General features: G+C 69.1%; 45 protein-coding genes, 1 tRNA gene and 3 rRNA genes (2 of these 49 only partly in view). 31 read left to right on the top strand and 18 right to left on the bottom strand.

The window, feature by feature from the left end; genetic code table 11:
* On the top strand, positions 1-47 hold the final stretch of the coding sequence (gene dapB / locus OG897_RS20470; RefSeq protein ID WP_266658642.1) for a 4-hydroxy-tetrahydrodipicolinate reductase. It extends 706 nt beyond the left edge of the window; 47 of the gene's 753 nt are visible here — the last part of the coding sequence; the start codon falls outside the window, past its left edge; it ends in the stop codon at positions 45-47.
* 12 nt (positions 48-59) lie between these two features.
* A complete protein-coding gene (locus OG897_RS20465; RefSeq protein ID WP_266658641.1) occupies positions 60-515 on the top strand; it encodes a hypothetical protein in 456 nt (151 codons plus the stop codon).
* Between the two features lie 62 nt (positions 516-577).
* Here the strand turns inward: OG897_RS20465 and OG897_RS20460 are convergent, their stop codons facing one another.
* Both OG897_RS20460 and OG897_RS20455 read right to left on the bottom strand, forming a co-directional pair.
* On the bottom strand, positions 578-1,129 hold the full coding sequence (locus tag OG897_RS20460; protein ID WP_266658640.1) for a hypothetical protein: 552 nt from the start codon (positions 1,127-1,129) through the stop codon (positions 578-580).
* Between the two features lie 94 nt (positions 1,130-1,223).
* Positions 1,224-1,463, bottom strand: coding sequence for a hypothetical protein (locus OG897_RS20455; protein ID WP_266658639.1), 240 nt, complete (start codon positions 1,461-1,463; stop codon positions 1,224-1,226).
* Positions 1,464-1,678: 215 nt separating this feature from the next.
* Here OG897_RS20455 and thyX point away from each other — a divergent pair, with 215 nt between their 5' ends.
* The 7 genes from thyX (at position 1,679) to OG897_RS20420 (ending at position 11,455) form a co-directional block, all read left to right on the top strand.
* Positions 1,679-2,425: an FAD-dependent thymidylate synthase gene (gene thyX / locus OG897_RS20450; protein WP_266660357.1), complete on the top strand. Its 747-nt coding sequence runs from the start codon at positions 1,679-1,681 to the stop codon at positions 2,423-2,425.
* Between the two features lie 207 nt (positions 2,426-2,632).
* Positions 2,633-3,532, top strand: coding sequence for a 4-hydroxy-tetrahydrodipicolinate synthase (dapA, locus tag OG897_RS20445; RefSeq protein WP_266658638.1), 900 nt, complete (start codon positions 2,633-2,635; stop codon positions 3,530-3,532).
* A gap of 146 nt (positions 3,533-3,678) precedes the next feature.
* Positions 3,679-5,364, top strand: a complete 1,686-nt coding sequence (locus OG897_RS20440; protein ID WP_266658637.1) for a ribonuclease J — start codon at positions 3,679-3,681, stop codon at positions 5,362-5,364.
* Between the two features lie 542 nt (positions 5,365-5,906).
* Positions 5,907-7,431: ribosomal RNA gene (locus tag OG897_RS20435) — 16S ribosomal RNA — on the top strand.
* Positions 7,432-7,726: 295 nt separating this feature from the next.
* A 23S ribosomal RNA gene (locus OG897_RS20430) occupies positions 7,727-10,852 on the top strand.
* Positions 10,853-10,932: 80 nt separating this feature from the next.
* Positions 10,933-11,049: ribosomal RNA gene (gene rrf, locus OG897_RS20425) — 5S ribosomal RNA — on the top strand.
* Together the 16S, 23S and 5S rRNA genes with 1 tRNA gene alongside form the textbook arrangement of a ribosomal RNA operon.
* A 333-nt stretch (positions 11,050-11,382) precedes the next feature.
* A tRNA-Thr gene (locus tag OG897_RS20420) sits at positions 11,383-11,455 on the top strand.
* A 72-nt stretch (positions 11,456-11,527) separates the two neighbouring features.
* Here OG897_RS20420 and OG897_RS20415 read toward each other — a convergent pair.
* Positions 11,528-14,167 carry a SpoIIE family protein phosphatase gene (locus OG897_RS20415; RefSeq protein WP_266658636.1) on the bottom strand — a complete coding sequence of 880 codons (2,640 nt, stop codon included), beginning with the start codon at positions 14,165-14,167 and terminating at the stop codon, positions 11,528-11,530.
* A gap of 284 nt (positions 14,168-14,451) precedes the next feature.
* On the opposite strand from OG897_RS20415, the gene OG897_RS20410 reads away from it, so the two are divergent.
* The 10 genes from OG897_RS20410 to OG897_RS20365 all read left to right on the top strand — a co-directional run bounded on the left by OG897_RS20410 (position 14,452) and on the right by OG897_RS20365 (position 29,766).
* The gene (locus OG897_RS20410; protein ID WP_266658635.1) at positions 14,452-19,965 is read left to right on the top strand and encodes a HAMP domain-containing protein; all 5,514 of its coding nucleotides are present in this window, start codon (positions 14,452-14,454) and stop codon (positions 19,963-19,965) included.
* 296 nt (positions 19,966-20,261) lie between these two features.
* Positions 20,262-20,945 carry a two-component system response regulator gene (locus OG897_RS20405; protein ID WP_189823285.1) on the top strand — a complete coding sequence of 228 codons (684 nt, stop codon included), beginning with the start codon at positions 20,262-20,264 and terminating at the stop codon, positions 20,943-20,945.
* A gap of 215 nt (positions 20,946-21,160) precedes the next feature.
* Positions 21,161-24,070 carry a DNA translocase FtsK gene (locus OG897_RS20400; protein WP_266658634.1) on the top strand — a complete coding sequence of 970 codons (2,910 nt, stop codon included), beginning with the start codon at positions 21,161-21,163 and terminating at the stop codon, positions 24,068-24,070.
* 363 nt (positions 24,071-24,433) lie between these two features.
* Positions 24,434-25,279: a helix-turn-helix domain-containing protein gene (locus OG897_RS20395; RefSeq protein WP_266658633.1), complete on the top strand. Its 846-nt coding sequence runs from the start codon at positions 24,434-24,436 to the stop codon at positions 25,277-25,279.
* Between the two features lie 190 nt (positions 25,280-25,469).
* A complete protein-coding gene (gene rimO / locus OG897_RS20390; RefSeq protein WP_266658632.1) occupies positions 25,470-26,978 on the top strand; it encodes a 30S ribosomal protein S12 methylthiotransferase RimO in 1,509 nt (502 codons plus the stop codon).
* On the top strand, positions 26,975-27,634 hold the full coding sequence (gene pgsA, locus OG897_RS20385) for a CDP-diacylglycerol--glycerol-3-phosphate 3-phosphatidyltransferase (protein ID WP_266658631.1): 660 nt from the start codon (positions 26,975-26,977) through the stop codon (positions 27,632-27,634). Before rimO ends, pgsA begins: the two co-directional genes overlap by 4 nt.
* 5 nt (positions 27,635-27,639) lie before the next feature.
* The gene (locus OG897_RS20380; protein WP_266658630.1) at positions 27,640-28,143 is read left to right on the top strand and encodes a CinA family protein; all 504 of its coding nucleotides are present in this window, start codon (positions 27,640-27,642) and stop codon (positions 28,141-28,143) included.
* Between the two features lie 109 nt (positions 28,144-28,252).
* Complete coding sequence (locus OG897_RS20375; protein ID WP_266658629.1) at positions 28,253-28,648, top strand: helix-turn-helix domain-containing protein; 396 nt, start codon at positions 28,253-28,255, stop codon at positions 28,646-28,648.
* 201 nt (positions 28,649-28,849) lie between these two features.
* Positions 28,850-29,320, top strand: coding sequence for a Dps family protein (locus tag OG897_RS20370; protein ID WP_266658628.1), 471 nt, complete (start codon positions 28,850-28,852; stop codon positions 29,318-29,320).
* A 152-nt stretch (positions 29,321-29,472) separates the two neighbouring features.
* The gene (locus OG897_RS20365) at positions 29,473-29,766 is read left to right on the top strand and encodes a hypothetical protein (protein WP_266658627.1); all 294 of its coding nucleotides are present in this window, start codon (positions 29,473-29,475) and stop codon (positions 29,764-29,766) included.
* Here the strand turns inward: OG897_RS20365 and OG897_RS20360 are convergent.
* The 3 genes from OG897_RS20360 to OG897_RS20350 all read right to left on the bottom strand — a co-directional run bounded on the left by OG897_RS20360 (position 29,714) and on the right by OG897_RS20350 (position 36,629).
* Complete coding sequence (locus OG897_RS20360; protein ID WP_266658626.1) at positions 29,714-30,529, bottom strand: SDR family NAD(P)-dependent oxidoreductase; 816 nt, start codon at positions 30,527-30,529, stop codon at positions 29,714-29,716. The genes OG897_RS20365 and OG897_RS20360 overlap by 53 nt on opposite strands.
* Positions 30,530-30,626: 97 nt before the next feature.
* The gene (locus OG897_RS20355) at positions 30,627-31,538 is read right to left on the bottom strand and encodes an Fpg/Nei family DNA glycosylase (protein WP_266658625.1); all 912 of its coding nucleotides are present in this window, start codon (positions 31,536-31,538) and stop codon (positions 30,627-30,629) included.
* Between the two features lie 399 nt (positions 31,539-31,937).
* Positions 31,938-36,629: a DEAD/DEAH box helicase gene (locus OG897_RS20350; protein WP_266658624.1), complete on the bottom strand. Its 4,692-nt coding sequence runs from the start codon at positions 36,627-36,629 to the stop codon at positions 31,938-31,940.
* A gap of 91 nt (positions 36,630-36,720) precedes the next feature.
* On the opposite strand from OG897_RS20350, the gene OG897_RS20345 reads away from it, so the two are divergent.
* Genes OG897_RS20345 through OG897_RS20335 form a run of 3 tightly spaced genes read left to right on the top strand, consistent with a single transcriptional unit; the run spans position 36,721 to position 38,688 of the window.
* Positions 36,721-37,596, top strand: coding sequence for an AraC family transcriptional regulator (locus OG897_RS20345; RefSeq protein WP_266658623.1), 876 nt, complete (start codon positions 36,721-36,723; stop codon positions 37,594-37,596).
* Positions 37,597-37,642: 46 nt separating this feature from the next.
* A complete protein-coding gene (locus OG897_RS20340) occupies positions 37,643-38,383 on the top strand; it encodes an AzlC family ABC transporter permease (protein WP_266660355.1) in 741 nt (246 codons plus the stop codon).
* Positions 38,380-38,688: an AzlD domain-containing protein gene (locus OG897_RS20335; protein ID WP_266658622.1), complete on the top strand. Its 309-nt coding sequence runs from the start codon at positions 38,380-38,382 to the stop codon at positions 38,686-38,688. Before OG897_RS20340 ends, OG897_RS20335 begins: the two co-directional genes overlap by 4 nt.
* A gap of 34 nt (positions 38,689-38,722) precedes the next feature.
* Here the strand turns inward: OG897_RS20335 and OG897_RS20330 are convergent, their stop codons facing one another.
* Entirely contained in the window at positions 38,723-39,652 is a 930-nt protein-coding gene (locus OG897_RS20330) for a hypothetical protein (protein WP_266658621.1), read from the bottom strand.
* A gap of 79 nt (positions 39,653-39,731) precedes the next feature.
* On the opposite strand from OG897_RS20330, the gene OG897_RS20325 reads away from it, so the two are divergent.
* From OG897_RS20325 to recX, 4 genes are all read left to right on the top strand, one after another.
* Positions 39,732-39,926, top strand: coding sequence for a DUF3046 domain-containing protein (locus OG897_RS20325; protein ID WP_266658620.1), 195 nt, complete (start codon positions 39,732-39,734; stop codon positions 39,924-39,926).
* A gap of 243 nt (positions 39,927-40,169) precedes the next feature.
* Positions 40,170-41,315 carry an AI-2E family transporter gene (locus OG897_RS20320; RefSeq protein ID WP_323188106.1) on the top strand — a complete coding sequence of 382 codons (1,146 nt, stop codon included), beginning with the start codon at positions 40,170-40,172 and terminating at the stop codon, positions 41,313-41,315.
* Positions 41,316-41,586: 271 nt separating this feature from the next.
* On the top strand, positions 41,587-42,726 hold the full coding sequence (recA, locus tag OG897_RS20315) for a recombinase RecA (protein ID WP_323188105.1): 1,140 nt from the start codon (positions 41,587-41,589) through the stop codon (positions 42,724-42,726).
* Between the two features lie 3 nt (positions 42,727-42,729).
* A complete protein-coding gene (recX, locus tag OG897_RS20310) occupies positions 42,730-43,524 on the top strand; it encodes a recombination regulator RecX (protein WP_266658617.1) in 795 nt (264 codons plus the stop codon).
* 87 nt (positions 43,525-43,611) lie between these two features.
* On the opposite strand, the gene OG897_RS20305 is transcribed toward recX, so the two are convergent.
* The 8 genes from OG897_RS20305 to OG897_RS20275 form a co-directional block, all read right to left on the bottom strand.
* Positions 43,612-44,040 carry a rhodanese-like domain-containing protein gene (locus tag OG897_RS20305; RefSeq protein WP_266660353.1) on the bottom strand — a complete coding sequence of 143 codons (429 nt, stop codon included), beginning with the start codon at positions 44,038-44,040 and terminating at the stop codon, positions 43,612-43,614.
* A gap of 41 nt (positions 44,041-44,081) precedes the next feature.
* Positions 44,082-44,615, bottom strand: coding sequence for a cysteine dioxygenase (locus OG897_RS20300; RefSeq protein ID WP_266660351.1), 534 nt, complete (start codon positions 44,613-44,615; stop codon positions 44,082-44,084).
* 107 nt (positions 44,616-44,722) lie between these two features.
* Complete coding sequence (locus OG897_RS40825) at positions 44,723-44,794, bottom strand: putative leader peptide (protein ID WP_323188104.1); 72 nt, start codon at positions 44,792-44,794, stop codon at positions 44,723-44,725.
* A 47-nt stretch (positions 44,795-44,841) separates the two neighbouring features.
* Complete coding sequence (locus OG897_RS20295; RefSeq protein WP_266658616.1) at positions 44,842-46,479, bottom strand: FAD-dependent monooxygenase; 1,638 nt, start codon at positions 46,477-46,479, stop codon at positions 44,842-44,844.
* Positions 46,480-46,706: 227 nt separating this feature from the next.
* On the bottom strand, positions 46,707-47,582 hold the full coding sequence (locus tag OG897_RS20290; RefSeq protein WP_266658615.1) for an amino acid ABC transporter permease: 876 nt from the start codon (positions 47,580-47,582) through the stop codon (positions 46,707-46,709).
* A complete protein-coding gene (locus tag OG897_RS20285) occupies positions 47,579-48,256 on the bottom strand; it encodes an amino acid ABC transporter permease (protein WP_266658614.1) in 678 nt (225 codons plus the stop codon). Before OG897_RS20285 ends, OG897_RS20290 begins: the two co-directional genes overlap by 4 nt.
* A gap of 78 nt (positions 48,257-48,334) precedes the next feature.
* Positions 48,335-49,162, bottom strand: coding sequence for a glutamate ABC transporter substrate-binding protein (locus OG897_RS20280; protein WP_266658613.1), 828 nt, complete (start codon positions 49,160-49,162; stop codon positions 48,335-48,337).
* An 82-nt stretch (positions 49,163-49,244) separates the two neighbouring features.
* Positions 49,245-50,030 (bottom strand): amino acid ABC transporter ATP-binding protein, encoded by a 786-nt coding sequence (locus tag OG897_RS20275; RefSeq protein WP_266658612.1) that lies wholly within the window; start codon positions 50,028-50,030, stop codon positions 49,245-49,247.
* A gap of 279 nt (positions 50,031-50,309) precedes the next feature.
* On the opposite strand from OG897_RS20275, the gene OG897_RS20270 reads away from it, so the two are divergent.
* The gene (locus OG897_RS20270; RefSeq protein ID WP_266658611.1) at positions 50,310-51,062 is read left to right on the top strand and encodes a response regulator transcription factor; all 753 of its coding nucleotides are present in this window, start codon (positions 50,310-50,312) and stop codon (positions 51,060-51,062) included.
* Positions 51,063-51,068: 6 nt separating this feature from the next.
* The gene (locus OG897_RS20265; RefSeq protein WP_266658610.1) at positions 51,069-52,499 is read left to right on the top strand and encodes a HAMP domain-containing sensor histidine kinase; all 1,431 of its coding nucleotides are present in this window, start codon (positions 51,069-51,071) and stop codon (positions 52,497-52,499) included.
* A 37-nt stretch (positions 52,500-52,536) separates the two neighbouring features.
* On the opposite strand, the gene OG897_RS20260 is transcribed toward OG897_RS20265, so the two are convergent.
* A complete protein-coding gene (locus tag OG897_RS20260; RefSeq protein WP_266658609.1) occupies positions 52,537-53,535 on the bottom strand; it encodes a TAXI family TRAP transporter solute-binding subunit in 999 nt (332 codons plus the stop codon).
* Positions 53,536-53,639: 104 nt separating this feature from the next.
* Between OG897_RS20260 and miaB the strand changes: the two genes are divergently transcribed.
* Both miaB and OG897_RS20250 read left to right on the top strand, forming a co-directional pair.
* Positions 53,640-55,124, top strand: coding sequence for a tRNA (N6-isopentenyl adenosine(37)-C2)-methylthiotransferase MiaB (gene miaB / locus OG897_RS20255; protein ID WP_266658608.1), 1,485 nt, complete (start codon positions 53,640-53,642; stop codon positions 55,122-55,124).
* Between the two features lie 119 nt (positions 55,125-55,243).
* A complete protein-coding gene (locus OG897_RS20250; protein WP_266658607.1) occupies positions 55,244-55,990 on the top strand; it encodes a class III extradiol dioxygenase subunit B-like domain-containing protein in 747 nt (248 codons plus the stop codon).
* A 134-nt stretch (positions 55,991-56,124) separates the two neighbouring features.
* Here OG897_RS20250 and OG897_RS20245 read toward each other — a convergent pair whose 3' ends face one another.
* Together OG897_RS20245 and OG897_RS20240 are read right to left on the bottom strand one after the other, a co-directional pair.
* Positions 56,125-56,373, bottom strand: a complete 249-nt coding sequence (locus tag OG897_RS20245) for an antitoxin (protein ID WP_266658606.1) — start codon at positions 56,371-56,373, stop codon at positions 56,125-56,127.
* Between the two features lie 77 nt (positions 56,374-56,450).
* Positions 56,451-56,765, bottom strand: coding sequence for a hypothetical protein (locus OG897_RS20240; RefSeq protein ID WP_266658605.1), 315 nt, complete (start codon positions 56,763-56,765; stop codon positions 56,451-56,453).
* Between the two features lie 182 nt (positions 56,766-56,947).
* On the opposite strand from OG897_RS20240, the gene miaA reads away from it, so the two are divergent.
* Positions 56,948-57,671 carry the 5' portion of a tRNA (adenosine(37)-N6)-dimethylallyltransferase MiaA gene (gene miaA / locus OG897_RS20235; protein ID WP_266658604.1) on the top strand. The gene runs 215 nt beyond the window's last position, so the window shows 724 of its 939 coding nt (coding positions 1-724); its start codon is at positions 56,948-56,950; its stop codon lies beyond the right edge, outside the window.

Genomic DNA, 57,671 nt, shown 5'->3' with positions numbered 1-57,671 from the left:
CCCCCGGCCTCACCTTCGGCCTGGAACACTTCCTCGACCTGAACTGACGGCACCCAGCCATGCGCGCAAAGATCACCTACTTCCTCACGGCAGCCGTCCTGGTCGTCTTCTTCGTCCTGGTCGGCGGCCGCGCCGTCGCCATGATGCAACTGGGCACCCCGCTCGGCATCGGCCTCGGCACGGCCGCGCTGATCATCCCGCTCATCGGCGTCTGGTTCCTCTGGAAGAACACCGAGTTCGTACGGAAGGCCAACAAGCTCGCCGCACTCCTCGACTCCGAGGGGGCCCTGCCCGTCGACGAGCTGCGCCGCACCCCGGCGGGCCGCATCGACCGCGACTCCGCCGACGAGGTGTTCGCCAAGCGCCGCGCGGAGACCGAGGACTCCCCGGACGACTGGCGCTGCTGGTTCCGCCTGGCCATCGCCTACCAGGACGCCCGGGACACCCCGCGCGCCCGCAAGGCGATGCAGCGCGCCATCGCTCTCCACGACGGCAAGCCGGTTCCCACCGCCTGAGCACCCATGAGTAAGGGGCGACCTCCGGGAGGTCGCCCCTTACTCATGTCCTCCTGCGCTGCCTACTGCTGGCGGTACTCGTCACCCCAGGCTTCGACCGTGTCGGCCGCCCGGTCGAACGCCTCGACGCGCGACAGGAAGTCCGCACTGTGGTCGGTGAGCAGCGGCGGCAACGCGGCCCCGCCCTGCCGCTCCATGACCAGCGCCTGTCCCTGCACCGTGCGCGGCAGCCCGAGCCACCGCACCGGCTGCTGCACGGTCCGTACGTTCGAGGTCTGGTTCCACGGCACCGTCACAGTGCTGAAGAACCCCACCCGGCGCAGTCCGGCTCGGCTCACCCACACCCCGAGGCGCAGCATGCGCAGCGCACAGGCGATCACGACCGCCCCGAAACCGAGCACGATCAGCGCACCGGTCACTTCGGCGGAGAAGGCGATGATCATCGCCGACAGCAGTACGAACGACGCCAGCAGCAACAGCAAAGCGGCCGCCCCCACCCGGTAGGGCCCGGGTCGGTACGGCCGCCGCCACTGGTCGTGGTCGTCGTACGGCAGCGCAATGTCGTCCGCGCCTGCTTCAAAAGCGCGGTCGGCCGTCAGGAAAGGCAGGGGCACGACTGGTCCTCACTCACAAGCACGCTCGATTCGCTGTGCCCGGTGAGGCTACCGAGCGGGCTCCTGCCGAGCCACCTCAGGGGGTCCGGAAGGATCAATGCCCTTCGGAAGCCTCGGACTGCTGGGCCTTGCCCGGTGCGTTCTGCGGATCGAGCGCGGGAAGCCCGAAGAGCAGCGACCCGACGAGCCCGGCGACCACGGTCAGGCCGATCAGTGAGCGGCCGAGGACCTGGCTCGCGCTGGGGCGTTCGGGGGTGGGTGGGACGACGTTACTGCGGAAGCGGTCGGCCTCTGCCACGAAGGCGAACGGGACGGCTTCTCGCCGGCGAAACATGGGTGGCACTCCTTAGATCATCAATCGGGATGTGTCTGTGATGCCTTCCACAGGCACCTCTACAGAGACAGACGAACAACCGTCTCACTTGGTGCCCGATTTCCCCGAATTGCTCAAAGAATGTCCTGACGCTCCGTCGGACATCCGGAGCCTCTTTCGGCCCGTAGAGTGGACGCCGCCCAGAGCGCCGCAAGTGGAAGGACCCGCCGGTGACCGTGACCCCGGACAGCACCCCCGAAGAGCACCAGAAGCCCAGCTTCCGCAGTGAAGTCACTGTCGAGCTGGTCAAGCACGCCGCACAGGACTCGGACGTCCTGTGGGCCGCCCGCGTCTCGACGGCAGGAGAGCAGTCCCTGGACGAGCTCACCAAGGACCCCGAGCGGTCCAAGGGCCTCATCAACTACCTGATGCGCGACCGCCACGGCAGCCCCTTCGAGCACAACTCGATGACCTTCTTCATCAGCGCCCCGATCTTCGTCTTCCGCGAGTTCATGCGGCACCGCGTCGGCTGGTCGTACAACGAGGAATCGGGCCGCTACCGCCGTCTCGACCCGGTCTTCTACGTCCCCGGCGCCGAGCGCAAGCTCGTCCAGGAGGGCCGCCCCGGCAAGTACGTCTTCGTCGAGGGCACCGAGGCCCAGCAGGAGCTCACCTCCCGCGTCCTGGAGGACTCCTACCGCCAGTCCTACGAGGCGTACCAGGAGATGCTCGCCGCCGGCGTCGCCCGCGAGGTCGCTCGCGCGGCCCTGCCGGTGGGCCTGTTCTCCTCGATGTACGCCACCTGCAACGCGCGCTCCCTGATGCACTTCCTCGGCCTGCGCACCCAGCACGAGCTGGCCAAGGTGCCCTCCTTCCCGCAGCGCGAGATCGAGATGGTCGGCGAGCAGATGGAGGCCCACTGGGCTCAGCTCATGCCGCTGACCCACGCCGCCTTCAACAAGAACGGCCGCGTCGCTCCGTAGCTCCCCGCAGGCACAGATGTACGGATGGGCCGCACGAGGTGTCCGTATTGCGGCGTTTCGAGAAGTTCATCTAGGCTGATCAAACGGACCCGGCACTGCCTGAACCCCCGAGCAGGCAGTGCCGGTGTCCACTTCCCCCCAGTTCCCCCCTCCCAGCTGTCCCCCCGAGGGGACACCCCGCGCTGAGCAGCGAGTAGCGTGTTACCCATGGCTCCGATCTCCACTCCGCAGACCCCCTTCGGGCGGGTCCTCACCGCCATGGTCACGCCCTTCACGGCGGACGGCGCACTCGACCTCGACGGCGCACAGCGGCTCGCCACCCATCTGGTGGACGCAGGCAACGACGGTCTCGTCGTCAACGGCACCACCGGCGAGTCCCCGACCACCAGTGACGCGGAGAAAAACGACCTCGTACGGGCTGTACTGGAAGCGGTCGGCGACCGCGCCCACGTCATCGCCGGAGTCGGCACCAACAACACCCACCACAGCCTTGAGCTGGCCCGCGCCGCCGAGCAGGTCGGCGCCCACGGCCTCCTCGCGGTGACGCCGTACTACAACAAGCCCCCGCAGGAGGGCCTGTACCGGCACTTCACCGCCATCGCCGACGCCACCGGGCTCCCGGTGATGCTGTACGACATCCCCGGCCGCAGCGGCGTCCCGATCAACACCGAGACGATCGTCCGCCTCGCCGAGCACCCCCGGATCGTCGCCAACAAGGACGCCAAGGGCGACCTGGGCCGCGCCAGCTGGGCCATCGCCCGCTCCGGCCTCGCCTGGTACTCCGGCGACGACATGCTCAACCTCCCCCTGCTCTCCGTCGGCGCCTGCGGCTTCGTCTCCGTCGTCGGTCACGTCGTCACCCCGGAACTCCGCAGCCTCCTCGACGCGCACCTCACCGGTGACGTCCAGAAGGCCACGGAACTCCACCAGAAACTCCTCCCGGTCTTCACCGGCATGTTCCGCACCCAGGGCGTCATCACCACCAAGGCCGCGCTCGCCCTCCAGGGCCTGCCCGCAGGTCCGCTCCGCCTCCCCCTGGTCGAGCTCTCCCCGGACGAGACCCACCAGCTCAAGATCGATCTCGCCGCCGGCGGGGTACAGCTTTAAACACAGACTTCACAACTGAACAAGCACCACCGAGCACCACCGGGCGAACGCCCCCCATCCCACCCCCACACGTGCCGTCCGCGCACGTCATGACATGCACGCCACACTCCTCAGAGCTCCGTGGCGCGCGTGGTAAGGAGAGTCTTTTGAGTCATCCGCACCCCGAACTCGGCGCCCCCCCGAAGCTGGCCAAGGGCGGCCTCCGCGTCACCCCGTTGGGCGGTCTCGGCGAGATCGGCCGCAACATGACCGTCTTCGAATTCGACGGTCGCCTCCTCGTCGTCGACTGCGGCGTCCTCTTCCCCGAGGAGGAGCAGCCCGGCATCGACCTGATCCTGCCGGACTTCACCTCGATCAAGGACCGCCTCGACGACATCGAGGGCATCGTCCTGACCCACGGCCACGAGGACCACATCGGAGGCGTTCCCTACCTCCTGCGCCTCAAGCCGGACATCCCGCTGATCGGCTCCAAGCTGACCCTCGCCCTGATCGAGGCGAAGCTCCAGGAGCACCGCATCCGCCCGTACACCCTCGAAGTCGCCGAGGGCGAGCGCGAGCGGCTCGGCCCCTTCGACTGCGAGTTCGTCGCGGTCAACCACTCCATCCCGGACGCGCTGGCCGTCGCCATCCGTACCCCCGCGGGCATGGTCGTCTGCACCGGCGACTTCAAGATGGACCAGCTCCCGCTGGACGGTCGCCTCACCGACCTGCACGCCTTCGCGCGTCTGAGCGAAGAGGGCATCGACCTCCTCCTCTCGGACTCCACGAACGCCGAGGTTCCCGGCTTCGTCCCGCCCGAGCGCGACATCTCCAACGTGCTGCGGAACGTCTTCGCGAGCGCCGAGAAGCGCATCATCGTCGCGAGCTTCGCCAGCCACGTGCACCGCATCCAGCAGATCCTGGACGCCGCCCACGAGTACGGCCGCCGCGTCGCCTTCGTCGGCCGCTCGATGGTCCGCAACATGGGCATCGCCCGCGACCTCGGCTACCTGAAGGTCCCCGGCGGTCTGGTCGTCGACGTGAAGACCCTCGACGACCTGCCGGACGAAGAAGTGGTTCTCGTCTGCACCGGCTCGCAGGGCGAGCCGATGGCCGCCCTCTCCCGGATGGCCAACCGCGACCACCAGATCCGCATCGTCCCCGGCGACACGGTCATCCTGGCCTCGTCCCTCATCCCGGGCAACGAGAACGCGGTCTACCGCGTCATCAACGGCCTGACCCGCTGGGGCGCCAACGTCGTCCACAAGGGCAACGCCAAGGTGCACGTCTCGGGCCACGCCTCGGCCGGCGAGCTGTTGTACTTCTACAACATCTGCAAGCCGAAGAACCTGATGCCGGTCCACGGCGAATGGCGCCACCTGCGCGCCAACGCCGAGCTGGGCGCCCTCACCGGCGTCCGCAAGGACCACATCGTCATCGCCGAGGACGGCGTGGTGGTCGACCTGATCGACGGCCGCGCCAAGATCGTCGGCAAGGTCCAGGCCGGTTACGTGTACGTCGACGGCCTTTCCGTCGGCGATGTCACGGAGACCCACCTCAAGGACCGCCGCATCCTCGGCGACGAGGGCTTCATCTCGGTCTTCGTCGTGGTCGACAGCTCCACCGGCAAGATCGTCGGCGGCCCGACCTTCCACGCCCGCGGCTCCGGCATCGACGACGCCGCGTTCAACGCCGTCACGCCGAAGATCGAGGAGTCCCTCCTCCGCTCGGCGGCCGACGGAGTGATGGAAGCGCACCAGATCCAGCAGCTCATCCGCCGTTCGGTGGGCAAGTGGGTGTCCGACACCTACCGCCGTCGCCCGATGATCCTTCCGGTCGTCGTCGAGGTCTGACCGAGGTCTCACTACCTCATCTCCTGGAGCGGGGCACCTCGATTTGCATCGGGGCACCCCGCTCCAGTACGTTTACGACTCCACCTCAACGGGAAGCAGCGCACGTTCGCGTGTCTGTCTGCCCCGAGGCGGGTGGAAATTCCGACTCAGAACTTCTGATAAAGTCGGAACCGCCGGAAAGGGAAAACGCGAAAGCGAAGAACCTGGAAAGCACCGAGGAAATCGGCACTGGAAACAGTCTGATAGAGTCGGAAACGCAAGAACAAAGCAAAACAAGAAACACCGAACGAAACGTCCGGAGGAAAGCCCGCGAGGGTGAGTACAAAGGAAGCGTCCGTTCCTTGAGAACTCAACAGCGTGCCAAAAGTCAACGCCAAATATGTTGATACCCCGACTTGCTTCGGCAAGTTGAGGTTCCTTTGAAGTCCTGCTGGCCCATGCGGCAAGCAGGCAAACACTAGCGAGGACGCAGGAACACACCGTCTTATTCCGATGGTGGCTGTTCCGCTCTTCCGATGTGTTCACCCGATCACGGGTAAACATTCACGGAGAGTTTGATCCTGGCTCAGGACGAACGCTGGCGGCGTGCTTAACACATGCAAGTCGAACGATGAAGCCCTTCGGGGTGGATTAGTGGCGAACGGGTGAGTAACACGTGGGCAATCTGCCCTTCACTCTGGGACAAGCCCTGGAAACGGGGTCTAATACCGGATAACACTCCTGCCTGCATGGGCGGGGGTTAAAAGCTCCGGCGGTGAAGGATGAGCCCGCGGCCTATCAGCTTGTTGGTGGGGTAATGGCCTACCAAGGCGACGACGGGTAGCCGGCCTGAGAGGGCGACCGGCCACACTGGGACTGAGACACGGCCCAGACTCCTACGGGAGGCAGCAGTGGGGAATATTGCACAATGGGCGAAAGCCTGATGCAGCGACGCCGCGTGAGGGATGACGGCCTTCGGGTTGTAAACCTCTTTCAGCAGGGAAGAAGCGCAAGTGACGGTACCTGCAGAAGAAGCACCGGCTAACTACGTGCCAGCAGCCGCGGTAATACGTAGGGTGCGAGCGTTGTCCGGAATTATTGGGCGTAAAGAGCTCGTAGGCGGCTTGTCACGTCGGATGTGAAAGCCCGGGGCTTAACCCCGGGTCTGCATTCGATACGGGCAGGCTAGAGTGTGGTAGGGGAGATCGGAATTCCTGGTGTAGCGGTGAAATGCGCAGATATCAGGAGGAACACCGGTGGCGAAGGCGGATCTCTGGGCCATTACTGACGCTGAGGAGCGAAAGCGTGGGGAGCGAACAGGATTAGATACCCTGGTAGTCCACGCCGTAAACGTTGGGAACTAGGTGTTGGCGACATTCCACGTCGTCGGTGCCGCAGCTAACGCATTAAGTTCCCCGCCTGGGGAGTACGGCCGCAAGGCTAAAACTCAAAGGAATTGACGGGGGCCCGCACAAGCAGCGGAGCATGTGGCTTAATTCGACGCAACGCGAAGAACCTTACCAAGGCTTGACATATACCGGAAAGCATCAGAGATGGTGCCCCCTTGTGGTCGGTATACAGGTGGTGCATGGCTGTCGTCAGCTCGTGTCGTGAGATGTTGGGTTAAGTCCCGCAACGAGCGCAACCCTTGTTCTGTGTTGCCAGCACGCCCTTCGGGGTGGTGGGGACTCACAGGAGACTGCCGGGGTCAACTCGGAGGAAGGTGGGGACGACGTCAAGTCATCATGCCCCTTATGTCTTGGGCTGCACACGTGCTACAATGGCCGGTACAATGAGCTGCGATGTCGTGAGGCGGAGCGAATCTCAAAAAGCCGGTCTCAGTTCGGATTGGGGTCTGCAACTCGACCCCATGAAGTCGGAGTTGCTAGTAATCGCAGATCAGCATTGCTGCGGTGAATACGTTCCCGGGCCTTGTACACACCGCCCGTCACGTCACGAAAGTCGGTAACACCCGAAGCCGGTGGCCCAACCCCTTGTGGGAGGGAGCTGTCGAAGGTGGGACTGGCGATTGGGACGAAGTCGTAACAAGGTAGCCGTACCGGAAGGTGCGGCTGGATCACCTCCTTTCTAAGGAGCATCTAGACACCACTGGTGTCCAGAGACCATTTCGTCGGCAAATGTCCGGCGGTGGTTGCTCATGGGTGGAACGTTGACTATTCGGCACGGTTCGGTGAGGGACACAAGTACTGCTTCGGCGTGGAACGTGCATCTCATGGAATCGGGTCGGGCACGCTGTTGGGTGTCTGAAGGCACGGCCGTGAGGCTGTACTTCAGTGCCGGTCCCAGTGCACTCGTTCTTCGGAGCGGGGTGATGGGTGGCTGGTCGTTGTTTGAGAACTGCACAGTGGACGCGAGCATCTGTGGCCAAGTTTTTAAGGGCACACGGTGGATGCCTTGGCATCAGGAACCGATGAAGGACGTGGGAGGCCACGATAGGCCCCGGGGAGCTGTCAACCGAGCTTTGATCCGGGGGTGTCCGAATGGGGAAACCCGGCAGTCGTCATGGGCTGTCACCCATACCTGAACACATAGGGTATGTGGAGGGAACGCGGGGAAGTGAAACATCTCAGTACCCGCAGGAAGAGAAAACAACCGTGATTCCGGGAGTAGTGGCGAGCGAAACCGGATGAGGCCAAACCGTATGCGTGTGATACCCGGCAGGGGTTGCGCATGCGGGGTTGTGGGATCTCTCTTTCACGTTCTGCCGGACGTGAGACGAGTCAGAAACCGTTGGTGTAGGCGAAGGACATGCGAAAGGTCCGGCGTAGAGGGTAAGACCCCCGTAGCTGAAACATCAACGGCTCGTTTGAGAGACACCCAAGTAGCACGGGGCCCGAGAAATCCCGTGTGAATCTGGCGGGACCACCCGTTAAGCCTAAATATTCCCTGATGACCGATAGCGGATAGTACCGTGAGGGAATGGTGAAAAGTACCGCGGGAGCGGAGTGAAATAGTACCTGAAACCGTGTGCCTACAAGCCGTGGGAGCGTCGCTGTCATTCTTCGGAATGGCAGTCGTGACTGCGTGCCTTTTGAAGAATGAGCCTGCGAGTTAGCGGTGTGTAGCGAGGTTAACCCGTGTGGGGAAGCCGTAGCGAAAGCGAGTCCGAATAGGGCGATTGAGTTGCACGCTCTAGACCCGAAGCGGAGTGATCTAGCCATGGGCAGGTTGAAGCGGAGGTAAGACTTCGTGGAGGACCGAACCCACCAGGGTTGAAAACCTGGGGGATGACCTGTGGTTAGGGGTGAAAGGCCAATCAAACTCCGTGATAGCTGGTTCTCCCCGAAATGCATTTAGGTGCAGCGTCGTGTGTTTCTTGCCGGAGGTAGAGCACTGGATAGGCGATGGGCCCTACCGGGTTACTGACCTTAGCCAAACTCCGAATGCCGGTAAGTGAGAGCACGGCAGTGAGACTGTGGGGGATAAGCTCCATGGTCGAGAGGGAAACAGCCCAGAGCATCGACTAAGGCCCCTAAGCGTACGCTAAGTGGGAAAGGATGTGGAGTCGCAGAGACAACCAGGAGGTTGGCTTAGAAGCAGCCACCCTTGAAAGAGTGCGTAATAGCTCACTGGTCAAGTGATTCCGCGCCGACAATGTAGCGGGGCTCAAGCGTACCGCCGAAGTCGTGTCATTCCAGCACATACCCCCAACGGGGGCTGGGATGGGTAGGGGAGCGTCGTGTGCCGGGTGAAGCAGCCGCGGAAGCGAGTTGTGGACGGTTCACGAGTGAGAATGCAGGCATGAGTAGCGATACACACGTGAGAAACGTGTGCGCCGATTGACTAAGGGTTCCTGGGTCAAGCTGATCTGCCCAGGGTAAGTCGGGACCTAAGGCGAGGCCGACAGGCGTAGTCGATGGACAACCGGTTGATATTCCGGTACCCGCTTTGAAACGCCCAATACTGAATCAGACGATGCTAAGCCCGTGAAGCCGTTCCGGACCCTTCGGGGAAAGGAAAGTGGTGGAGCCGGTGACCCGGATCTGTACTAGGTAAGCGATGGGGTGACGCAGGAAGGTAGTCCAACCCGGGCGGTGGTAGTTCCCGGGGTAAGGGTGTAGGCCGTGTGATAGGCAAATCCGTCACACATTAAGGCTGAGACCTGATGCCGAGCCGATTGTGGTGAAGTGGATGATCCTATGCTGTCGAGAAAAGCCTCTAGCGAGTTTCATGGCGGCCCGTACCCTAAACCGACTCAGGTGGTCAGGTAGAGAATACCGAGGCGTTCGGGTGAACTATGGTTAAGGAACTCGGCAAAATGCCCCCGTAACTTCGGGAGAAGGGGGGCCATCACTAGTGATAGCACTTGCTGCTTGAGCTGGGGGTGGCCGCAGAGACCAGCGAGAAGCGACTGTTTACTAAAAACACAGGTCCGTGCGAAGCCGTAAGGCGATGTATACGGACTGACGCCTGCCCGGTGCTGGAACGTTAAGGGGACCGGTTAGTGATCTTTCGGGGTTGCGAAGCTGAGAACTTAAGCGCCAGTAAACGGCGGTGGTAACTATAACCATCCTAAGGTAGCGAAATTCCTTGTCGGGTAAGTTCCGACCTGCACGAATGGCGTAACGACTTCTCGACTGTCTCAACCATAGGCCCGGTGAAATTGCACTACGAGTAAAGATGCTCGTTTCGCGCAGAAGGACGGAAAGACCCCGGGACCTTTACTACAGTTTGATATTGGTGTTCGGTTCGGCTTGTGTAGGATAGGTGGGAGACTGTGAAGCTGTGACGCCAGTCATGGTGGAGTCGCCGTTGAAATACCACTCTGGTCGTGCTGGATGTCTAACCTAGGTCCGTGATCCGGATCAGGGACAGTGTCTGATGGGTAGTTTAACTGGGGCGGTTGCCTCCTAAAGAGTAACGGAGGCGCCCAAAGGTTCCCTCAGCCTGGTTGGCAATCAGGTGTTGAGTGTAAGTGCACAAGGGAGCTTGACTGTGAGACCGACGGGTCGAGCAGGGACGAAAGTCGGGACTAGTGATCCGGCAGTGGCTTGTGGAAGCGCTGTCGCTCAACGGATAAAAGGTACCCCGGGGATAACAGGCTGATCTTCCCCAAGAGTCCATATCGACGGGATGGTTTGGCACCTCGATGTCGGCTCGTCGCATCCTGGGGCTGGAGTCGGTCCCAAGGGTTGGGCTGTTCGCCCATTAAAGCGGTACGCGAGCTGGGTTTAGAACGTCGTGAGACAGTTCGGTCCCTATCCTCTGTGCGCGTAGGAATATTGAGAAGGGCTGTCCCTAGTACGAGAGGACCGGGACGGACGAACCTCTGGTGTGCCAGTTGTCCTGCCAAGGGCATGGCTGGTTGGCTACGTTCGGAAAGGATAACCGCTGAAAGCATCTAAGCGGGAAGCCTGCTTCGAGATGAGTATTCCCACCCCCTTTGAGGGGTTAAGGCTCCCAGTAGACGACTGGGTTGATAGGCCAGATGTGGAAGCCCGGTAACGGGTGGAGCTGACTGGTACTAATAGGCCGAGGGCTTGTCCTCAGTTGCTCGCGTCCACTGTGTTAGTTCTGAAATAACGAACAGTCCTGTGTTTACAGCCAGGTGTTCAAATTTCATAGTGTTTCGGTGGTCATAGCGTTAGGGAAACGCCCGGTTACATTCCGAACCCGGAAGCTAAGCCTTTCAGCGCCGATGGTACTGCAGGGGGGACCCTGTGGGAGAGTAGGACGCCGCCGAACAATCATTGTGGAAATGCCCCGTACCGGGAGACCGGTACGGGGCATTTCTGCGTTTAAGGGGGCTTCTCTCCGGGGTTACCGCGGCGAAGGCTTCGGGAGCCTCCACGGCGAGGTTCTTAGAAGGGGAGCGCGCCGGGGAGGGGCGTGCGCGCGGCAGACGCTCTGCTGGGCCTTCCAGGTCATGTGGAGGGGGCGTTGGAGAGCGGCGGCGTCGGGGCAGGGGCGGCCCCGGCGGTCCAGGGGAACGGGTGGTTCGGAGTTCTGACTTTTTATGGGTATGATCTATCTCGTTGCCGCAGAGCAGAGCGAAACAGCGAAGCGAAGCGCAACGAGGCCCCTATAGCTCAGTCGGTAGAGCGTCTCCATGGTAAGGAGAAGGTCTGCGGTTCGATTCCGCATGGGGGCTCAGCAAAGAAAGGCCCCCCGCCAACAGGCGGGGGGCCTTTTGCGTGTGTGCGTGCCCCGGGGGGGGCACGGGTCAGTTCTTCAGGGGTTCCGGGACGCGCATGGCGAGGATGGCCATGTCGTCCGAGGCGGGCTCTGCGGCGAAGCGTTCCACGGTGCGCAGGACGCGAGCGGCGATGGCACCCGCCGTCAGGCCCGTACAGCCTGCGAGGACTTCGGCCAGGCCGTCGTCGCCGAGCATGCGGGTGCCCTCGCGGCGTTCGGTGATGCCGTCCGTGACGCAGAGGAGGACGTCGCCGGGGTAGAGGGTGAGGGTCTCCTCGTAGAGCTCCAGGTCCTCCATGACGCCGAGGAGGGGCTGGGGTTCGGCGGCGGGGGTGACCGTGCCGTCCTGGCGCAGGCGGAGCGGGAGGGGGTGGCCCGCGCAGACCAGCTTGAGGATGGAGCTGCCGTCCTCCTGGGGCCACAACTCGCCGTAGAGGAGGGTGAGGAAGCGGCTGCGTTCGCCCTCGTCGAGGATGGCCGCGTTGAGGCGCTCCAGGACGGCGGGGCCGCCGAAGCCCTCGCGGGCGAGCAGGCGCAGGGCGTGGCGGGCGAGGCCGGTGACTGCCGCCGCCTGGGGGCCCGTACCGCAGACGTCGCCGATGGCGAAGCCGTACGCGCCGTCGCGGATCGGGAAGATGTCGTAGAAGTCGCCTCCGACCTCGTTGCCCTCGCCCGCCGCGCGGTAGATGACCTCGACCTCCATGCCCGGGACGTGCGGGCGCTCCGGGGGGAGCAGGCTGCGCTGGAGGGACTGGCTGATGGCCATGCGCTCCGAGTACAGACGCGCGTTGTCCAGGGCGAGGGCGGCGCGGCGGGAGAGGTCCTCGGCGAGTTCGAGGATCTCCTGGCGGAAGTGGTCGTCGGTGGGCTTGCCCAGGGTCAGCATGCCGATGACGCGGTTGCGGGCGACGAGGGGGAGGACGACGGTTTCGCCGCCGACGGCTGCGGCCGTCGCCAGGGTCGTGCCGATGCCCGAGCCCAGGTGCGGGGTCGAGCCGAGGCCGAGGCTGCGCATGGAGGTGCGGAGAGCGGCCTGGTGGGCGGCTTCGCCGGGGGCGTTCCAGATACGGGCGCCGGGGGTGGGGACCGGGTCGGGCGGGCTGATCCGGGAGAGGAGGGCCTTGAGGCCGTCGATGCGTTCCTCGTCCTCGTGCAGGACGTACGAGAGGTACGGGTCGGAAGCCTGGTCGGCGATCGTGTAGACGGCGCACCAGGTGGCGAGGGTGGGGACCGTCATCTGCGCCATGAGGGCGAGGGTCTGGTCACGGTCGAGGGTGCCGGCGAGGAGGTCGGACGCCTCGACGAGGAAGGAGAGGGAGCCTCGGCGGAGGCGTTCGAGTTCGCCGAGGCGGGCGGACTCGACGGCGAGCGCGATGCGGTCGGCGGCGAACTGGAGGCGCAGGGCCTCTTCGTTGGTGTAGCGGTTGGGGGCTTCGGCGGCGACGCCGAGAGAACCGGTGAGGCGGCCCTCGACCTTGAGGGGGACGGTGACGACGGAGCGCATGCCGGTGCCGTTCAGGAGGGGTACGGCGCCCGGTACGGCGACGAGGTCCTCGTGGACGGCGGGCATGCGGGCCGAGCCGTATCTGCCGGTGCCCGCCTCGACGGGGACGCGGGCGAAGCGCTGGCGGGCGGAGGGGAGGCCGGTGGTGGCCCGTACCTCCAGCTCCGTTTCGTCGTCGGTGGCGAGGAGGAGGAAGGCCGAGTCGGCGTCGAGCATGTCGCGGGCGCGCTCGACGGTGCGCTGGAGGAGGCCGTCCAGGTCGTCGGGGGCGGGGGAGCCGATGAAGACCTCGAAGGGGTCGGTGGCCCGGCCCTCGGTGACGGAGCCGCCGGTGGGGTCCGTGGACGGGGGGCGCTGCGGGGTCTGGAGGACCGCGCGTTCCACTTCCCGTACGAGGAGGCAGATGGTGGAGGGCTCGCCCTCGTTGTCGCGTACGCGCAGGTGGGAGGCGTACACGGGGACGACTCGGCCGTCCTCGCCGCGGATGCCGTAGCTGCCTTCCCAGCGGGACATCTGGAGGGCCTCGGCGATGCCCGTGCCGATGCCGGGGGTCTGCGGCCAGGCCGTGAGGTCGGTGAGGGGTTTGCCGGTGACCTGCTCGGGTGCGTAACCGAAGAGGTCCTGGGCGTCCTCGTTCCAGGAGGCGATGGCGCCGCTGCGGTCTATCTGTACGACGGCGACCCGGATGCGGCCGTCGGCGACGGGGAGCAGCTGGTCGGGGAGGACCGGGCCCGCGACGCGGGTGCCGACCGGGCGTTGGGGGAGGTCGAGCTGGAACCAGACGTGTTTCTGGGTCGGGGTGTACTCGACGCCCCACTTGGAGGCGAGGGCGGCGCACAGGAGCAGGCCGCGGCCTCCTTCGCGGTCCGGGCCGCCGAGGTTGAAGCCGGTGCCCTGGAGGGGGACCTCGCGCTCCGGGTAGCGGTCGCCGACCTCGACGCGGATGCCTTCCACGGTGCGCAGGCACAGGACGTCGGCCTGGGTGCCCGCGTGGACGACCGCGTTGGTGACGAGTTCGCTGGTGAGGACGACCGCGTCGTCGACCAGCTCGGAATGCCCCCAGCCCTGGAGGGTGTCGCGTACGAACGCCCGGGCAGTCGCCACCGACCGTCCGACCGGGTCGAAAGTGGCCGCCGCCCGCGCCGTGATCACAGCACTCCCCATGTGGTGTTCGTCGCTTCCCCGAGTCCTGTGCCCGTTTCTCGCGGCTTCGATTCGCCTTTGCCAGGCTAGACGGTCGGGCGGGGCGTTGTGCCACTGCGTCCCGAGAACGTACGAGGCGGGTGCGCGGGAGGGAGGATGCGGTGCGGTGACTGTACGCTTCAACGATTTGACGCCGGAGGCGTCACGCACCGACTGTCGAACACGGCGGTGCGACAAGGTGGAAGACTGGGAAAGCTTCCAGCGAAGACCTGGGAAGTACGGTCGATCCCTGCGGGAGGGACACGGTGGAGTCTGGCGTGGCGGCGCGGGGCAAGAGCACGCGCACAAAAGGCGGACGGTCCCGGAACAATGGGACGACCGAGGTGGACACGGCGGCGCTGAACCGCATGCTGACCGCCTTGGTGTCGATGCGGGACGGCAACTTCCGCAAGCGGCTGACGGTTTCCGGCGACGGGGTGATGGCGGAGATCGCCGCCGTCTTCAACGAGGTCGCGGACCGGAATCTGCATCTGACCGGTGAGCTGGCGCGGGTACGGCGCATGGTCGGCCGGGAGGGCAAGCTCGCGGAGCGGCTGGAGACCGGGGCGTGTGAAGGGTCCTGGGCGGCGGCGATCGACGCGTCGAACGCGCTCGTGGAGGACCTCGTACGGCCCGTGTCCGAGGTCGGCCGGGTGCTGTCCGCGGTGGCGGAGGGCGACCTGGAACAGCGGATGGAGCTGCGGTCGCAGGCCCGGGAGGAGGGCAACGGGCATCCGTTGCGCGGTGAGTTCCTCAAGGTCGGGCGGACGGTCAACAACCTCGTCGACCAGTTGTCGGCGTTCACGGACGAAGTGACGCGGGTCGCGCTCGAAGTCGGTACCGAGGGCAAGCTCGGCGGGCAGGCGCAGGTGCGTGGGATGTCCGGTTCGTGGAAGGACCTCACGGACTCGGTCAACACGATGGCGTATCGGCTGACGGCGCAGGTGCGGGACATCGCGCTGGTGACGACGGCGGTCGCCAAGGGCGATCTGTCGCGCAAGGTCACGGTGCACGTGGCCGGTGAGATGCTCCAGCTGAAGAACACCGTGAACACGATGGTGGACCAGCTGTCGTCGTTCTCCTCCGAGGTGACCCGGGTGGCCCGCGAGGTGGGCACCGAGGGCGAGCTCGGCGGGCAGGCACAGGTGCCCGGGGTGGCCGGGGTGTGGAAGGACCTCACCGACTCGGTGAACCTGATGGCGGGGAACCTCACCTCGCAGGTGCGCGGGATCGCCGAGGTGACGACCGCCGTGGCGAGTGGTGACCTGTCGAGGAAGGTCACGGTGAACGCGCGCGGCGAGGTCGCGCAGCTCGCCGAGACGATCAACCAGATGACCGAGACGCTGCGTACGTTCGCCGACGAGGTCACGCGGGTCGCGAGCGAGGTCGGCGGGGAAGGGCTGCTCGGCGGTCAGGCGCAGGTGCCGGGGGCCGCGGGTACGTGGAAGGACCTGACGGACTCCGTCAATACGGCCTTCCGCAACCTCACTGACCAGGTGCGCAACATCGCGCAGGTGACGACGGCGGTCGCCAACGGTGACCTGTCGCAGAAGGTCACCGTGGATGTGGCCGGCGAGATGCTGGAGCTGAAGAACACCGTCAACACGATGGTGGAGCAGCTGCAGTCCTTCGGTTCCGAAGTGACGCGGGTGGCCCGTGAGGTCGGCGTCGAGGGGCAGTTGGGCGGTCAGGCGCAGGTGCCGGGGGCCGCGGGTACGTGGAAGGACCTGACGGACTCCGTCAATACGGCCTTCCGCAACCTCACCGGGCAGGTGCGCAACATCGCGCAGGTGACGACGGCGGTCGCCAACGGTGACCTGTCGCAGAAGGTCACCGTCGACGTGTCCGGCGAGATGCTGGAACTCAAGGTCACCGTCAACACGATGGTCGATCAGCTGTCGGCCTTCGCGGACCAGGTCACGCGGATGGCCCGGGACGTGGGCACGGAGGGACGGCTCGGCGGGCAGGCGCGCGTCGACGGCGTCAGCGGTACGTGGAAAGAACTCACCGACTCCGTCAACTTCATGGCCGGGAACCTGACGTCGCAGGTGCGGCAGATCGCCCAGGTCACGACGGCGGTGGCGCGGGGCGACCTGTCGCAGAAGATCGACGTGGACGCGCGCGGCGAGATCCTGGAGCTGAAGAACACCATCAACACGATGGTCGACCAGCTGTCCGCCTTCGCGGACCAGGTCACGCGGGTCGCGCGCGAAGTGGGTACGGAGGGGCGGCTCGGCGGGCAGGCGCAGGTGCCCGGCGTCGCCGGTGTGTGGCGCGACCTGACCGACTCGGTGAACGGCATGGCCGGGAACCTCACCGCTCAGGTGCGTAACATCGCGCAGGTCGCCACGGCGGTGGCGCGCGGTGACCTGTCGCAGAAGATCGACGTGGACGCGCGCGGCGAGATCCTGGAGCTGAAGAACACCCTCAACACGATGGTCGACCAGCTCTCGAACTTCGCGGAGCAGGTGACGCGGGTGGCCCGTGAGGTGGGCACCGAGGGAATTCTCGGTGGTCAGGCCGAGGTCCAGGGAGTGAGCGGTACCTGGAAGGACCTCACTCAGTCGGTGAACTTCATGGCCAACAACCTGACCTCGCAGGTGCGCAACATCGCCGAGGTGACGACGGCCGTCGCCCAGGGCGACCTGTCCAAGAAGATCACCGTCGACGCGAAGGGCGAGATCCTGGATCTCGTCACGACCGTGAACACGATGGTCGACCAGCTCTCGAACTTCGCCGACGAGGTGACCCGGGTGGCCCGCGAGGTGGGCACCGACGGCATCCTCGGTGGTCAGGCGCGGGTGCGCGGGGTGACCGGCATCTGGAAGGACCTCAGCGACAACGTCAATACGATGGCCAACAACCTGACCTCGCAGGTGCGGAACATCTCCCGGGTGTCGTCCGCCGTGGCCAACGGCGACCTGACGAAGAAGGTCACCGTCGAGGCGCGCGGCGAGGTCGCCGAGCTGGCCGACACCGTCAACACCATGGTGACGACGCTGTCATCGTTCGCCGACGAGGTGACCCGGGTGGCCCGCGAGGTGGGCACGGAGGGCGAGTTGGGCGGCCAGGCGCGCGTACCGGGAGTGGCGGGTACGTGGAAGGACCTCACCGAGTCGGTGAACTCGATGGCCTCCAACCTGACCGGTCAGGTGCGGCAGATCGCGACCGTGACGACCGCCATCGCCAAGGGCGATCTGACCAAGAAGATCGACATCGACGCGCGCGGTGAGATCCAGGACCTGAAGGACACCATCAACACGATGGTCGATCAGCTGTCGTCGTTCGCCGACCAGGTGACGCGGGTGGCCCGCGAGGTGGGCACCGACGGGCAGTTGGGCGGTCAGGCGCGGGTGCGGGACGTCGACGGGACGTGGCGCGACCTCACCCAGTCGGTGAACGAGATGGCCGGGAACCTGACCCGTCAGGTGCGGGCCATGGCGAAGGTCGCGACCGCGGTGACCCGCGGTGACCTCAATCTGAAGATCGACGTGGATGCCGCGGGGGAGATCCAGGAGCTCCAGGACAACATCAACACGATGATCTCCAACCTGCGTGACACCACCCTCGCCAACGAGGAGCAGGACTGGCTGAAGGGCAACCTGGCCCGGATCTCCGGTCTGATGCAGGGCCGCCGCGACCTCGACGACGTCGCCTCGCTGATCATGAGCGAGCTGACGCCTGTGGTGTCCGCGCAGCAAGGGGCGTTCTTCCTGGCGCTGCCATCGGGCTCGTCGGCGGCGAAGGGCACGGAGATCGGTGCGGACGCGGACAGCCCGTACCAGCTGCGGATGCGCGGGAGTTACGGGTACGCGCCGAGTGCCATGCCGACGGTGTTCCGGCCGGGGGAGACCCTCATCGGCACCGCCGCCGAGGAGAAGCGGACCATCCAGTTCACGCCGCCGGAGGGGTATCTGAAGATCGCGTCGGGGCTCGGGGAGGCTCCGCCCGCGCATGTGATCGTGCTGCCGGTGCTCTTCGAGGGGCAGGTGCTCGGGGTGATCGAGCTGGCGTCGTTCCAGCCGTTCACGCAGATCCAGAAGGACTTCCTGAACCAGATCGCCGATCTGATCGCGACCAGCGTCAACACCATCAGTGTCAATACGAAGACCGAGGTCCTGCTGGAGCAGTCGCAGGAGCTGACCGAGCAACTGCGTGAGCGCAGCGAGGAGTTGGAGAACCGGCAGAAGGCCCTCCAGGAGTCCAACGCCGAACTGGAGGACAAGGCCGAGCTGCTGGCCCGGCAGAACCGCGACATCGAGGTGAAGAACACCGAGATCGAGGAGGCGCGGCAGGTCCTGGAGGAGCGGGCCGAGCAGCTCGCCGTCTCCATGCGGTACAAGTCGGAGTTCCTGGCGAACATGTCGCACGAGCTGCGTACGCCGCTCAACTCGCTGCTGATCCTGGCCAAGCTGCTCGCGGACAACGCGGACGCGAACCTCTCGCCGAAGCAGGTCGAGTTCGCCGAGACCATCCACGGGGCGGGCTCCGACCTGCTCCAGCTGATCAACGACATCCTCGACCTGTCCAAGGTCGAGGCGGGCAAGATGGACGTCTCGCCGACGCGCATCGCGCTGGTCCAGCTCGTCGACTACGTGGAGGCGACCTTCCGGCCGCTCACCGCCGAGAAGGGACTCGACTTCTCCGTACGGGTCTCCCCGGAGCTGCCCGCCACGCTGCACACCGACGAGCAGCGCCTCCTCCAGGTGCTGCGCAACCTGCTGTCGAACGCGGTGAAGTTCACCGACTCCGGGGCGGTCGAGCTGGTGATCCGGCCCGCCAACGCGGACGTACCGCACGAGATCCGGGAGCAGCTGCTGGAGGCCGGGTCGCTGCGGGACTCCGACGGCGACCTGATCGCGTTCTCCGTGACCGACACCGGCATCGGCATCGCGGCGAGCAAGATGCGGGTCATCTTCGAGGCGTTCAAGCAGGCCGACGGTACGACGAGCAGGAAGTACGGCGGTACGGGGCTCGGTCTTTCCATCAGCCGGGAGATCGCGCGGCTGCTCGGCGGCGAGATCCACGCGGCGAGCGAGCCGGGACGCGGCTCGACGTTTACTCTGTATCTGCCGCTGCACCCGAGCGAGCTGCCGCCGCAGGGCTACCCGCAGCTCAGCCCCGGCGGGCTCGAACTGCCGCGCAGGGCACCGTCCCAGGACGCGCACCGGACCCCGGACGCGGCTCTGCCGCCGTACCACCTGGGTGTCGTACGCAACGAGCCGCAGACGGGCGCGGCCGGACTGTTCCGCAGGCGGCGCAAGGCGCTCGGCCAGTCCGAAGAGCGGCCCGCGCTGCCCGGCCAGCCGGCTCAGGCGGCGAGCGGCAGCACGCCGCAGGAGCCGTGGGCGGGGCAGCAGGGGCAGGAGAGCGCACCGGAGGAGCGGCGGACCTTCGGGTTCTCCGGCGAGAAGGTGCTGATCGTCGACGACGACATCCGGAACGTCTTCGCGCTGACGAGCGTCCTGGAGCAGCACGGCCTTTCGGTGCTGTACGCGGAGAACGGGCGCGAGGGCATCGAAGTCCTGGAGCAGCACGACGATGTGACGGTCGTACTGATGGACATCATGATGCCGGAGATGGACGGCTACGCGACGACGACGGCGATCCGCAGGATGCCGCAGTTCGCCGGGCTGCCGATCATCGCGCTCACCGCGAAGGCGATGAAGGGCGACCGGGAGAAGGCCATCGACTCGGGTGCTTCGGACTACGTGACGAAGCCGGTCGACCCGGATCATCTGCTCGGTGTGATGGAACAGTGGATGCGCGGGGAGGAGTGAGCCCCGACGCCGCGCGGGCGGGCATATGACCGTACGGTGGTCCATGTCGCGGTCGGCCGGGGGCAGTCGTGGGCAGTCGTGCTGACTGACTGTGGCCGACGGCGTGTGAGAGCACGGTATTCGGGGAACCTTCTGGTCTCCCGATGCGTTTCTGCTACGTGCACAGTGACATCGCGGTGACAGGGTGTGGCGACCGGCAGGGTACGGCTACCATGACCGGCACAAGGACGGGCGACGCAAGGGAGTCGTCCTCCGGGGCGGCGCCCGGTGCACTGCCGGGGCGAGGAGGACGGGCCATGGTGCAGAAGGCCAAGATCCTCCTGGTCGATGACCGGCCGGAGAATCTGTTGGCGCTGGAGGCCATTCTCTCCGCGCTCGATCAGACACTGGTGCGGGCATCGTCAGGGGAGGAAGCGCTCAAAGCACTGCTTACCGATGACTTCGCGGTCATCCTGCTGGACGTGCAGATGCCGGGCATGGACGGATTCGAGACAGCCGCGCACATCAAGCGGCGGGAGCGCACCCGGGACATCCCGATCATCTTTCTCACCGCGATCAACCACGGTCCGCATCACACCTTCCGGGGTTACGCGGCCGGCGCGGTGGACTACATCTCGAAGCCGTTCGACCCCTGGGTGCTCCGCGCCAAGGTGTCGGTCTTCGTCGAGCTGTACATGAAGAACTGTCAGCTGCGGGAGCAGGCGGCTCTGCTGCGCCTCCAGCTGGAAGGTACGAACCGGGCGGACGCGGGAGCGGTGAAGGAGCCCGCCGGGCTGCTCGCCGAACTGTCCGCACGGCTCGCGGCGGTCGAGGAGCAGGCGGAGGCACTCTCCAAGCAGCTCGACGACGAGTCCGCGGACGCGGCGGCGGTCGCCACGGCGGCGCACCTTGAGCGCAAGCTCACGGGGCTGCGCCGGGCGCTCGACGCACTGGAGCCGGGAACGGGTGGGGGCACGGGAACGCTGCCCTCGCAGAACTGAGCGCTCCGCAGACTGACTCCGAAGATTGACGGAGGGTCCGTTGCGGAAGTGACGGGCCGTGAGCCCCGTACCTGGCGATGCGTCAGGTGCGGGGCTTTCGCGTGGGTGCCGTGGCCGACGGGTCGTCAATGTGGCTGCCTTCACAGGGCGACACGGTCGGGTGAAGCCGTAGGCGCTCCTGTCCGCAGGCGTCTCCCCAGGTAACCTCTTGCCCCATGGCCTCACGTACGTCCGGCAAGGGTTCCCAGGGCACGACGGGCACCGCCAAGCCGCGCGCCGGTCGTACGCCGGGCGCTGCGAAGAAGGCGGCGCCCGCGAAGGCCGTGGCGAAACCGCCCGCGAAGAAGACCGCTGCCAAGCCCGCGGCGAAGAAGGCTCCGGCGAAGAAGGCGCCCGCCAGGAAGGCGGCCCGCCCCGCGCCGAAGCCCGCACCGTCTCCCACCGGGGGCGTCTACAAGCTCACCCGCGGCGCCTACCTCGGCCTCGCGCACGGGGTCGGCGCGATGTTCCGCGGCATAGGGCGGGGCGCCAAGGGTCTCGACCCGGCGCACCGCAAGGACGGGCTCGCGCTGCTGCTGCTCGGGCTCGCGCTGATCGTCGCGGCCGGGACCTGGGCGCATCTGCGCGGACCCGTCGGCGACCTGGTGAAGATGCTGGTCACCGGTTCGTTCGGGCGGCTCGACCTGCTGGTGCCGTTGCTGCTCGGTGCGATGGGCATCCGGCTGATCATGCATCCGGAGCGGCCTGAGGCCAACGGACGCATCGTCATCGGGCTCTCGGCACTGGTCATCGGCGTGCTCGGGCAGGTGCACATCGCGTGCGGCTCGCCGGGGCGCGACGACGGGTCCGAGGCGATGCAGGACGCGGGCGGGCTGATCGGCTGGGCCTCCTCGGTGCCGCTGACGTTCACGATGGGCGAGGTACTCGCCGTACCGCTGCTGCTGCTCCTGACGGTCTTCGGGCTGCTGGTGGTCACGGCGACGCCGGTCAACGCGATCCCCAAGCGGCTGCGGCAGCTCGGCATCCGGCTCGGCGTCATCGAACCGCGTCCCGACGAGGTCGCCGCCGGTTTCCCTGAGGACGACGAGCGGTACGACGAGCAGTGGCGCGAGGCGCTTCCCGAGGGCGCACGCGGCACCTCCGCGCGCCGGGGTGAGGTGCAGGAGTACGACCCCGACGCGGCCGAGGAAGAGGCGCTGGGGCGGCGCAGGAGGCCGCGCAGGACCCAGTCCGTGCAGCCGTCTCCGTACGCCAGGCCGATGGACGCGGTCGACGTGGCGGCAGCGGCGGCGGCCGCGCTGGACGGTGCGGTCATGAACGGGCTGCCGCCGTCGCCGATCGTCGCGGACCTGACCCAGGGCGTCTCGCAGGAGCCGGAGCGGACCTCGTCCGTGCCGTCCGCGCGGGGGGCGGGGAAGCCGGCTTCCGAGCTTGCGCAGCGCCCGGCGGGCACCCCGTCGTCGCCTTCACCTTCGCACTCGCCTTCGCCCTCGCCTTCGTCGGCCGCGTCCGATTCCGCTCCCGTACGGTCGCCGGAACCCGGTCGTCCGGCGGGGGCCGCGCCGCCGAAGGTCGCCGACCTCACCAAGGAGCCGCCGAAGGAACCCACGATGCTCCCGGCGCGTGCCGAGCAGCTCCAGCTGCGCGGCGACATCACGTACTCGCTGCCCTCCCTGGACCTCCTGGAGCGCGGCGGACCCGGCAAGACGCGCAGTGCCGCCAACGACGCGGTCGTCGAGTCCCTGTCCAACGTCTTCATGGAGTTCAAGGTCGACGCGGCCGTCACCGGCTTCACGCGCGGCCCGACGGTCACCCGGTACGAGGTCGAGCTCGGCCCGGCCGTCAAGGTCGAGAAGATCACCGCGCTGACCAAGAACATCGCGTACGCGGTCGCCTCCCCGGACGTACGGATCATCTCGCCGATCCCCGGCAAGTCCGCCGTCGGCATCGAGATCCCCAACAGCGACCGCGAGATGGTCAACCTCGGCGACGTGCTGCGCCTGGCGGACGCCGCCGAGGACGACCACCCGATGCTCGTCGCGCTCGGCAAGAACGTCGAGGGCGGCTACGAGATGGCCAACCTGGCGAAGATGCCGCACGTGCTGGTGGCCGGTGCGACCGGTTCCGGCAAGTCGTCCTGCATCAACTGCCTGATCACCTCGGTCATGGTCCGGGCGACCCCCGAGGACGTACGCATGGTCCTCGTCGACCCCAAACGCGTCGAGCTGACCGCGTACGAGGGCATCCCGCACCTGATCACCCCGATCATCACCAACCCCAAGCGGGCCGCCGAGGCGCTCCAGTGGGTCGTACGGGAGATGGACCTGCGGTACGACGACCTCGCGGCCTTCGGGTACCGGCACATCGACGACTTCAACGCGGCCGTGCGCTCGGGCAAGCTCAAGACGCCGGAGGGCAGCGAGCGGGAGCTCCAGGCGTATCCGTACCTGCTGGTGATCGTCGACGAGCTGGCGGACCTGATGATGGTCGCGCCGCGCGACGTGGAGGACTCGATCGTCCGCATCACCCAGCTGGCCCGCGCGGCGGGCATTCACCTGGTGCTCGCCACACAGCGCCCCTCGGTGGACGTCGTCACCGGTCTGATCAAGGCGAACGTGCCCTCCAGGCTCGCCTTCGCCACCTCATCGCTCGCCGACAGCCGGGTCATCCTCGACCAGCCGGGCGCGGAGAAGCTGATCGGCAAGGGCGACGGGCTCTTCCTGCCGATGGGGGCCAACAAACCGACCCGTATGCAGGGCGCGTTCGTCACCGAGGACGAGGTCGCGGCGATCGTTCAGCACTGCAAGGACCAGATGGCGCCGGTCTTCCGGGACGACGTCGTGGTCGGCACCAAGCAGAAGAAGGAGATCGACGAGGAGATCGGCGACGACCTGGACCTGTTGTGCCAGGCCACCGAGCTGGTCGTCTCGACGCAGTTCGGGTCGACGTCGATGCTCCAGCGCAAGCTGCGGGTGGGCTTCGCGAAGGCGGGGCGGCTGATGGACCTGATGGAGTCGCGGAACATCGTGGGGCCGACCGAAGGGTCCAAGGCACGTGACGTCCTCGTGAAGCCGGACGAATTGGATGGCGTACTCGACGTGATCCGGGGAGAGTCTCCTTCATAGGGCGTGCGCGGTCTCCACGCGTGGGTGCCTCCACGCGTAAGTCTTCGTGCGTGCGTGTGTGCGTCTTCGTGCGTGCGTGTGTGCGTCTTCGTGCGTGTGGCCGAACCGGAGTCACTCGTACGGGTGCGGAGGCAACCGTTTCCCTTGTGGATACGTCCAGTTGAGGGGAGGGAGGCGTCATGGACCGTCAGCGGTGGGACCGTCGACGGCATCGTGGTGCCTCCGGAGTGCCGGGCTGGTGCGACGGCGTACGAAAATGCCGTTCCGATGGCGTACAAAGACGGCTCTCCCGCTTGCCCCACCCTTTCGTCACCCCCCTAGACTGAACCTCCAGCAGGTGGCTCACGCTCGAAAGGCGCCCCCGTGTCCATCGGCAACTCCCCGGACGGCAACGCCCCGGACTCACCCGGCAACTTCCCCGAAGACGACCGGCCCACCATCGGTCGTGCCCTCCAGCAGGCCCGGATCGCCGCAGGTCTGACGGTCGACGAAGTCAGTACGTCGACGCGGGTGCGCATTCCGATCGTCCACGCCATCGAGGCCGACGACTTCACCCGCTGCGGCGGCGACGTCTACGCCCGAGGCCACATCCGTACGCTCGCCAGCGCTGTCGGACTCGACGCCTCCGCCCTCGTCGCGCAGTACGACGGCGAGCACGGCGGACGGCCCGCGCCGACGCCCGCCGCGCCCCTGTTCGAGGCGGAGCGCATCCGGCCCGAGCCGCGCCGGCCCAACTGGACCGCCGCGATGGTCGCCGCGATCGTCGCGGTGGTCGGCTTCGTCGGCTTCACCATGTTCAGCGGCAACGACAAGCAGAGCGGGACCAGGAGCGTCGCCGAGGGCGCCACGGCCACGGCTCCGGCCCCGAAGCCCAAGCCCGACAAGACCGTCAAGCCCGCCCCGCCCAAGCCCGACCCGACGGACAGTGCCATCGCGGCCGCCCCGAAGGACCGGGTCACGGTCAAGATGGTCGCGACCGGCACCAAGAGCTGGGTCTCGGCGCGGGCGTCCAACAACCGCATCCTCTTCGACGGTTTCCTGAACAAGGGCGACTCCAAGACCTTCACCGACCCGAAGAAGCTCGACCTGGTGCTCGGCGACGCCGACGCCGTCCAGCTCTTCGTGAACGGCAAGGAGGTCGAGGACGACTTCAGCCCCGGCCAGGTGGAGCGGCTCACCTACACGAAGGGCGACCCCGAGGTCGGCTGAGGCGGTGCTCCGCCACGGGGGCGGGGCTGCGGCCCCAGTCACGTACAGGGGCATTCAGCACTTCTTCCACCTGCGGCGATCCGGTTACGTTCGGTACGTCGTCGCAGGTCGGAGGGGGTAGTTCCGCGAGGGGCGGCGGACAGGCCCCTCGCGGCCCGTGCGCGCGCCGGGACAAAGTAGTCTTGAGTCCATGCCCGAACGCCGCACCGTCGCCCTTGTCACTCTTGGCTGCGCCCGTAACGAGGTGGACTCGGAGGAGCTGGCAGGCCGCTTGGCAGCGGACGGCTGGGACCTCGTCGAGAACGCCTCGGACGCGGACGTCGCCGTCGTCAACACCTGCGGATTCGTCGAGGCCGCCAAGAAGGACTCCGTCGACGCCCTGCTCGAAGCCAATGACCTGAAGGAGCACGGCCGCACCCAGGCCGTGGTCGCCGTGGGCTGCATGGCCGAGCGGTACGGCAAGGACCTCGCCGAGGCCCTGCCGGAGGCCGACGGCGTCCTCGGCTTCGACGACTACGCCGACATCTCCAACCGCCTCCAGACCATCCTCGCCGGTGGCTCCGTCGAGGCGCACACCCCGCGCGACCGGCGCAAGCTGCTGCCGATCAGCCCCGCCGAGCGGCAGTCCGCCGACGTCTCGCTGCCGGGCCACGCCCAGGAGGCCGTCCCGGCCCCCGAGGACCTGCCGGAGGGCGTCGCCCCGGTCTCCGGGCCGCGTGCGCCGCTGCGCCGCCGCCTGGGCACGAGCCCGGTCGCCTCGGTGAAGCTGGCGTCCGGCTGCGACCGGCGCTGCTCGTTCTGCGCCATCCCGTCCTTCCGCGGCTCCTTCATCTCGCGCCGCCCCAGCGACGTGCTGGGCGAGACGCGCTGGCTGGCCGAGCAGGGCGTCAAGGAGGTCATGCTGGTCTCCGAGAACAACACCTCGTACGGCAAGGACCTCGGCGACATCCGCCTCCTGGAGACCCTGCTGCCCGAGCTGGCCGAGGTCGAGGGCATCGAGCGCGTGCGCGTCAGCTACCTCCAGCCGGCCGAGATGCGGCCCGGCCTGATCGACGTCCTCACGTCGACGCCGAAGGTGGTGCCGTACTTCGACCTGTCCTTCCAGCACTCGGCCCCCAAGGTGCTGCGCGCGATGCGCCGCTTCGGGTCGACCGAGCAGTTCTGGGAGCTCCTGGAGACCATCCGCGGCAAGGCCCCGCAGGCGGGTGTGCGCTCGAACTTCATCGTGGGCTTCCCCGGCGAGACCGAGGAGGACTTCGCGGAGCTGGAGCGCTTCCTCACCGGGGCCCGGCTGGACGCCATCGGCGTGTTCGGCTACTCGGACGAGGAGGGCACGGAAGCGGTCACGTACGGGGACAAGCTCGACGACGACACCATCGCGGCGCGCCTCGCGCACATCTCGCGGCTCGCGGAGGAGCTCACCGCCCAGCGGGCGGAGGAGCGGATCGGCGAGACGCTGGAGGTGCTCGTGGAGTCCGTGGACCCGGACGACGAGGACGAGCCCGCGATCGGCCGGGCGGCCCACCAGGCACCGGAGACGGACGGTCAGGTGGTCTTCACGACCAGCCACGGGTTGACGCCCGGTCGTATGGTCGTGGCAAAGGTGGTCGGCACCGAGGGCGTGGACCTCATCGCCGAGCCCCTTCCCGGAATGTCCGGAGACGAGTCCAGCGAGGTTCCTGAGGAGGCGGCCAGATGAGCGGAATCCCGGCGTCCGCGGCGGGCGGTACCGGCAGGGCGACGTCGGTGACCGGCGGGAAGCTGGGTGCCGTGGCGGTGAATCAGGCCAGTCTGTGGAACATCGCCAACATCCTGACGATGGTCCGCCTGGTGCTCGTGCCGGGCTTCGTGATGCTGCTGCTCGCCGACGGCGGGTACGACCCGATCTGGCGGGCGTGGGCCTGGGCGGCGTTCGCCGTGGCCATGATCACGGACGTCTTCGACGGGCATCTGGCGCGTACGTACAACCTGGTCACGGACTTCGGGAAGATCGCCGACCCGATCGCCGACAAGGCGATCATGGCGGCGGGGCTGATCTGTCTGTCGGGGCTCGGGGATCTGCCGTGGTGGGTGACGGGAGTCATTCTGTTCCGTGAGCTCGGGATCACGCTGATGCGGTTCTGGGTGATCCGGCACGGGGTGATTCCGGCCAGTCGCGGCGGCAAGGTGAAGACGCTCGCGCAGGGCACGGCGGTCGGCATGTACGTGCTGGCGCTGACCGGGCCGCTGGCGACCTTCCGGTGGTGGGTGATGGCGCTGGCCGTCCTGCTGACCGTGGTGACCGGTCTTGACTACGTACGGCAGGCCGTCGTGCTGCGGCGGGCGGGGCTGGCGGCGGAGCGGGCCGCGGCGTGACGTCCATGGCTGCTCAGGTGCTCGACACGCTCGGTGCGCGGGGGGAGACCCTCGCGGTGGCCGAGTCGCTGACCGGCGGTCTGGTGGCCGCGGAGCTGACCGGCGTGCCCGGGGCCTCGAAGGTCTTCCGGGGCTCCGTGACGGCGTACGCGACCGAGCTGAAGCGGGACGTCCTCGGCGTCGCGGCCGACCTCCTGCGGGAGCGCGGCGCGGTGGACGCCGAGGTCGCTCGGCAGATGGCGGCGGGTGTGCGGCGGGTGCTCGGGGCCGACTGGGGGATCTCCACGACCGGCGTCGCGGGCCCCGATCCGCAGGACGGGCAGCCCGTGGGCACGGTTTTCGTGGCCGTCGCGGGGCCCGACGGGAACCGGAATGTGGCCGCGCTGAGGTTGAACGGCAGCCGATCGGACATTCGTAGAGAGAGTGTGCGGGCCGCTTTCGAGCTGCTCTCCGGTGAACTCGTCGACAATGCGCGGGCACAGGATACGGAACACAACGGGGGGATCTGATGTTTGCAGCCCTGAGTGAACACGACATAGCTCCCCGCACGGCTGCACCGCGAGGCGGTACGGTGGGGCGTGAAGGATGCGGCTACGCGGTCCGAGGAGGGAGCCACCGATGATTCTGCTCCGTCGCCTGCTGGGTGACGTGCTGCGTCGGCAGCGCCAGCGCCAAGGCCGTACTCTGCGCGAAGTCTCCTCGTCCGCCCGGGTTTCGCTCGGTTATCTCTCCGAGGTGGAGCGGGGGCAGAAGGAGGCATCCTCCGAGCTGCTTTCCGCGATCTGCGACGCGCTTGATGTACGGATGTCCGAGCTCATGCGTGAAGTGAGCGACGAACTTTCCCTGGCCGAACTGGCGGCGTCGGCTGCGGCCGGCGAGACGCCGGTGCGCCAGCCGATGCGACCGATGCTCAATGCGGTCTCTGTGACGTCGGTGACCGGTGTGTCCGGTGTGCCGACGGAACGAGTGACGATCAAGGCACCTGCGGAAGCAGTGGACGTCGTCGCTGCCTAGTGCGCTGGGCGAACGAAGTAGTGCGTGACCGGTACCCCGGTCGACTCCGTGAGGGGTTCGACCGGGGTACCGGTCTTTTTTGTTGCTGTCGTGGGCCTTTTGTTGACTTCGGACCTCGAATGACCGAATTGGATCGGTTATGGCAGGGTTGGGAGTGAGGAAGCTTGATTCTGTGATGTCTGTGTCTGAGGAGGACGCTCCATGTCTGTCGTGAAGAGCACGCTGCCCGAGGCCGATCTCAAGGTCGTCGGCGAGGCGTTGCAGGGCGCGCTGGTGGACCTGGTCGACCTGTCACTCGTCGCCAAGCAGGTCCACTGGAACGTCGTGGGCCCGCGCTTCCGCTCCGTGCACCTTCAGCTGGACGATGTCGTGGCTTCAGCGCGCCTGCACTCCGACTCGGTGGCCGAGCGGGCGTCCGCGCTCGGGGTCAACCCGGACGGGCGGGCCGCGACGGTCGCCTCGTCCAGTGCGATCAAGGAGACGCCGACCGGCTGGATCAAGGACGGCGACGCGGTGCGCATCCTGGTCGACGCGCTCGGCGCGGTGATCGTGCGGATGCGCGAGCGGATCGAGGCGACCGGTGACCCGGACCCGGTCACCCAGGACCTGATCATCGGTCTGACGGCGGACCTTGAAAAGCACGCGTGGATGTTCCAGGCGGAGAGCGCCTGAGGTGCTCGGGACGCTTGGGGCGCCTGGGGATTCTGAGGTGTCTTGGGCGTCAAGGCGTACGGGGTGGGTGCGCCGGTAGTGCTTCGAGCGCTTCCGGTGCGCCCTCCCGGGCGTGAATGGCCGCGCATAGCGTCGGTCGCGAGGAGGCAGCGATGGGGCGACCGCCGGAGGTCCGGCTTCGGGGGCGTAGGGCCGTCCTGGGGGCGCTCGCGGTGCTGCTCGGCGTGCTGTGGTGGTGGGCGGTGCTGCGGCTGGCGTTCGTACCCGAGGGGGCGGGGGCCGTCGAGGGCGTGGTCGCGGCCGGGGGGTGGGGGCTGAGTCTGCTGCCCGTGCACGCGGCGGGGCGGGGGGCTGCCGAGGGGGCGGGGCGAGGGGCACTGCCCGGGCGAGGTTTCACCAGGGCATCGCGACGCCGCCGTTCGGGCGGAGGATCTGACCCGTCGTGAAGGCCGAGGCGTCCGAGGCGAGGTGGAGGACCGCGTGGGCGACGTCCTCGGCTTCGCCGACGCGGCCGAGCGGGGTGATGCGGACCATCCTGGCTTCGGTGCTGTGCTGGAGTGCGGCGTCGTGCTTGTCCGTCATGGGGGTGCGGATCCAGCCGGGGGCGACCGCGTTGACGCGGATGCCGTGCGGGCCCAGCTCGGTGGCGAGGGTCTTCGTCAGTTGGACGACCGCGGCCTTGGCGGTGCTGTAGGCGAACAGTCCGGCGTTGGCGGAGTCCATGGCTCCGGAGGCGAGGGTGACGATGCTGCCGCCGGGGATTTCGGGGGCGGCGCAGCGGAGCATGAGGCGGGCCGCCTCCTGGCAGGCGTACAGGACTCCCTTGAAGTTGACCGCGAGGACGCGGTCGAGGTCGTCGTCGGTGGTGTCCAGGACGCTGCTGACGTGCATGATTCCGGCGGCGGCTACCAGGACGTCGAGTCGGTCGGCCGATTCCGTCGCGGCTTTCAGGGCGGCTGTGACCTCGGGGCGGGAGGTCACGTCGAGGGTGTGGGTGCGGGGCGTGCTTCCGGTGGACTTGGCGATGAGGGCGGCCGTCTCGGCGAGGCCCGGTGCGTCGCGGTCGGCGCAGTGCACGGTGGCACCCGCTTCGGCGAGGAGCGCGGCGGAGGCGCGGCCGATGCCGCTCGCCGCGCCGGTGACGAACGCGGTGCGGCCGGTGAGGTCGTACGCCGGGATTCGTACGGGGATTCGTACGGGGAGGGGCATGGTGGTGACCGTACGACTGGACCTGACGGGTCGTCAATCATGGGGTGCGGATTGATCTGGCGCCGCGTCAGGGGGTGCGGATCGACCTGGTGCTACGTCATGTGGTGGGGCCGCTCTGGCAGTTCGGGCACCAGTAGGTGGGGCGCTCGCGGGTTCCGTCGCCCTGGTCGGCCTTGCGGATCGGGGTGGCGCAGCGCAGGCAGGGGCGGGCCTCGCGGCCGTAGACGTAGAGGAGGTCGGGGGAGCGGGAGGTACGGGAGGTGTGGGGGATGGTCGTGGTGCGGCGGTCGGGGTGGTCCTTGTTCAGGTCGAGGAGGCGGTGGGCGGTGGCGACGAGGCGGGCGGGGACGTCGGGGGCGAGTGCGCCGACCGGGAGCCAGGGCGTGACGCGGGCGAGGAAGCAGAGCTCGGACTTGTAGACGTTGCCGATGCCCGCGAGATTGCGTTGGTCGAGGAGGGCTTCGCCGAGGGGGCGGTCGGGGGTGGCGAGGAGGTTGCGTACGGCTTGGGAGGGGAGGGACTCGGGTTTGCGGGTGGGGGGTTCGGTCTCGGGGTGGTTGGTGGGGGCTCCGGGCCGGGTGGGAGCCTCGGGCCCAGTGGGAGCTTCGGGCCAGGTGGGGGAGAGGAGGTCGGGGCCGAGGTGGCCGATGGCGGTGTGTTCGTCGGCGGTGCGGAGGAGTTCGAGGACGGGGAGGCGGTAGCCGACGGCGGTGGCGTCGGTGTTCTGGAGGACGGCACGGATCTGGTGGGAGGGGCCGCCGCGCCAGGGGGCGCCGGGGGCGAAGACCCGCCAGGCGCCGTCCATGCGCAGGTGCGAGTGGAGGGTGAGGCCGCCTTCGATGCGGGTGAGCAGGTGCTTTCCGTACGGGGTGACGTCGAGGACCGTGCGGCCTGTCAGGTCGGCGGTGGCGAAGCGGGGGACGCGGAGGTCGGCGTGGGTGAGGGGGCGGCCTGCGAGGGCGGAGTGCAGACGGGCGGCGGCTTGCCAGACGGTGTCTCCTTCGGGCATGTCTCCATGATGGGGGTGGTGGGGTGGGAGCGCGTGGGGGAGGGCGGACGGGTGGCCGGGTGTGGCGCGCCATGTTCCGGCCGTGGCTCCGGCCCAGTTCCAGGCCGTGGCTCCGGCCCACGAGGCGGCGACGATGAGTGAGGAGTACGGAGAGGAGCGCTGCGGTCTTTTCGGGGCGGCCTGGGGTGGGGGCTGGGGCGTGCTTGCGTGTCCGGGGCTGCCTCTGCGGGTGTGTCCGGGCCTTGGGCTGTGCGCGCTGGGGCTGGCGTGCGGGGTCGCGTGGGTGCTCGGGTGCGTGCCTGGTCCAGGGGGGGCTTGAGTCCGCACCCGTGTCCGAGGGTGTGCCTGAGCCCGTGCTCGGTGTGTGGGGCACGCCGAGCTTCGCGATTGCGGGCGGGGTCAGGGGCGGATGCGGAGGCCCTTCGGGGTGGCGTGGAAGCCTGCCGTTTCCAGGGTGCGCCCCAGGGGGGAGGTCAGGGCGGGAGTGTTGTTGATGCGCTCGACGGTGACCGTGCCGAGCGCACCGGCGCGGGCGGAGGCGGTGAGTGCTTCGGCTGCCGCGCGGAGGCGGTCATCGGGGGTGTCGTCGGTGACGCCTTCGGGTGCCGGGCGGCCTTCGGCGGTGGACGTGGCGGGGTGGGACGGCCAGGCGAGGAGGGTCTTGCCGCCGCGCTCCATGTACAGGGTGAGTTCGCCGTCGACCAGGACGACGAGGGAGCCCGCCTTGCGCCCCGGCTTGTGGGTCACGCCAACGGGAGGCTCGGGCCAGGGGAGAGCTGCCCCGTACGCGTTGGCGGGGTCGGCGGCGGCCAGGACGACAGCCCGGTGGGGGGCGTCACCCTCGGATCGGTCGCGGGCGGTGGCGGCGGCACGCAGCCGGTCCACCGCGCCGTCCATCGCGAACTGGGCCGCGCCGAGCCCCTCGACGACGTAACCGCGACGGGCCTGCCCGCTGTCCTCGAACGCGGCGAGGATGCGGTAGATCGCGGAGAACCCGCCCTCGACGCCCTCGGCGGCGACCGCGCCCCGGGTCACGACGCCGTGCCGGTCGAGGAGAGTGCGGGCCAGGGCGTGCGCGCGGTGGGTGGGGTCGGGCTCCGGGGCGGGGAGCCGGGACCAGCGGCCGGAGACCGTGGGCGGTCCCGTACGGGAGACGGGGCGGGCTGCGCCGGTGAGGGAGCCGTAACGGCCGCGCGGGATCGAGCGTTTCGCGCGGTGGGCGGTGGCACCGGCGGTGCGGCCCGAGCCGAGGACGGCGCGCAGCGGCGCGAGGGTGTCGTTGGTGAGGCGGCCCGACCAGGCCAGGTCCCAGAGGGCGTCGGCCAGTTGGGGATCGCCGGCGTCGGGGTGGGTGGTGGCGCGGACCTGGTCGGCGATCTGGCGGAAGAAGAGCCCGTAGCCGCCGGAGAGGGCGGTCAGGACGGACTCGTGGAGGGCGGAGAGCTCCAGGGGGTGGGGCGGTGGGAGGAGCAGCGGCGCGGTGTCGGCGAGGTAGAGGGAGACCCAGCCGTCCTTGCCGGGGAGGGCGCCCGCGCCCGCCCACACGACCTCCCCGGTGGTGGTGAGTTCGTCGAGGAGGGCGGGGGTGTAGCCGGAGACGCGGTGCGGGAGGACGAGCTTCTCCAGGGCGGATGCGGGGACGGGGGCGCCCTGCAGCTGCTCGACGGCGCGCACCAGTCCGTCGATGCCGCGCAGGCCACCGCCTCCGTAGTGCTGCCACTGGGGGAGGAACGTCGCGAGGGCGGCGGGGTCGACCGGCTCCAACTCCTGGCGGAGTGCGGCCAGGGAACGGCGGCGCAGGCGTCGCAGGACCGTCGCGTCGCACCACTCCTGGCCGATGCCCGCCGGGTGGAACTCGCCTTGAACCACGCGTCCGCCCGCGGCGAGCCGGTGCAGGGCCCCGTCGGTGACGGCCGCGCCGAGACCGAAGCGGGCGGCGGCGGTGGCGGAGGTGAACGGGCCGTGCGTGCGCGCGAACCGGGCGAGGAGGTCGCCCAGGGGGTCCTTGACGGGCTCGGTGAAGGACTCGGGGACGCCCACCGGGAGCGCCGTGCCGAGGGCGTCGCGCAGGCGTCCGGCGTCCTCGACGGCTGCCCAGTGGTCCTTTCCGGCGATACGGACCTGGATCGCGCGGCGTGCGACGGTGAGGTCCCCGGGCCACCGGGGATCGGCGCCCCGCGCGGTCAACTCCTCGGTGGTGAGCGGCCCCAGGACGCGCAGCAGGTCCGCGACGCCTTCCACGTCCTTGATGCGGCGGTCCTCGGTGAGCCACTGGAGCTCCTGCTCCAGCTGGGTCAGGACGTCCGCGTCGAGCAGTTCGCGCAGCTCCGCCTGGCCGAGGAGCTCGGCGAGGAGGCGCGAGTCGAGGGAGAGCGCCGCCGCGCGCCGTTCGGCGAGCGGGGAGTCGCCCTCGTACAGGAACTGGGCGACGTACCCGAAGAGGAGGGAGCGGGCGAAGGGAGACGGCTCGGTGGTGGTGACCTCCACCAGGCGCACCCGACGGGCCTCGATGTCGCCCATCAGCTCGGTCAGGCCCGGCACGTCGAAGACGTCCTGGAGGCATTCGCGGACCGCCTCCAGGACGATCGGGAAGGAGCCGAACTCGGAGGCCACCTGGAGGAGCTGGGAGGCGCGCTGGCGCTGCTGCCAGAGCGGGGTGCGCTTGCCGGGACTGCGGCGGGGCAGCAGCAGCGCGCGGGCGGCACACTCACGGAACCGGGCGGCGAACAGGGCGGAGCCGCCGACCTGGTCGGTGACGATCTGGGCGACCTCGCCCGCGTCGAAGAGGGTGTCGGCGGCACTGATCGGAGCCTGGCCGTCGTCGTACTCGGTGCCCAGGGGCCTGGCGGGGGCGGCGTCGAGCGGGTCGAGGCCCATGAGGTCGAACCCCATCAGGTCCGCGTCCGGCAGACGCAGCACGATGCCGTCGTCGGCGTGCATCACCTGGGCGTCCATGCCGTACTTCTCGGAGAGGCGGGCCCCGAGCGCCAGCGCCCACGGGGCGTGCACCTGCGCGCCGAACGGGGAGTGCACGACCACCCGCCAGTCGCCGAGCTCGTCGCGGAACCGCTCGACGACGATCGTGCGGTCGTCCGGGACGTGCCCCGCCGCGCGACGCTGCTCGTCGAGGTACGACAGGACGTTGTCGGCCGCCCAGTCGTCGAGGCCCGCCGCCCGGAGGCGGGCGCGGGCCTTCTCGGGCTTCAGGTTCCCGATCTCGCGGAGGAACGCGCCCAGGGCGCGGCCCAGTTCCAGCGGGCGGCCCAACTGGTCGCCCTTCCAGAAGGGGAGGCGGCCCGGCACCCCGGGGGCGGGTGAGACCAGGACGCGGTCGCGGGTGATGTCCTCGATGCGCCAGGACGTCGTACCGAGGGTGAAGACGTCGCCCGCACGGGACTCGTAGACCATCTCCTCGTCCAGCTCGCCGACCCGGCCGCCGCCCTTCTTCGGGTCGGACCCGGCGAGGAAGACGCCGAACAGGCCCCGGTCGGGGATGGTGCCGCCCGAGGTGACGGCGAGCCGCTGCGCTCCCGGGCGGCCGGTGACCGTACCGGCGATGCGGTCCCAGACGACGCGCGGGCGCAACTCGGCGAAGGCGTCCGAGGGGTAGCGCCCGGCGAGCATGTCGAGGACGGCGGTGAACGCCGACTCGGGGAGGGACGCGAAGGGCGCGGCGCGGCGGGCCAGGGCGAGCAGGTCGTCGACCTGCCAGGAATCCATCGCGACCATCGCGACGAGCTGCTGGGCCAGCACGTCCAAGGGGTTCGCCGGGACGCGCAGGGACTCGATGGAGCCGCTGCGCATCCGCTCGGTGACCACGGCGGCCTGCACCAGGTCGCCCCGGTACTTGGGGAAGACGACGCCCGTCGACACCGCGCCGACCTGGTGCCCCGCCCGGCCCACGCGCTGGAGGCCGGAGGCGACGGACGGTGGTGACTCGACCTGGATCACCAGGTCCACCGCGCCCATGTCGATGCCCAGTTCGAGGCTGGAGGTGGCGACCACGGCGGGCAGACGGCCCGCCTTCAGGTCCTCCTCGACGAGGGCGCGCTGCTCCTTGGAGACCGAGCCGTGGTGCGCGCGGGCGAGCAGCGGCGGGGCTCCCTGGGCGGCCCCCGACTGCCCCATCAGCTCGGCCGGGGAGCCGCCCTCCGGGAGGGCCTCGCCGGTGGCTCTCTCGTACGCGATCTCGTTCAGCCGGTTGCACAGGCGTTCGGCGAGGCGGCGGGAGTTGACGAAGACGATCGTCGAGCGGTGCGCCTGGACGAGGTCCGCGATCCGCTCCTCCACCTGCGGCCAGATGGACGGCTTGTCGCCCTGGTCGTCGTCCTTGGCCGGGGAGCCGCCCAGCTCGCCCATGTCCTCGACCGGGACGACGACCGACAGGTCGAAGACCTTGCCCGAAGGCGGCTGGACGATCTCGACCCGGCGTTGCGGGGACAGGAACCGGGCCACCTCGTCGACCGGGCGGACCGTCGCGGACAGGCCGATCCGGCGGGCGGGCCGGGGCAGCAGCTCGTCCAGCCGCTCCAGGGACAGCGCGAGGTGGGCGCCGCGCTTGGTGCCCGCCACCGCGTGCACCTCGTCGAGGATCACCGTCTCCACGCCCTCCAGGGCGTCGCGCGCGGAGGAGGTGAGCATCAGGAACAGCGACTCGGGGGTCGTGATGAGGATGTCCGGCGGCTTGTTGGCGATCGACCGGCGGTCGGCGGGGGAGGTGTCGCCCGACCGGATGCCGACCCGGATCTCCGGCTCGGGCAGACCGAGGCGGACGGATTCCTGGCGGATGCCGGTCAGCGGGCTGCGGAGGTTCCGCTCGACGTCGACGGCCAGGGCCTTCAGCGGGGAGATGTACAGCACCCGGCAGCGCTTCTTCGCCTCGGCGGGCGGGGGAGTCGAGGCGAGCGCGTCGAGCGAGGCGAGGAACGCCGCCAGCGTCTTGCCCGAGCCGGTCGGGGCGACGACCAGCACGTCGGAGCCCTCGCCGATGGCCCGCCAGGCCCCTTCCTGCGCGGCCGTGGGCGTCCGGAATGCCCCCGTGAACCAGCCCCTGGTCGCGGGGGAGAACGTATCGAGCGCGGTCCTCACCATGGCCCCATCGTGCACCCCGGCACTGACAATGCCCGGTCCGGACTGTGGACGCGCAGGTCAGGGGCGTTGCGGCGAGGCGCAGAATGGTCGGATGGAGAGGGGAGCGACGGCCACCGAGCGCGAGGGCGAGTGGGCGCGGCACTGGCAGTACGCCGGGGTGCCGGGCCTCGACCTGCTGCGGGCCCGCTACGTCCGGCACACCTTCCCGCGCCACAGCCACGAGGGCTTCGTCCTCGCCGCCATACGACGCGGCGTCGAGGACCTGCACATGCCCGACGGCACGATCAGCGTGATGCCCGGCAGCGTCGTCATGATCAACCCCGAGGTGCCGCACTCCGCGCATGCCGGAATTCCCGAAGGCTGGTCGTACGGCACCCTCTATCCGTCGAAGGAACTGGTCGCCGACGTCGCGTCCGAGATCACCACGCTGCGCGGCACCGCCGGATTCGCCGAGACGATCGTCCACGACCCCGACACCGCGCGGCTCGTCCACGAGGTGCACCTGGCGGCCGAGGCGGGCAACGCGCTCGCCGCTGACAGCGTGCTCCGCATCGCCATCGCCCGGATGCTGAGCCGCCACGGACGCTCCCTGCCCGCCCGGGGCCCCCTCCCGGCCGCCGCCCGCACAGCGGCGCTCGCCCGGGAGATCCTGGCCGACCGGATGACGAGCCCGCCGTCCCTGGAGGCTCTCGCCCACGAACTCGGCACCAGCCCCTTCGCACTGCTGCGTGCCTTCAAGGCGGCGTACGGCATGCCTCCGCACACCTGGCTCACCAATGCGCGCGTACGCCGGGCCCAGCACCTCCTGAGCGCGGGAACCACCCCTGCCGACGCCGCCCTCGCGGTCGGCTTCACCGACCAGCCGCACCTCAACCGGCACTTCACCCGCATCGTCGGGGTGCCGCCGGGTGCCTATCGGCGCGAGCGTGCAAGAACGTACAAGACCCAAGGGCCCGCCCCCTCGTAGCGTCCGGGGCGTGGCAGAACAGACAACGTCCGCGGAATGTCCGGACATACGCACAACAGCTCCCGCCGTTCCCGTCGGCGCGCCCAAGGCCGACGCAGCCGTCGTACGGGACGCCCTCGGCGTCGGCGTCGCGGTGGGTCTCTCCGGCTTCGCCTTCGGGGTGACCTCTGCCGGTGCCGGGCTCACCGTCGCGCAGACCTGCGCGCTCAGTCTGCTGGTGTTCACCGGGGCCTCGCAGTTCGCCCTCGTCGGGGCGCTGGCGGCCGGGGGCAATCCGCTCACCGCCGCCGCCGGAGCCTTCTTCCTGGGCGTACGCAACACCTTCTACGGGCTGCGCCTGTCGCAGCTGCTCGCCCTGCCCCGCTTCGTGCGCCCCTTCGCGGCACAGGTGGTCATCGACGAGACGACCGCCGTCGCCCTGGCGCAGCCCACCCGGCGCGGCGCCCGCATCGGCTTCACCGTCACCGCCATCAGCCTCTACGTGCTGTGGAACCTCACCACCCTGCTCGGTGCACTGGGGGCCGAGGCGCTCGGCGACACGAACGCCTGGGGGCTGGACGCGGCAGGGCCGGCCGTCTTCCTCGCCCTGCTGGCACCCATGCTGCGGTCCACCACGGAGCGCACCACGGCAGGCATCGCGGTCCTGCTGATGCTCGGGCTGCTGCCCGTGCTGCCGGGAGGAGCACCTGTACTGGTGGCAGCGCTCGCGGCACCGCTGGTGCTCTTCGTGAAGGGGCGGGGCGAGCGCCGCCGGGCCGAGAACGGCACCGGAAGAGGCGCACGATGAGCGTCTGGATCGCGATCGTCGCCACTGCGGTGGGCTGCTACCTCGTCAAGCTGCTCGGGCTGCTGGTCCCCGCAGACGCCCTGGAGCGCCCGCTCGTACAGAAGCTCTCCGCCCTGCTGCCCGTCGCCCTGCTGGCGGCCCTCACCGCGCAACAGACCTTCGCCACCGGGCAGCAACTGGTGCTGGACGCCAGGGGCGCGGGCCTCGCGGCAGCCGCCCTCGCACTGGTGCTGCGCGCCCCCTTCCTGGTGGTGGTCGGCGCGGCGGTGGCCGTCACTGCGGGGGTGCGGGCGCTGGGCGGCTGACCGTACGTCCCCGCAGACCTCCCCGGCCCTCCGCTCAGCCGATCTCCCTGCCGTACGCACGCAGCGTCAGCAGTGCGTCGATCGTCACACAGGGGCGCGCCTCCAGTACGTTCCCCGGCGCCCAGGCCCGCCAGCGCACCGGCCAGCCGCCGTCCTCCTGCTGCTCGGCGGCCAGGAAGTCGAGCGCGCGCCCCATCTCCTCGTCCGTGAACCAGCCGCGCGCCAGGGATTCGGGCACGCGCGCGTAGTCGTACGCGAAGTGGTGCTCGCCCGGCCCGTAGCCGGGCGCCACCGGGATCTCCTCGCGCCGGGCCGGATCGAGTACGACCAGCCCCTGTGCGCGCGTGAGCCGCCCCAGCCGGTCCGCCGCCGCCTGGGCGCGGGGGCGGTCCGGCACGCCGTCCAGGAAGGCGAGCGCGGCCTGGATCTCGTACGGATGGGACGTCTCCAGCGCGTCCACGGCCGCCCAGCAGAAGTCCGTGGCGCGAAACAGCCAGGCGTGCCACACCTCGTTGCGGTGCAGCACCCCCACCACGGGGCCCGTGGCCAGCAGCTCGCCCGGTGGATCGTCCACGACCGGGACGAAGGGGGCGGCGGGGTAGCCCCGCTGCGAGGGGTGCACCGAGGGCAGGGCGCCCTCCTTGGTGGACACCCCGGTCAGATAGCGGCAGACGCGCTCCACGCGCGTGCCGCCGCACCGGCCGACGGACTCCAGCACCCGCAGCGCGTGGGCAGTGTGCAGGGGCTGGCTCACGGGCCCCCGCAGGTCGGGTTCCAGGGCGTGGCCAAAACCGCCGTCCTCGCCCAGGTACGCGCCGAGCGCGGCCTCGACGGGGTCCGCGCCGCCGTCGAGGAAGTGGTACGCGAACCGGCGCTGCTCCAGCACCCGGGCGGTCAGCCACACGAAGTGCGCGGCGCGGGCGAGGGGGGACGGTCCGTGGGGGGATGCTCCAATTCCAGCCATGTGCCGACGGTGAGGGTGCGGAGCGCTCCCCGCAAGAGGTGCGGCCGGGCTGCACTCTCAGGGGCGCGATACTGATGTCATGCGGTTGACGATTTTCTGGGAGCGGATGGCGGCGCACTTCGGCGAGGCGTACGCCGACTCCTTCGCCCGCGACCACGTGATGTCCGAACTCGGCGGCCGTACGGTGCACGAAGCGCTGGACGCGGGCTGGGACGCGAAGAGCGTGTGGCAGGCCGTGTGCCGGGCGATGGACGTTCCGTCCGACAGGCGTTGACGTCCGTTCGGTACGTTCGTTTGGTACGTCCGTTCGGTACGTCCGTTCCGTACGTCAACAGGGCGCGTGACGCACCGTCCATGAGGTGGCACGGGTACGCCGTACTCGCACTCATGAGTGACACTTGGCCCCGTGGCACCGACTGATGAGACCGCGAAGGACCAGGCGAAAGCCCAGGACGACGACGGGGCGGCCGTCCCGCCGGGCATCGCGCCCCCTGCGGCGCCCACCGGCCCGGCGCGCATGCCCCGCTGGCTGCCGCGCGCGATGGTGCTCGCGCTCGCCCTGTACGCCTGCTACCAGCTCGGTGACTGGGCGTTCCACCAGCTGATCACCCTGCTGCTGAACATCGTGATCGCCTTCTTCCTGGCGCTCGCGGTGGAACCCGCGGTCGGCCGGATGGCGGCCCGCGGCATGCGTCGCGGCCTCGCCACCTTCCTGGTCTTCTTCGGCGTGATGATCGCGGGCATCGGCTTCGTGGTGATGCTCGGTTCGATGCTGGCCGGTCAGATCCTGGACATGGTCGACGAGTTCCCCAAGTACCTGGACTCGCTGATCAACTGGATCAACCACACCTTCAACACCGAGCTCTCCAGGGTGGAAGTGCAGGCCAGTCTGCTGCGCTCCGACTGGCTCCAGAAGTACGTGCAGAACAGTGCGAGCGGGGTGCTGGACGTCTCCACGACCGTACTGGGCGGCCTGTTCAAGCTTCTGACGATCTTTCTGTTCTCGTTCTACTTCGCCGCCGACGGGCCCAGGCTGCGCCGCGCGCTGTGCTCCGTGCTGCCGCCCGCCCGGCAGACCGAGGTGCTGCGCGCCTGGGAGATCGCCGTCGACAAGACGGGCGGCTACCTCTACTCGCGCGGCCTGATGGCGCTGATCTCCGGCATCGCGCACTACATCCTGCTGGTGATCCTCGACGTGCCGTACGCACCGGCGCTGGCGGTGTGGGTGGGGCTCATCTCGCAGTTCATCCCGACCATCGGAACGTACCTCGCGGGTGCCCTGCCGATGCTGATCGCCTTCACGGTGAACCCCTGGTACGCCCTGTGGGTGCTCGGCTTCGTCGTGGTCTACCAGCAGTTCGAGAACTACCTCCTCCAGCCCAAGCTGACCGCCAAGACGGTCGACATCCACCCGGCGGTGGCCTTCGGCTCGGTCGTCGCGGGGACGGCGCTGATGGGCGCCGTCGGCGCGCTCATCGCGATCCCCGCCGTCGCCACGCTCCAGGCGTTCCTGGGGGCGTACGTGAAGCGGTACGACGTCACCGACGACCCCCGGGTGCACGGTCACCGGAGCCGCCGCGCTTCGGTCCTGGCGCGGATGCGGAGCGCCCTGCGACGGGACCGGAACGAGACTCCGCCGCCTCCGGCGGGGGACGACGCCTGAGCTGCCGACCTGGTCGGCCGTGCCATCGCCACCGCCGGCGCGGCCGAGACCGCGGCCGCGCCACTGCCCTGGCGGCGGACACGGGACCCGTCGCGGGTGCCGCGTGGCTCGCTTGACACGAAAATCGAACATCCATTCTCATTGGTGTTCCGGCCCTGTGACCCCGGGGCTTTCCCACGGGGTTATCCACAGGTCAGGGCGACGCCGAGGCCGATTGTCAGTGGCAGGCGTTAGCGTCATTGGCATGAAGCGATCGACTCAAGCAAATCGGGTGGAACCCATGGCAGCAGGCACCGACCGCGAGAAGGCGCTGGACGCCGCTCTCGCGCAGATTGAACGGCAATTCGGCAAGGGTGCGGTGATGCGGCTCGGCGACCGGCCCAACGACCCCATCGAGGTCATCTCCACCGGGTCGACCGCCCTGGATATCGCGCTCGGCGTCGGCGGACTGCCGCGCGGCCGCGTGGTGGAGGTGTACGGCCCGGAGTCCTCCGGCAAGACGACGCTGACGCTGCACGCCGTGGCGAACGCGCAGAAGGCCGGCGGCACCGTCGCCTTCGTGGACGCCGAGCACGCGCTCGACCCCGAGTACGCCAAGGCCCTCGGCGTCGACACGGACAACCTGATCCTCTCCCAGCCGGACACCGGTGAGCAGGCGCTGGAGATCGTGGACATGCTCGTCCGCTCCGGCGCGCTCGACCTGATCGTCATCGACTCCGTGGCGGCGCTCGTGCCGCGTGCGGAGATCGAGGGCGAGATGGGCGACTCGCACGTCGGCCTCCAGGCCCGGCTGATGAGCCAGGCGCTGCGCAAGATCACTGGTGCGCTGCACCAGTCCGGCACCACCGCGATCTTCATCAACCAGCTCCGCGAGAAGATCGGTGTGATGTTCGGCTCGCCGGAGACCACGACCGGTGGCCGCGCGCTCAAGTTCTACGCCTCGGTACGCCTCGACATCCGCCGCATCGAGACTCTCAAGGACGGCACGGACGCGGTCGGCAACCGCACCCGCGTCAAGGTCGTCAAGAACAAGGTCGCGCCGCCCTTCAAGCAGGCCGAGTTCGACATCCTCTACGGCCAGGGCATCAGCCGCGAGGGCGGTCTGATCGACATGGGCGTCGAGCACGGCTTCGTCCGCAAGGCGGGCGCCTGGTACACGTACGAGGGCGACCAGCTCGGACAGGGCAAGGAGAACGCCCGCAACTTCCTGAAGGACAACCCCGACCTCGCCGACGAGATCGAGAAGAAGATCAAGGAGAAGCTGGGCGTCGGCGTCAAGCCCAAGACGGAGGCCCCCGAGGGTGAGCCCGGCGTGGACGCTGCGGGGGCCGCACCGGCCACCGACGCGAAGTCCGTACCGGCTCCGGTGACCAAGGCCAAGCCGGCCAAGGCCGCGGCGGCCAAGAGCTAACCCGTGACCCGGAGGACGGACTGGCCGGACAGCACCGACGACGTACCCGGAGGGAACGGGGGTTCCGCCGGGTACGCCGCGCACGACGGTGACGCAGGGGAGCCCGGGGAGTCCGACGGACCTCCCCGGCTCCCCTGGTCCTCCCGGGATGCCGGAGGGCCGGGGGAGACCTCGGCGTTCGGGGAGTCCCGGAGGGGACACCGGGGCGCCAAGGGCTCCCGGTCCTCGCGGGGCTCCCGGGCTCCCGGGGAGCCACGGGGAGCCCGGGACGGCGGGGAAGGCGGGGAGAAACCCCCGCAGGACCCGGCCGAGCGGGCGCGGAACATCTGTCTGCGCCTGCTCACCGGCACCCCGCGCACCCGCAAGCAACTGGCGGACGCCCTGCACAAGCGGGAGATCCCCCCGGAAGTCTGCGACGAGGTGCTGTCCCGCTTCGAGGAAGTGGGCCTGATCAACGACGCGGCGTTCGCGGACGCCTGGGTGGAGTCCCGCCACCACGGCAAGGGCCTGGCCCGGCGTGCCCTCGCCAACGAACTGCGTACCAAGGGCGTGGACCCGGCCCTGATCGAGGAGGCCGTCGGGCAGCTCGACTCCGACCAGGAAGAGGCGACCGCCCGCGAGCTCGTCGCCCGCAAGCTCCGTTCCACCCGTGGACTGGAGCGCGACAAACGGCTGCGCCGACTGGCCGGAATGCTGGCCCGCAAGGGCTACCCGGAGGGCCTGGCCATCCGGGTGGTCAGGCGGGCGCTGGAAGAGGAGGGCGAGGACACGGACGGCCTGGACCATGAGCCGTTCTGACCCTCACCGCCCCTCGCTCCTGCGAGGCCCTTCCGCCGGACCCCCTGAAATCCAGGGGGTCCGCGGGGCGGTCACGGCCCGTTGGCGTCAGCCGCCGCCGGTCAGTACGGGCAGCCCCGCCGCCCGCCATGCCTGGAAACCGCCGTCCAGGTCCGTGGCCCTGTGCAGGCCGAGCTGGCGCAGGGAGGCGGCCGCGAGGCTGGACGCGTACCCCTCGTTGCAGATCACCACGACGTGCAGATCGTGCCCGGTGGCCTCCGCCGCCCGGTGGCTGCCCTGCGGATCGAGCCGCCACTCCAGCTCGTTGCGCTCCACCACCAGCGCGCTCGGAATCAGCCCGTCCCGCTCGCGCAGGGCCGCGTAGCGGATGTCCACCAGCAGCGCCCCGGCGGCCGCCGCCGTGTGTGCCTCTTCCGGGCCGACCCGGTCGAGGCCCGACCGTACGCGCTCCAACAACGCGTCGATCCCCACGGGGGCGTGCGGAGCTTTTGGCCGGGGCTCTTCGGTCCGTGTCACTTCGGTCCCTGTCACCTCGGCGTGCGTCACTTCGGCGTGTGTCACTGCCACTCCTCCGGGATCTCCACCTGCTCCAGGCGCAGTACCGCGCCCGTACGGCTGTAGCGCCGCATCAGCGGCAGCGGCGGATAGTAGGCGTGCACCGAGATCGCGTGCTCCCGGACCGACTCGTTGAGCACCTGGTGCACATGGTGCTGCCCGAAGGCGCGGCCCTGGCCGGTCCTCAACTGCCTTTGCCTGTCGACTCCTTCGGCCAGTTCCAGGGTCTTCCACCCTTCGGTGGGCAGCCGTACGGCCAGCGACTGTTCGGTCAGCCCGCCCGACGCCGTGGCGAACGCGCCGCGCGAGCCGCCGTGGTCGTGCCAGCCGGTACCGGTGCCCGGCGGCCAGCCGATGAGCCACGCCTCGCTGCCGCCCGGCCCGTCGAGCCGCACCCACGTACGTCCCTCCGGGTCCAGCGGGAGGGACGCCACCAGTGCGGCGTCGGCGGCGATGTCACGGACGAAGTCGAGGAGTTGCGCGGAAGTGGGCCCGGTGGTGGGGGCAGGGGCGTGCAGGGGTGCGGGAAGAGACACGGAGGGACCGTCCTGGAAGTTCGCGAGGACGTACGGCGGTCCCACCGGCCGGACCCTGGGGGTCGACGGCCGGGAGACGGCACACCGCACGTGGAGGAAGGGGCGAATCAGCAGGACGGGCGACAGACGCAGCCCGCGTAGCGGACCAGGTCCATATGGACCCTCCGCCACAGGCTCACATCGGTGTCGCTCACGTTTCGGAGTACACCATGCGAGCCAGGGCCGGTCAATTGACGTCCGCGGTCCGATCGGTGTTCACGGGAGCGTCCGGGGCCTCTTCGAGCGCCTCCGGGCTCTCACGCGCGCCGCCGCGCGCCGTGTCGGCGGCCGCGTACAGCTCAGCCGGGTGCACCCCGTCGAAGGCCGCCACGAGGTGCCCGTCCGGGCGTACGAGAAGGACGGTGTGCGCGGTCGCCCCCGGGTAGCCCTCGGCGACGAGCAGCTCCGCCGGTACGGGGAGCGCGGTGACGGCTGCCGCCAGCCGTGGCATCACGCCCGCCGACATCCAGTGCCGCCGGTCCCACACACCGGTGCCCGGTGCGACGAGGACGACCAGCAGGTGTCCCTGCCCGAACCGCTCCCACAGCCGTACGGCGGTGCCGTCGGGGGCGGTCACCGGGACGTCCGTGACGGGCGCACCGTACGGGGTGTCGACATCGGCCCGCGTCTCGGCGGACGGCGGCAGGGGCGCGAGGGGGGAGTGCGGATAGGTCGGCAGGGCGCCCAGCGCGCCGTTGCCGAGGTGGCCGTCGGTGAGGAGGCTGTCGTGGCTCTTGCCCGCGCCGGGCAGGGCCGCGCGCAGACCGCCGCCGCCCCGCAGTATCGGCAGCACCTGGTCGGCGGCGCGCAGCCGGGAGGCGACGGAGGTGCGCCGTTCCGCCTCGTAGCTGTCGAGGAGTTCTTCGGACGCGTCGTGGTGGAAGGCGTGCGCCAGCTTCCACGCCAGGTTCTCGACGTCCCGCAGGCCCTCGTCGACGCTCTGGGTGCCGATCGCGCCGAGCAGGTGCGCCGCGTCGCCCGCGAGGAACGACCGTCCCTCGCGCCAGCGTTGGGCGAGGCGGTGGTGCAGGGTGTAGACGCCGGTGTCGATCAGTTCGTACGGGGGAGTCGTGCCGCACCATCCGGCGAGGGTGTCGCGGATGCGGGTCACCAGGGCGTCGGGGGTCACCAGGTCGCCGCGCGGTGGCAGCAGCCAGTCCAGGCGCCATACGTCGTCGGGGAGGGGCCGGGCGGTCACCTCGGGGCCCGCGCCGCGCCAGGGCGGCTGACGGTGCAGCAAAGCGGTCTCGGGCCAGGGAAGTTCGGTGCGCAGGGCGGCGACGGCGTGGCGTTCGACGGCGGTACGGCCGGCGAAGCGGATGCCGAGGAGCTTGCGGACGGTGGATCGGGCGCCGTCGCAGCCGACGAGGTAGCTGCCGCGCCAGTACAGGTACCCCGGCTCGCGGGTGTGCACGGTGACGCCCTTGGCGTCCTGCTCGATGGTGTCCACGCGTGCGCCAGTCGCGAGCTCGATCAGGGGGTGCGCCTCGGCGGCCGCGTACAGACCGTGGGTGAGGTCGTGTTGCGGAAGGTGCAGGGGGGCCGGGAACTCCTCGTGCTCACCGAGCGTTAGTTCCCGTACGACCTGCTTGCGCCGCATCGACCGCCATGAGGCCCAGACCGCCCCCTGGGCCGGGGCGTCGGTGCAGCCGAGCCGCTCGACCAGAGCGGCCGTGTCCTGCCGCAGGACGACGGTCCTGGCCGTGCGCTCCTCCTGCGTGCCGTCGCCCTCGTCCAGGACGACGGAGGGGACGTGCTGCGCGGCGAGGGACAGGGCGAGCGCGAGCCCGATAGGTCCGGCGCCGACGATGATCACCGGGTCCACGGCGCGACTCCTCCGCTCCGTACGGACAAGCGGAAAGCTGCACATGAGGCAGTGGAAACACGGTGCTCGATCACAGAACGTATGCAACCCACTGCAGGTGCTTGCGTCAAGTGACGGAGGCGAGTCCTTCGGGAGTGGGGGGATTCCTTTGTGGGTTGCCCTCCAGGAGATGTGCGACAGGCCGACCCTTGAAGAAGGGTCGGCCTGTAGTGGCAGCGGTGTGGGGCTCAGACGATTCCGCCGCCTGCCTCGATCACATTCCGGTCGACTTCCGCGCCACTGCTCTTCTTCGCGCGGCGGAGCCGCTTCTCCAGCCAGCCCGCGAAGGAGGTGAGGGCGAAGTTCACCGCGATGAACAGCAGAGCGACCACGGTGAGTGCGGCGATGGTGTTGGCGCCGTAGTTCGCCGTGATGGTGCGTACTTGGGAGAGGAGTTCGTTGAAGCCGAGGAGCGCGCCGCCGAGCGCGGTGTCCTTGACGATGACCACCAACTGGCTGACCAGCGCGGGCAGCATCGCGGTGACGGCCTGCGGCAGCAGTACGAAGACCATCATCTGGCCCTTGCGCATACCGATGGCCTTGGCCGCGTCCGTCTGGCCGGTGGGCAGGGACTGAATTCCCGCTCGTACGATCTCGGCTATGACCGAGGCGTTGTACAGCACCAGGCCCGTCACCACAGACCACAGCGGGCGGATCTCGGAATCCATGTTGGTGAACTGGGAGAACAGTGCGCTGGCGAACACCATCATGATCAGCACTGGGATCGACCGGAAGAACTCGACCACCACGCCGACCGGAACACGGATCCAGGCATGGTCCGAGAGTCGGCCGATACCAAGGGCGGCACCGAGCGGCAGAGCGATTACCAGCGCGAGGGCTGCGGCCTTGAGGGTTTCTCCAAGCCCGGGCAGCAAGAAGGTGGTCCACACCTTGGAGTCCGTGACGAACGGGCTCCACTTCTCCGCATCCAGTTGGTTCTTGGATGCCATGGTGTCCAGAGCCCACCATGCCGCCAGCACGAAGATGATGAGGAAGACGACCGTGTAGATGATGTTGCGCCGCTTGGCGCTGGGCCCGGGGGCGTCATACAGAACTGAAGTCATCGCTTGACCGCCACTCGCTTGGCCACCCAGCCGAGCAGCAGGCCGGTGGGAAGGGTGAGAACGATGAACCCGAAAGCGACCACGCCGAAGACGGCGAAAAGCGCCTGGGTCTCGTTCTCCAACATCTCCTTCATCAGCAGTGAAGCCTCGGCGACACCGATGGCAGCAGCCACAGTCGTGTTCTTCGTCAATGCGATCAGCACGTTCGCCAGTGGAGCGACGACCGAACGGAACGCCTGGGGAAGGATGATGAGGGTCAGCACCTGGGTGAAGCCGAGGCCCATCGCGCGGGCCGCCTCGGCCTGGCCGACCGGGACGGTGTTGATGCCTGAGCGCAACGCCTCGCAGACGAAGGTACCGGTGTACACGACCATGCCGAGGATCGCTAGCCGGAAGCCGATGTCGTCGAAGTTCTCGCCAGCGCCGAGCGCGATGCCGAGGGTCTGGTACAGGCCGAGGGAGGAGGCGACGATGATGATCGTCAGCGGTGTGTTGCGGACCAGGTTCACGTACGCAGTGCCGAAGGCCCGCAAGAGAGGAACCGGGCTGACCCGCATCCCGGCCAGCAGTGTTCCCCATATGAGTGAGCCGATGGCCGAATAGAAGGTGAGCTGAACCGTCACCCAGAAGGCACCGAGCAGGTCGTACCGCCCGGAACTAAGAAAATCGAACACGATGCCCCGCGATCTCTCCTTGTTGGATCGTGGCGCGCGCCGCCGACCGGAGCCGGCGGCGCGTCAGTCACTGCTGGCTCAGCCCTTTTCGGTGATGGCCGGGGCGGGATCGGCGATGTAGTTGGCGGGGCCGAGATTGGCGTCCACGGCCTTCTTCCACGAGCCGTCCTTCTGCATCTTCTCCAGCGCGGCGTTGATCTTGCTCTGAAGGTCCTTGTCACCCTTCTTGAGCCCGATGCCGTAGGGCTCGTCGCTCATCTTGAGACCGACGAGCTTGAACTTGCCCTGGTGCTCCTTCTGTGCGGCGTAGCCCGCGAGGATGGTGCCGTCGGTGGTCAGGGCGTCAACGGTCTTGTTCTCCAGGCCGTTGAGGCACTCCGAGTACCCGCCCTGCTGTAGGAGGTTCGCCTTAGGGGCCAGCTTCTCCTTGACGTTCTGCGCGGAGGTGGAGCCGGTGACCGAGCAGAGCTTCTTGGAGTTGAGGTCCTCGACCTTCGTGATCGAGTTGTCGTCCTTGCGGACCAGCAGGTCCTGGTGGGCCATGAAGTACGGGCCCGCGAAGTCGACCTTCGCCTTGCGCTTGTCGTTGATCGTGTACGTACCGGCGACGAACTTCACGTCACCGTTGCTGATCAGGTTCTCGCGCTCGGCGGAGGGCGCCTGCTTGAACTCGATCTTGTCCTCGGAGTAGCCGAGCTCCTTGGCGACGTACCGGGCCACGTCGACGTCGAAGCCGGTGAACTTGCCGTCCTGCGTCTTCAGGCCCATGCCGGGCTGGTCGAACTTGATGCCGATGACGATCTTGTCGCTCTTCTTGCCGCCACCGCTTTCGCCGCCACAGGCCGAGAGAGCGAGAGAGAGCGAGGCGACCGCGACAACAGCGGTGCTGACCTTGCGGAGCTTCATGGAAAACATCCCTTACGTCGTTAGAGCGTTGGTCGTCGAGCCGTATCCCGCCTGGCAACGGCCTTACGGAGAGCGGCGGTTGTCAGTGATGCAGGATCTTCGACAGGAAGTCCTTGGCCCGATCACTGCGAGGGTTGCTGAAGAACTGGTCCGGCGTGGCCTCTTCGACGATCTTGCCGTCGGCCATGAAGACCACCCGGTTCGCGGCAGAGCGGGCGAAGCCCATCTCGTGCGTGACGACGACCATGGTCATGCCGTCGCGCGCCAGCTGCTGCATGACTTCCAGAACCTCGTTGATCATCTCCGGGTCGAGCGCCGAAGTGGGCTCGTCGAAGAGCATGACCTTCGGCTTCATGGCCAACGCCCTTGCGATGGCGACGCGTTGCTGCTGACCGCCGGAGAGCTGTGCCGGGTACTTGTCCGCCTGTGCGCCGACGCCCACCCGGTCCAGCAGGGCGCGGGCCTTGTCCTCCGCGGTCTTCTTGTCCGTCTTGCGGACCTTGATCTGGCCCAGCGTGACGTTCTCCAGGATCGTCTTGTGGGCGAAGAGGTTGAACGACTGGAACACCATGCCGACGTCGGAGCGCAGCCGCGCCAGCTCCTTGCCCTCCTGGGGCAGGGGCTTTCCGTCGATCCTGATGTCACCGGAGTCGATCGTCTCCAGGCGGTTGATCGTGCGGCACAGCGTGGACTTCCCGGACCCGGAGGGTCCGATGACGACGACGACCTCGCCACGGGCGATGGTCAGGTCGATGTCCTGGAGCACATGCAGCGCGCCGAAGTGCTTGTTGACGTTGCTCAGCACGACCAGATCGCCCGACGCGGGTACCGCGTCCTCGACGCCCTTGGTCACTGAAACTCCGCTCATCGGCTTTTGCTCCGTCCTCCTCGGTTGGGGAGGACCCTAGTCACACAGTGCTACCAGCGTCATTACATCTGAGCGGAAATTGAGCATAACGATCCGGCCGCAACCGGACACTCTGCGTGAACAGGGCATGGGGCGGGGATACCGGCTCCATAACGGAACAAGCCCGTAACGGGGAGGGCCTTGACGGAGCGTGTCCGCATCAGCGTGGATGCCCTGTGGCCACACATCGAAATCCCGTGGTCACACACCAGAACAGGGACGCAGGGAGGGGGAAGCCACATGAGGCTGCTGCTCGTCGAGGACGACAACCACGTCGCCGCCGCACTGTCCGCCGTCCTCACCCGGCACGGCTTCCAGGTCGTCCACGCCCGCAACGGCGAAGAGGCCCTCCAGGCGTTCCTGCCCGACGACCGCGCGCCCCAGGAGCAGGAGCCGTTCGGCGTCGTCCTGCTCGACCTCGGCCTGCCCGACCAGGACGGGTACGAGGTCTGCGGCAAGATCCGCAAGCGCACCAGCACCCCGGTGATCATGGTGACGGCGCGTGCCGATGTGCGCTCCCGCATCCACGGCCTCAACCTCGGCGCCGACGACTACGTCACCAAGCCGTACGACACCGGAGAGCTCCTCGCCCGCATCCATGCGGTGAGCAGGCGCAACGCCACCGGCGACGCGCCCGCCTCGGCCTCCGGCACGGCCGTCTGCCTCGGGCCGGTACGGATCGAACTGCCGACCCGCCGCGTCAGCGTCGACGGCACGCCCGTCCAGCTGACCCGCAAGGAGTTCGACCTGCTGGCGCTCCTCGCACAGCGCCCGGGAGTCGTCTTCCGCCGGGAACAGATCATCAGCGAGGTGTGGCGCACCAGCTGGGAGGGCACCGGGCGCACCCTGGAGGTCCACGTCGCCTCGCTGCGCTCCAAGCTGCGGATGCCCGCCCTCATCGAGACGGTGCGCGGCGTCGGCTACCGGCTGGTCGCGCCGAACGGCACACAGGCCCCGGCCCGGGGCGACGCCGACGCGCCCCGGAACACGTAACTCCCCGTGCGCACCCGCCTTCTCCCGCTCCTGATCATCCTGCTCGCGGGCATGCTGATCGCCTTCGGCTTCCCGCTCGCCGTACGGGTAGCGGCCGCGCAGCAGCAGCAAGTGGTGGTCGACCGCATCGACGACACGGCGCGCTTCGCCGCCCTCGCCCAGTTCGTCACCGACCGCCCCCCGACGGCCGCGGAACGAAGAGCGGACACCGCCCAGGGGGCCTCCAGGGACGAGCGGCGCGCCACCCTGGAGGTCGAACTCGGCCGCTACCACGCGGTGTACGGCATCCGGGTCGGCGTCTTCTACCGCGACGGCAACGCCATGGCGGCCGCCCCGCGCGACTGGACGGTGACGGCGGCGGGCGACCTCGCCAAGGACGCCTTCCAGGAGGCGCTGGCCGGGCGCCGCAGCCACGACCCGCCACAGGTGTGGCCCTGGCAGGACCACACGCTGGTGGTGGCCTCGCCGGTGGTGCGGGACGGCGACGTGGTGGCGGTGGTGGTCACCGACTCGCCCACCGGGCACCTGCGTTCGCGCATCCTGCACGACTGGCTGCTGATCGCGGCGGGCGAGTTCGCCGCCCTGTTCCTGGCGATCGGCGCGGCCTTCCGGCTGACGGGGTGGGTACTGCGCCCGGTGCGCGTCCTGGACGCCGCCACCCACGACATAGCGACCGGCCGGATGAACTCCCGAGTGGCACCCGCCGGGGGCCCGCCCGAACTCCGCCGCCTCGCCCGTTCGTTCAACGAGATGGCCGACAACGTCGAGGACGTCCTCGAACAGCAGCGCGCCTTCGTCGCCGACGCCTCCCACCAGCTCCGCAACCCGCTCTCCGCGCTGCTCCTGCGCATCGAACTGCTCGCCCTCGAACTTCCCGAGGGCAACGAGGAGATCGCCTCCGTACGCACCGAGGGCAAGCGCCTCGCCCGGGTCCTCGACGACCTCCTCGACCTGGCGCAGGCCGAACACGCCCCCGCCGACCTCCGGCTGACCGACCTCGGCGAACTCGTCACCGAACGCGTCGCGGCCTGGGCACCGCTCGCCGACGACAAGGGCGTACGCCTGCTGCGCAGTGGCCCGGAGGCCGTCACCGCGTGGGCGGACCCGGTCGCCCTGTCCAGCGCGCTCGACGCGGTCATCGACAACGCACTGAAGTTCACGCCGCCGGACGAGGAGGTCACCGTCACGGTGGAGGCCGGAGGCCACACCTGCACCGTCGTCGTCGCCGACGGCGGACCCGGCCTCACCGAGGACGAACTCGCCCGCGTAGGCGACCGGTTCTGGCGCAGTAACCGCCACCAGAACATCAAGGGCTCGGGCCTCGGCCTCTCCATCTCCCGCGCACTGCTCCTCGCGGGCCGCGGCACGATCACGTACGACGCCAACGAACCCCACGGCCTGCGCGTGACGGTCACGGTGCCGCGCACGGAGCCGTAGCGCCGGGGGAGGCGTCGCTGGACGGCTACGGCTACGGCTACGGCTTCGCGGACCGGTAGTAGCGGGCCGCGCCCTCGTGCAGCGGCAGCGGGTCCGTGTAGATGGCGGTCCGCAGGTCCACCAGCTGTGCCGCGTGCACCTGCCGCCCGATCCGGTCCCGGCTGGCGATCACCGTCTCCGTGAACCGCTCGGTCAGCTCCGGATCCGTTCGGTCCGTCGTCACCAGCAGATTCGCCACGGCCACCGTCGGCACCGCCGCCTGGTTGCTGACCTTCGCGTACGCGTCGGCGGGCATCACCGCCGACCGGTAGTAGCCGGTGGTGCCCCCGGGCTTCTGCAACGCCTCCACCAGATCCGGACCGAGCGGAACCAGCCGTACCGACATCCGCTCCGACAGATCGCGCACCGCGCTGGTGGGCAGTCCGCCCGACCAGAAGAAGGCGTCGATGCTGTCCGACTCCAGCTGCCCCGGCATGGTGTCGATCCCTATCGACACCGGCCTTATCCCCCGCTCGGGATCGAGCCCGGCGGCGGCGAGCAACCGGTTCGACAGCAGCCGCACCCCGGAGCCCTCCTGCCCGACCGCCACCCGCTTGCCGCGCAGGTCCGCGACGGTACGGATCCTCGAATCGGCCGGCACGACCAACTGCACGTAGTCGTCGTACAGCCGTGCGCACCCGCGCAGCCGCTCCGCCCCCGGCCGCCGGTTGCGCTGGTACGTCGCGACGGCGTCCGCGGTCGCCACCGTGAAGTCGGCGTCCCCGCTCGCCACCCGCGCCAGGTTCTGCTGCGAGCCCTCACTGGTGTTCAGCGTCACCTCGACCTTCGGCATGTGCCGCCGCAGCGCCTCCTCCAGCAGTTCCCCGTACTTCTGGTAGACCCCCGTGGGCACCCCCGTACTGAAGGTGATCCGTCCCTCGGGCGACGGCGAACGGGACGGCAGGAGCCACCACAGCAGCAGCCCGCACACGGCCAGCGCCGCCACCGCCCCCTGCAGGGCACGACGACGACCGATACGGGAGAACCAGGGGAGCATGCGCGCGATCCTGCCAGCTCAAGGCCCCGCCCGGCCAGAGGGAAGCCGCAGCGGCCCCCGCGCGACGCCCCCGGCCGCGCGGGCCCCGTACCCTGGTGGGCGAGATGAGCGAGAAGACATACGAGGTGCGCACTTACGGGTGCCAGATGAACGTCCACGACTCCGAGCGCCTGTCGGGCCTCCTGGAGGGCGCGGGATACGTCCGCGCGCCCGAAGGGTGCGACGGTGACGCCGACGTCGTCGTCTTCAACACGTGCGCGGTCCGGGAGAACGCCGACAACAAGCTGTACGGCAATCTCGGGCGGCTCGCGCCGATGAAGACCAAGCGGCCCGGCATGCAGATCGCCGTCGGCGGCTGCCTGGCCCAGAAGGACCGCGACACCATCACCAAGCGGGCCCCCTGGGTCGACGTGGTCTTCGGCACGCACAACATCGGCAAGCTGCCGGTGCTGCTGGAGCGGGCCCGCGTCCAGGAAGAGGCACAGGTCGAGATCGCCGAGTCGCTGGAGGCGTTCCCCTCGACGCTGCCCACGCGTCGCGAGAGCGCCTACGCGGCCTGGGTCTCCATCTCGGTCGGCTGCAACAACACCTGCACCTTCTGCATCGTGCCCGCCCTGCGCGGCAAGGAGAAGGACCGCAGGACCGGCGACATCCTCGCCGAGATCGAGGCCCTGGTCGACGAGGGCGTCTCCGAGATCACGCTGCTCGGGCAGAACGTCAACGCGTACGGCTCCGACATCGGCGACCGCGAGGCGTTCAGCAAGCTGCTGCGCGCCTGCGGGAAGATCGAGGGCCTGGAGCGCGTCCGCTTCACCTCGCCGCACCCGCGCGACTTCACCGACGACGTGATCGCCGCGATGGCCGAGACGCCGAACGTGATGCCGCAGCTGCACATGCCGCTCCAGTCGGGATCGGACACGATCCTCAAGGCGATGCGCCGCTCGTACCGCCAGGAGCGCTTCCTCGGGATCATCGAGCGGGTGCGCGCCGCGATGCCGGACGCCGCCATCTCCACCGACATCATCGTGGGCTTCCCCGGCGAGACCGAGGAGGACTTCGAGCAGACGATGCACACGGTCCGCGAGGCCCGCTTCACCAACGCCTTCACCTTCCAGTACTCCATCCGCCCCGGCACCCCCGCCGCCACGATGGAGAACCAGATCCCCAAGGAGATCGTCCAGGAGCGCTACATGCGCCTGGTCGCCCTCCAGGAGGAGATCTCCTGGGAGGAGAACAAGAAGCAGGTCGGCCGCACCCTGGAGGTCATGGTCGCCGAGGGCGAGGGCCGCAAGGACGGTGCGACCCTGCGCCTGTCGGGGCGCGCCCCCGACAACCGCCTCGTGCACTTCACCAAGCCCGACCAGGACGTGCGCCCCGGCGACGTGGTGACCGTCGAGATCACCTACGCCGCCCCGCACCACCTGCTCGCCGAGGGCGAGGCGTCGGCCGTGCGTCGCACCCGGGCCGGTGACGCCTGGGAGAAGCGCAACGCCGAACCGCAGCAGGGCCCCGGCGTCATGCTGGGCCTGCCGAAGATCGGTGTCCCCGCGCCCCTGCCCGCGGCCACGGGCGGGTGCAGCGTCGGCTGAGGCCGCCGAGGGCCGGGCCCACGGGTCCGGCCCGGGCCCCGCTCGGGCTCCGGCCCGGGACAACGTGATGGCTCCGGCCCGGGACAACGTGATCCCGGCCCCGCGTTAGGCTGCCGGGCATGCTCGTAGCCGCCGCCGTATGCCCCTGTCCGCCGCTGCTCGTCCCCGAGGTCGCAGCCGGTGCCGCGCCGGAACTCGACGCCGCCCGGGACGCCTGCGCGGACGCCCTGGGAGTGCTCGCCGCGTCCCGGCCCGACCTGCTGGTCGTGGTCGGCCCCGCCGGGCCGGACCGGCGCGGGCCGCACCCGCAGGGCGCCAGGGGGAGCTTCGGGGGCTTCGGGGTCGACCTGGAGGTGCGTCTCGGCGAGGACGCACACAGTGCCGGTGACGACGCCCCCGACGCGACCACGGGATCCGCCGCGGGAGCCCTCCCGGACTCGCTCGCGGTGGGGGCCTGGCTGCTCGGCCGTACGGAATGGGCCGACATCCCCGTCGCGGGGCTGGGCGTCGGGGACACCCTGGAAGCGGCCCGCTGCGCCGAGGCGGGCCGGGAGATGGCCCGGCGGGCGGACCGGGTCGCGCTCCTGGTGATGGGCGACGGCAGCGCCTGCCGCACCCTGAAGGCCCCCGGCTACCTCGACGAGCGCGCCGAAGGCTTCGACGCCGGTGCCGCCCGCGCGCTGGGCACCGCCGACACCGACGCCCTGCTCGCCCTGGACGAGGACCTGGCGTACGCCCTGAAGGCGTCCGGCCGCGCCCCCTGGCAGGTACTCGCCGGTGCCGCGGAGGGGACGGACCTGGGCGGGCAGCTGCTGTACGAGGACGCGCCGTACGGCGTGGGCTACTTCGTCGCCTGCTGGTCCTAGTCGACCACCGGCGGGCGGCAGCCGGGTGCCGCCCCACTGCTGCCTTCTGGAGTTGCCAAGGTGCGTTTCGTACTACGGGAACGGCCGCGGAACCGAAATGGTTCCGCGGCCGTTCCCGTAGGCGCGCCGACGTGTCAGGAAGCCGGCGGCGGAGGCGGCGGAGTGCCGCCGTCGTCCTTGGTGGAGAGGCGGTCCAGGGCGCCCTTGGCCTTGCCCGTACCTGACTGGATCTGGTTGCTGTACTTGCCCTTGGTCTTGGAGTCGACCGCCTGAGCGGCCTTGTCGAGGCCCTGCTCGATCTTGCCCCCGTGCTGCTGCGCGAGGTCCGCGGCCTTCTCCTTGGCCGGAGCCAGCTTGGCCTTCAAATTGTCCAGGAAGCCCATGGGGCACCTTCCCTCGTGGGGACGTATCGGTCCGGTCCGGAACCGGTTCGTAGCTGTAGCTCCGGAACGGTTCCGGACTACTTTCGGGCGCTTTCGCCGACCTCATTGTCCGCTGCTTCGTCCGCGGACTGCTGCTTGGGGATCTCCAGCCCCTCCGCGTCGGGCGCGTCGGCCACCGCGTCCGCGGCTTCCGGCACGGCCTTCGTGGCGTCATCGGTGACCTCGGCCGACGCCCCTTCCGGGGCCTCGGACCCGGCCTTCACGTCGGCGGGATTCCCCGCGGCAGCGGTGACCTCGGGGGAGTCGGCCGTCGGAGTGCCGGTCTGCTCCTCCTCGGTTGACGCCTCGGCGGTGTCCTTGGACTTGCGGCGGAACATTGCAAAAACGCCCATAACTACTCCATAACGTACTCGTGTGGGCGAAATACCGCGCCTTCCGGTGCGTCCCATTGCGCCGCCCGGAGACGCCGGTGCGTAAACCGGCGTGCGGAACCTCGCAACAGGCAACGACCCCGGGCGCGTGCCGTCACGTCGCTCGTTCGGGGACATGTCCGCGTGTTTGCGAGACTGGGGCGGTGAGAACAGCAGCCCCCGCACCGCGGGTCATCGCCGTCGTCGGTCCCACCGCGGCCGGAAAGTCCGATCTGGGCGTCGCCCTGGCCCAGCATCTCGGCGGCGAAGTCGTCAACGCCGACTCCATGCAGCTCTACCGGGGGATGGACATCGGCACCGCGAAGCTGACGCCCGACGAGCGCGGCGGCGTCCCGCATCACCTCCTGGACATCTGGGACGTCACCGTCACGGCGAACGTCGCCGAGTACCAGCGGCTCGCCCGCAAGGAGATCGACCGGCTGCTCGCCGAAGGCCGCACGCCCGTCCTCGTCGGCGGCTCCGGGCTGTACGTCAAGGGCGCCATCGACGTCATGGAGTTCCCCGGCACCGACCCGGAGGTACGCGCCCGACTGGAGGCCGAACTGGCCGAGCAGGGCCCCGGCGCACTGCACCTGCGGCTCGCCGCGGCCGACCCGGCCGCGGCCCGCGCGATCCTCCCCAGCAACGGGCGCCGCATCGTCCGCGCCCTCGAAGTGATCGAGATCACCGGACGCCCCTTCACCGCCAACCTGCCCGGTCACGAGTCCGTGTACGACACCGTGCAGATCGGCGTCGACGTGGCCCGCCCCGAACTCGACGAACGCATCGCCACGCGCGTGGACCGCATGTGGGAGGCGGGGCTCGTGGAGGAGGTGCGCGCCCAGGAGGGGCAAGGGCTGCGCGAGGGCGTCACCGCCTCGCGGGCCC

Source organism: Streptomyces sp. NBC_00237, from assembly GCF_026342435.1.
Taxonomy (GTDB): Bacteria; Actinomycetota; Actinomycetes; order Streptomycetales; family Streptomycetaceae; genus Streptomyces.
This window is presented reverse-complemented; position numbering and strand designations above follow the sequence as displayed.

Coding starts and splice junctions, on each gene's coding strand:
- OG897_RS20455 (WP_266658639.1), bottom strand. CDS start 1,463: ATGTTTCGCCGGCGAGAAGCCGTCCCGTTCGCCTTCGTGGCAGAGGCC.
- OG897_RS20240 (WP_266658605.1), bottom strand. CDS start 56,765: ATGGGCGTTTTTGCAATGTTCCGCCGCAAGTCCAAGGACACCGCCGAG.
- OG897_RS20405 (WP_189823285.1), top strand. CDS start 20,262: ATGGTGCAGAAGGCCAAGATCCTCCTGGTCGATGACCGGCCGGAGAAT.
- OG897_RS20325 (WP_266658620.1), top strand. CDS start 39,732: ATGCGGTTGACGATTTTCTGGGAGCGGATGGCGGCGCACTTCGGCGAG.
- OG897_RS20270 (WP_266658611.1), top strand. CDS start 50,310: ATGAGGCTGCTGCTCGTCGAGGACGACAACCACGTCGCCGCCGCACTG.
- OG897_RS20355 (WP_266658625.1), bottom strand. CDS start 31,538: ATGCCCGAAGGAGACACCGTCTGGCAAGCCGCCGCCCGTCTGCACTCC.
- dapA (WP_266658638.1), top strand. CDS start 2,633: ATGGCTCCGATCTCCACTCCGCAGACCCCCTTCGGGCGGGTCCTCACC.
- OG897_RS20330 (WP_266658621.1), bottom strand. CDS start 39,652: ATGGCTGGAATTGGAGCATCCCCCCACGGACCGTCCCCCCTCGCCCGC.
- OG897_RS20250 (WP_266658607.1), top strand. CDS start 55,244: ATGCTCGTAGCCGCCGCCGTATGCCCCTGTCCGCCGCTGCTCGTCCCC.
- OG897_RS20245 (WP_266658606.1), bottom strand. CDS start 56,373: ATGGGCTTCCTGGACAATTTGAAGGCCAAGCTGGCTCCGGCCAAGGAG.
- OG897_RS20275 (WP_266658612.1), bottom strand. CDS start 50,030: ATGAGCGGAGTTTCAGTGACCAAGGGCGTCGAGGACGCGGTACCCGCG.
- OG897_RS20360 (WP_266658626.1), bottom strand. CDS start 30,529: ATGCCCCTCCCCGTACGAATCCCCGTACGAATCCCGGCGTACGACCTC.
- OG897_RS20400 (WP_266658634.1), top strand. CDS start 21,161: ATGGCCTCACGTACGTCCGGCAAGGGTTCCCAGGGCACGACGGGCACC.
- OG897_RS20260 (WP_266658609.1), bottom strand. CDS start 53,535: ATGCTCCCCTGGTTCTCCCGTATCGGTCGTCGTCGTGCCCTGCAGGGG.
- OG897_RS20345 (WP_266658623.1), top strand. CDS start 36,721: ATGGAGAGGGGAGCGACGGCCACCGAGCGCGAGGGCGAGTGGGCGCGG.
- OG897_RS20365 (WP_266658627.1), top strand. CDS start 29,473: ATGGGGCGACCGCCGGAGGTCCGGCTTCGGGGGCGTAGGGCCGTCCTG.
- OG897_RS20335 (WP_266658622.1), top strand. CDS start 38,380: ATGAGCGTCTGGATCGCGATCGTCGCCACTGCGGTGGGCTGCTACCTC.
- OG897_RS20375 (WP_266658629.1), top strand. CDS start 28,253: ATGATTCTGCTCCGTCGCCTGCTGGGTGACGTGCTGCGTCGGCAGCGC.
- OG897_RS20350 (WP_266658624.1), bottom strand. CDS start 36,629: ATGGTGAGGACCGCGCTCGATACGTTCTCCCCCGCGACCAGGGGCTGG.
- OG897_RS20370 (WP_266658628.1), top strand. CDS start 28,850: ATGTCTGTCGTGAAGAGCACGCTGCCCGAGGCCGATCTCAAGGTCGTC.
- OG897_RS20280 (WP_266658613.1), bottom strand. CDS start 49,162: ATGAAGCTCCGCAAGGTCAGCACCGCTGTTGTCGCGGTCGCCTCGCTC.
- OG897_RS20380 (WP_266658630.1), top strand. CDS start 27,640: ATGGCTGCTCAGGTGCTCGACACGCTCGGTGCGCGGGGGGAGACCCTC.
- OG897_RS20465 (WP_266658641.1), top strand. CDS start 60: ATGCGCGCAAAGATCACCTACTTCCTCACGGCAGCCGTCCTGGTCGTC.
- rimO (WP_266658632.1), top strand. CDS start 25,470: ATGCCCGAACGCCGCACCGTCGCCCTTGTCACTCTTGGCTGCGCCCGT.
- OG897_RS20290 (WP_266658615.1), bottom strand. CDS start 47,582: ATGACTTCAGTTCTGTATGACGCCCCCGGGCCCAGCGCCAAGCGGCGC.
- pgsA (WP_266658631.1), top strand. CDS start 26,975: ATGAGCGGAATCCCGGCGTCCGCGGCGGGCGGTACCGGCAGGGCGACG.
- miaB (WP_266658608.1), top strand. CDS start 53,640: ATGAGCGAGAAGACATACGAGGTGCGCACTTACGGGTGCCAGATGAAC.
- OG897_RS20320 (WP_323188106.1), top strand. CDS start 40,170: ATGCCCCGCTGGCTGCCGCGCGCGATGGTGCTCGCGCTCGCCCTGTAC.
- OG897_RS20415 (WP_266658636.1), bottom strand. CDS start 14,167: ATGGGGAGTGCTGTGATCACGGCGCGGGCGGCGGCCACTTTCGACCCG.